Origin of the sequence: Manganibacter manganicus (assembly GCF_002075885.1) — a bacterium.
GTDB lineage: Bacteria > Pseudomonadota > Alphaproteobacteria > Rhizobiales > Rhizobiaceae > Mesorhizobium > Mesorhizobium manganicum.
Genome location: NZ_MDET01000058.1, coordinates 1 through 56,563, shown reverse-complemented (window position 1 = coordinate 56,563; position 56,563 = coordinate 1). Strand labels below are relative to the sequence as shown.

The window sequence follows — 56,563 nt, the reverse complement described above, 5'->3', positions numbered from 1 at the left end:
GCCAACCCGACCGATACCGAGTTCTTTTCGGGCAAGCGCACCAGCCGCTCGAAATTCGTCGCCTTCGGCATGACCAAGCGCGCCGGGGTTTCGGCGTCCAACGATCCGGGCATCGCGGCACTTCTGCAATCCTGTTCGGATGCGGTCTGCTTCGTGGCGAAAAGCTGGGATTATCATGTGCGTGTCGCGCTCGGCTCGACCAATGAGGAAAACCTTGAGGGCATCACGGCATCCGTGTCGGCAGTGGTGGCGAGCGGCCGCGAGGCGCTGGTCGATTGCGAGCATTTTTTCGACGGCTACAAGGCCAATCCTGCCTATGCGCTGGCTTGTGCCAAGGCAGCTTATGAGGCCGGCGCGCGCTGGGCGGTGCTGTGCGACACCAATGGCGGCACACAACCCGCCGAGGTGCGCGCTATTGTCGAAGCGGTGATCGCCGCCGGCATTCCCGGCGGCAATCTCGGCATCCACGCGCATGACGACACCGGGCAGGCGGTCGCCAATTCGCTGGCCGCGGTGGAAGGCGGCGTGCGCCAGATCCAGGGCACGCTGAACGGCATCGGTGAACGCTGCGGCAATGCCAACCTCACCACCATCATTCCCACTCTAGTGTTGAAGCCGCATTATGCGAAACGGTTCGAGACCGGCATTTCGGAAGACGCGCTGGCCGGCATTTCACGCCTGTCGCGCGCCTTCGACGAATTGCTCAATCGCGCGCCGGAGCCGCAAGCGCCCTATGTCGGCCAGTTCGCCTTCGCCACCAAGGCCGGCATCCATGCTTCGGCTATCGCCAAGGAACCGAAGACTTATGAGCATGTGCCGCCCGAAGCGGTCGGCAACCGGCGTCGGGTCATGGTGTCGGATCAGGGCGGCAAGGCCAATTTCCTGGTGGAGTTGAAGCGGCGCGGCATCGTCGTGCCGAAGGGCGACGCCCGGCTCGATATGCTGATCTCCATGGTCAAGGAGCGCGAGGCGCAGGGCTATGCCTATGAGGCCGCTGACGCCAGCTTCGAGCTTCTGGCACGCAAGGTGCTGCACGGCCTGCCGGAATATTTCAGCGTGCCGTCGTTCCGCTGCATGGTGGAGCGCCGCTTTGACGCCAATGGTGCGTTGAAGACGGTCTCGGAGGCCATCGTCAAGGTTCTGGTCGATGGCGAGGAGAAAATGTCGGTGGCCGAGGGCCACGGCCCGGTCAACGCGCTCGACATTGCGCTGCGCAAGGATCTTGGCAGGTATCAATCCGAAATCAACGATCTGGAGCTTGCCGACTACAAGGTACGTATCCTCAATGGCGGCACTGGTGCCATCACCCGAGTGCTGATCGAATCGCGCGACGGCACCGGCGTGCGCTGGTGGACGGTCGGCGTTTCCGACAACATCATCGACGCGTCTTTTCAGGCGCTGATGGATTCCATCGTCTACAAACTGATGAAGAACCGGGAACTGGCCGGTCTTGCGGCGGCAGAATAGGGTAAGCTGGTCAACTTCGTGCTGCACTCGTCGATTGAGCCATCACCGATAGTCGGTTGAACCATCAATAATATTCGTTGGCACGCAGAGCGCGGCCGGCCCATATGGGCGAATGACTGCTCGTCCCATTCAACCTGATCTCTCCGGCCCTGATCGTTCCGGTGAAGCGCGGCGCGGCTTCCTGCTGGCGCTTTTCGCCTATTTCCTGTGGGGCTTGTTGCCTTTTTACATGAAGGCGGTGGCGCATCTGCCGCTGGCAGAGGTGGTCGCCCACCGCATTCTGTGGTCGGTGCCGATTGCGGCGGGCGTTCTGGTCTGGCTTGGCCGCACGGCCGATTTCAAGGCGGCGCTGCGCTCGCCGCGCATGCTGGGCATGGCCGCGCTGACGGCGACGCTGATTACCATCAACTGGAGCGTCTATGTCTGGGCGATCGCGGTGGACCGCACCGTCGAGACGGCGCTCGGCTACTACATCAATCCGCTGGTCAGCGTGGTCGTCGGCGCCGTGGTTCTGGGCGAGCGGCTCGACCGGCGTCAGGTGGTAGCGGTGGCGATGGCGGCTGTCGCGGTCCTCATCCTCACGATCGAGAGCGGGCAACTGCCATGGGTGTCGCTGGCGCTGGCCTTTTCATTTGCCGCCTATGGCTTCTTCCGCAAGACCCTGCCCATCGGCCCAAGCCAGGGCTTTCTGCTGGAGGTTCTCATTCTGGCGATCCCGGCGGCGGCCTATGTGGCGTGGCTGATCGCGACCCGCCAGGATCATCTGACGACGGGCAATCTGGGCGATATCGCGCTTCTGATGGGTTGCGGCCCGGTCACGGCGGTGCCGCTTTTGCTGTTCGCTTTCGGCGCCAAACTGCTGCGGCTCTCCACGATCGGCATCATGCAATATATCGCGCCGACCATCGTGTTCCTGATCGCCGTCTTCATCTTCCACGAGCCGTTCGACCGCACGGACGCGTTTGCCTTCGCCCTGATATGGGCCGCACTGGCGATCTATTCGAGCTCGATGTTCATCGGCCGGGGCCGGGGCAAGGCAGCTACAGATTCTCGATAACCGACGACATGCCCTCGGTCGGCGCGCCATCGGCCGAACCCGCCACCAGTATGGCCGCAACGATGCGCTCGGCGTCTTCCACCACCAGTGGCTTCACCTTCTCGGCGGTGTGGATGAAGCCCTCGTCTGTCATGTGCTTCAACAGCGCCAGCATCGGATTCCAGAAGCCGTTGATATTGGCGAAGACGATCGGCTTGCGATGATGGCCAAGCTGCGCCCAGGTCATGATCTCGATGATTTCCTCGACAGTGCCGATACCGCCCGGCAACGCGACGAAGGCGTCCGATTTCTCGAACATCAAATGCTTGCGCTCGTGCATGTTCTCGGTGATGACGAGTTCGTCGAGCCGGCTGAGCGCCGGCTCGGTTGTTTCCTTGTTGAGCAGGAAGCGCGGAATGATGCCGCTGACCTTGCCGCCGGCCCTGAGTACCCCCTCGCAAACCGCGCCCATCACGCCCTTGGTGCCGCCGCCATAAACGAGCCGAAGACCTGATTTGGCGAGCGAGCGGCCCAGAACGTGCCCGGCCTCCAGATACGCTCCTCCCTTGCCGGTGGATGAGCCGCAATAGACGCAGACGGATCGAATCTTGTTCATGTCTGATTGGTGAGCGGAGCGGGGCACGCGGTCAAGCCTGAAGCCGGCTTTTTCTTGTCGGCCACGCGAAAACAGGCTAGATCGCAAGGGGGCGGTCAAGGGGCAGGATTGACATGGTCGTGACACCAGTGAAGGCGTTCTTTTTCGCGGTCGGCGCCAGCGCCGTCGTGGCGGGGGCAGCCTATGTCTCCGGCGCGCTCGATCCCTATCTGAGCAAGCCGCCGGCGACAGCTTCGGCATCGCTTGAGGACGGAGCGCAGAAATCTGCTCAGGCATCGGCGCAGCCAGCCGGCGAACAGCCTGCTCCGGCACCTGAAGCTTCCGCCGAAGCCAGGCCGTCGCCAGCCCCGGCAGAATCCCAAAAGGCCGAACCTCAGAAGAACGCGACGGCGGCGGCTCAGCCCGATGAGGCTACCAAGCCGGCTGAAACAGCAGCACCGGCGGTCAATGAACCGCCCGCGCCGCAAAATCCGGCCAAGCCGAAGGTCATCGCCCCGACTTTCGATGTCGTGCGGGTGGAGGGCGATGGTTCCATCGTCGTTGCCGGACAGGCGGCGCCCAACGCCAAGGTGGCGGTCATTCACGGTTCGGCCGTGCTCGGTGAAACGACGGCGGACGGCACCGGCGCTTTCGCCATCGCACTGGACCATGCGCTGAAGCCGGGAGATTACCAGATCGTCCTGCGCTCCACCGCGCCCGGCGGGGTCGTCGCCACCTCGACGCAGACGGCCGTGGTGTCGGTTCCTGAAAAGAGCGACGGCCAGGTGCTGGCGCTTGTCGAGGAGCCGGGCAAGCCATCGGAACTGATCACGGTTCCAAAGCCGCCCAAGACGTCCGAGACATTGCCGTCTGCCGAAAAGCCTGCCACCGCGTCATCGTCCGCTGCATCGGAGGCCCCCGCGTCAGCGGTGACCGAACCGGCCGCGCCTGCCGCCAGTGGGCCGAAGATCGCGGTGGAAGCCGTCGAGATCGATGGCGGCAAGGTTTTCGTCGCCGGTATTGCCGATCCGGGCCGCAAGGTGCGCGTCTATGCCAACGACATTCTTCTCGGCCAAACGATCACCTCGCCGGATGGGCATTTTCTTGTTGAGGCGACGCGTGACCTGCCGGTCGGCGATTATATCATCCATGCCGATGCGCTGGCTGACGACGGGTCAAAGGTGCTGGCACGCGCTGCCGTGCCGTTCCAGCGCGAGGCGGGCGAAACGATGTCCGCGGTCGCGCCTTCTGCCGATGAAGCGACGTCTCCCGTGAATGCGAAGCCGGAAGCAGCCACGTCCTCCGGTGAGGCGAAGACGCCGGATACTCCGCCGACGGACACTGCGGCACCGGCAAAGGCCGAACAATCCGCCGACATTCCCGAGACAGTTTCGCCGAAGCTGGAACATGCCGACGGCGCCGTCATTATCCGGCGTGGCGATACGCTGTGGCAGATCTCGCGACGCGTCTACGGCCATGGCGTCCGCTATTCGACCATCTATCTTGCCAATCAGGACCAGATCACCGATCCGGACATGATCTGGCCGGGCCAGGTGTTCAAGGTTCCGGAGAACTCGAATGAGGGCGAACCTGCCAATTTGAAGGCAATGGGCGCCCAGGTGACGCAGCTTCCAGACACGAAGGCTGGGAAGAAGCCCTGAATCGACGGGGTAGGGAGATAAAGCGCCGCTGAGGGAGTATATTTCGTCTCTGGGTGCGCTTGCGGAATGATGTTTCATCGTATATCGACGATGTACGATGAATCCGGTCTTCAAGAATCCTTTGTGCTGCACGCTCGACGCCCGCCAGATGGCGATCGGTTTCGCGGCTTTGTCGCATCCCGCACGCATTGAGATTTTGCGCCATCTCTCCACTTCCTCCTCCTGCTGCTGCAGTGACGTGGTCGGCCGGCTCGATCTGGCGCAATCCACCGTCTCGCAGCATCTCAAGATATTGGTCGAGGCCGGGCTGGTGCGCTATGCCGCCGATGGCAAACGCTCGCGCTATGCCGTCAATGGCGAGGCCTTGACCGTCCTTGCCGGGGCCGTGTCCGAACTGGTCGAAACCTGCTGCCCCGCCGGCGACCATTAATAAAGGCAATCGACTTGGCCGACAAAACCGTTTCCGCCGATTCCGGCTCGACGTTTAGAACCCTTGCCAATCTGTGGCCCTACATGTGGCCATCGACGCGCGCGGACCTCAAGGCGCGTGTAGCGTGGGCGACCGTGCTTCTGGTGGCCGCCAAATTGATCCTGGTTGCCGGGCCGTATTTCTTCAAATGGGCAACGGATGCCCTCGCCGGCGAGGGCAAGGCGCCGCCGCTGCCGGCGCTGCTGGCCGCACCCTTGATGCTGGTGATCGCCTATAATGTCGTTCGCGTGACGCAGCTTGGCTTCAATCAGTTGCGCGATGCATTGTTCGCGCGCGTCGGCCAGCATGCCGTGCGCCAGCTTGCCTACCGCACCTTCGTGCATATGCATGAACTGTCGCTGCGCTTCCATCTCGAACGGCGCACCGGCGGCCTGTCGCGCATCATCGAGCGCGGCACCAAGGGTATCGAGACCATCGTGCGCTTCACCATGCTGAACACGGTGCCGACGATCCTCGAATTCGCCCTGACGGCGGTGATCTTCGCCTACAGCTATGGCTGGAAATATGTCGCGGTCATTGCCGTGACGGTGTGGCTCTACACCTGGTTCACGCTGCGGGCGAGCGACTGGCGGATCGAAATCCGCCGCGACATGAACGACAGCGACACCGACGCCAACACCAAGGCCATCGATTCGCTGCTCAATTTCGAGACAGTCAAATATTTCGGCAATGAGCGAATGGAAGCCGAGCGGTTCGACCGCTCGATGGCCCGCTACGAGACCGCGGCGACGAAGATATGGACGTCGCTCGGCTGGCTGAATTTTGGCCAAGGCGTCATTTTCGGGCTCGGCATGACCGTGGCCATGTGCATGTCGGCGCTTGAGGTTTCGCGTGGCGCGCAGACCGTGGGCGATTTCGTCTTCATCAATGCCATGCTGATGCAACTTTCGGTGCCGCTCAACTTCATCGGCTTCATCTATCGTGAAATCCGTCAGGGCCTGACCGACATCGAACAGATGTTCGACCTTCTCGACGTGCGGCAGGAGGTGGTGGATGCCCCCGGCGCGACGCCGCTTGTCGTGGAGGCCGGCCGGGTCGAGTTTCGCGACGTGCATTTTGCCTATGAGCAGAACCGCTCCATCCTGAAGGGCGTGAGTTTCGAGGTGCCGGCTGGCAAGACGGTTGCCATCGTCGGGCCTTCGGGTGCCGGAAAATCGACAATCTCCAGGCTGTTGTTCCGCTTTTACGATGTGCAGAAAGGTGCGGTTCTGATCGACGGGCAGGACGTGCGCGACGTGACGCAGGAGAGTTTGCGCGCATCCATCGGTATGGTCCCGCAGGATACGGTGCTGTTCAACGACACGGTTGCCTATAATATCCGCTATGGCCGCATCGATGCCAGTGACGAGGATGTGCGCAGGGCGGCGGGGCTGGCCCAGATCGGCCCCTTCATCGAAGGCCTGCCGGACGGCTATCGCACCATGGTGGGCGAGCGTGGCCTCAAGCTCTCGGGCGGTGAAAAGCAGCGCGTGGCGATTGCCCGCACCATCCTGAAATCACCGCCGATCCTGATTCTCGACGAGGCGACCTCGGCGCTCGACAGTCACACCGAGCAGGAAATCCAGGCCGCGCTCGATCTCGTCAGCCGCGGTCGCACCACCATCGTTATCGCGCACCGGCTCTCGACGGTGATTTCCGCCGACGAGATCATCGTGTTGAAGGACGGCAGCATCGCAGAGCGCGGCACGCATGCGGCGTTACTCAAGGCAGGTGGCCTTTATGCTTCCATGTGGGACCGCCAGCGCGAAGCCACCGAGGCCGAAGAACGCCTGCGCATCGCCCGCGAAAACGACGAGATGGGCGTTCTGGTTCGCCGGCGCACGGAAGAGGTGAGTTGACGCCGTTCTCTCCGGCTGTAGCTTGCGTTGCCGGCAGAGGAGGAACATCGCATGTATTACGCTATTCTCGCCTATCATGAGGAAGAAATCGTACAGTCATGGACGCCGGATGAAGACGCGGCGGTGATGGCCGGCCTGCTCAAGACCCATGAGCGGCTTTGCCGGGAGAAGCGTCTCGGCCCGTCGGCCAGGCTCGGCTCGACTGCGGGCGCCTGCACGCTGCGCGGGCCGGGCGAGGGCATTGTCACCGATGGCCCGTTCGCCGAAACCAAGGAGCAGTTCCTCGGCCTGTATGTGGTCGATTGCGCCGATCGCGATGCCGCTGTCAGCATCGCGCGTGATTTACACCGCTCCAACCCGACCGCCGTTTATGAGATCCGTCCGGTCATGCTCTATCTGCCGGGCGTGCCGCTTGCCGAGAGTGGGCAGGAATGACGGGAAGTCGCGGCGGCCTGTCTTGCTGAGGTAAAATCGGCATGATCGTCCGCCTGCGGCATCGCGCGCGCGTTGCGGCTTTCCATCGTTTCCGGTAGAGAAGCCGGACCTGAAACGGAGCCATCCGGCAAGCCGATGAATCTCGTCGATACGGTCAAAAACACCTTCGTTCCGATCCATCGTGAGGGCTACCCTTTCATTGCGGCTTTCGCATTGATCACGCTGTTTCTCGGTTATTTTTCCTCCATACTGTTCTGGATCGGCCTGATCCTCACCGCCTGGTGCATCTATTTCTTCCGCGATCCCGAACGTGTCACTCCGGTGGACGACCGGCTGGTGATAAGCCCCGCCGATGGCGTCGTTTCAGCCGTTGGCCCGGCGATCCCGCCGCGCGAACTCGGTCTTGGCGATGCCGAGATGACGCGCATCTCGGTGTTCATGAATGTCTTTTCCTGCCATGTGAACCGCGCGCCGACGCGCGGCCGCATTGCCCGCATCGAATACCGGCCGGGCCGTTTTTTCAATGCCGAACTCGACAAGGCAAGCAGTGAGAACGAGCGCAACGGCCTCGTCATCGAAAGCCCGAACGGCACTATCGCCGCCGTGCAGATCGCCGGGCTGGTGGCGCGCCGCATCGTCTGTTGGACCGAATCCGGCGGCGCCATCGGCATTGGTGAACGCTTCGGCCTGATCCGCTTCGGCTCGCGCGTCGACGTCTATCTACCGGCCGAAGCCGTGCCGCGCGTGGCCGTAGGCCAGACGGCAGTGGGCGGCGAGACCGTGATCGCCGAGTTTGGCGGCAGCGCCGGCGTGCCGCTGGTGCGGGTTTCCTGACTGATGAACAAGCCGTTCAAGAAGTTCGAGGTGCATGGCTCGGGTGGGCCGCCCATCCGCGAAATTCCGTTGCGCCTGGTGTTTCCCAACCTCATCACCGTGCTCGCCATCTGTGCCGGCCTTTCCGGTATCCGCTTCGGCTTTGAGGGGCGTTTTGAGACGGCGGTGGTGATGGTACTGCTGGCGGCCTTCCTCGACGGCGTCGATGGCCGTTTGGCGCGGCTCCTGAAAGCGACCTCGAAATTCGGCGCGCAAATGGATTCGCTGGCCGATATCGTCAATTTCGGCGTCGCGCCGGCGCTGGTTCTCTATGCTTTCCTGCTGGAACGCGCCGGCTCGCCCGGCTGGATCGCCGCGCTGCTTTTCGCAATCGCCTGCGGCATGCGGCTTGCCCGCTTCAACGTACTTTATGAGGACGACGACCAGCCGGTATGGCAGGCCGAATATTTCGTCGGTGTGCCGGCCCCTGCCGGCGCGGTGCTGGTGATGCTGCCGCTCTACCTGTCTTTTCTCGGGCTGGAGCCGAGCAAGCCGGTGGCACTTGTCGCCACCGCCTTCACCACGCTCGTCGCCTTCCTTCTGGTCAGCCGCTGGCCGGTCTATTCGGGCAAGAGCCTCAAGATTCCCGGTGACAAGATGTTGCTCGTCATCCTTGCCATCGTGCTCTACCTCCTGCTTGTGGCAAGCTACCCGTGGCATACGCTGACCGCCTCGGCGATCGCCTATCTCATCTTCCTGCCGTTTTCGATGCGCGCCTATTCGCGCCGTGCAAAACGCGAGGGCGAGAAGGCCCTGCCACCCGATGTGGATGCAAGAACGACCGATTGAGCGGGTTCAAGCCGCAGCACTGTCGCCAAGACGTTCGATCGCCAACTGCCGTGTGCCGACATAATCGGTCTTGCCTGAACCGAGCACGGGGATTTCACCGACCTTGACAATATCGCCGGGGATCGAAATCTCTGGCGCGCCGGCGTCTTTGGCGGCCTTGCGCAGCGCCTCGCCATCGGCGTTGTCTGCGGTAGTGACAAGCACGATGCGCTCGCCGCGCTTTTTGTCGGGCACGGAAACCGCGGCATGATGTTCCTGCGGCCAAAGCCGCTGTGCCAGCATTTCCACCGCGCCCAGCGATACCATCTCGCCTGCGATCTTGGCAAAGCGCTTCGCGCGCCCGCGAATGGTGATGAAACCCTCCCGGTCGATCGAAACGATGTCGCCGGTATCGTGCCAGCCATCGGCGAGCGGCTGCAATTCTCCGGGCCGATCCGCCGTCATGTAGCCCATCATCAGGTTCGGGCCGCTCAGCCATAGGCGCCCGGAATCGTCGATCCCATCCACCGGCTCCAGTCGCATATGCATCGCCGGCAACAGACGGCCGACCGTGCCGTCTCGGCCATGGATGGCGGTGTTGACCGCAACGACAGGTGCGGCTTCCGTCAGGCCGAACCCTTCGATGATTTCCGCGCCGAAGCGCTCTCGCCAGGTGCGGCGCGTTTCCGGCCGCACCGCCTCGCCGCCGGCGACGATGAAGCGCAGGCTGGAAAAGTCGTCGTCCTTGGCCGCGCGGGCGTAATTGGCCAGAAACGTGTCGGTGCCGAACATCACCGTCGGCCTGATCTTGCGGGCGATCTCGGGAATCTGCTTGTAGTGCAGCGGGGAGGGGTAGAGGAACAGCTTCACCCCCATCACCAGCGGCAGGATGGTGCCGCCTGTGAGCCCGAAGGCATGGAAGGCCGGCAGCACGTTGAACAGCGTGTCGGTCGCCGTCACGGTAATGCGGGCTTCCGCCTGCATGGCGTTGGCGAGAAGGTTACGATGCGAGAGCACAACTGCCTTCGGCGTGCCTTCCGAGCCGGAGGTGAACAGGATGACGGCCGGTTTGCCGGCGTCCTGTTCACTGAGCGGTCGGCGCCAGAACAGCGCCGCTGTCGCCTTTTCGATGAAAGAGGCGCTTGAGTGCAGATCCTCCAGCCATAGAAACCGGGCGCCGGCTTCCTCTATCGCCTGCACGATGTCGGCAAGCCCGGCCTTTTCGATAAAGGCACGCGAGGAAACCACGCAGGTGATGGTGGCGGTGCGGATGGCGGACGCCACATTGGCCGGCCCGGCGGTGTAATTCAGCATCGCCGCTGCTCGTCCGGCCGAAAGCAGGCCGAGCAGCGAAAGCACCATGCCATTGGTGTTGGGCAACAGGACACCGAGCGCCCTGCCGGGCGGCGCGGCTCGTTCGAAGCGCGCGCCCAGCACCCGCGCGCCAATGAACAGGCGGCGATAACTCAATGATCCGCCGACGATATCCTCGACCGCCGTGCGTCCGGCACCGACCCGGTCGGCGGCATCGCGGACGGCCAGGAACAGGCCGCGGTCGAAATCGGTCGCGGCAAGCCGCGCTTCCGCCATGCGGTCGAAGAAGGCATTGCTGGAACGGGTCTGGTAGCCGCCCGCCCGCTCGACCAGTTCGGTAATGGTCATGGGGTCAAGGACGCTGATCGCCAGCTTCGGCAGGAAGCGGCGTGGAGCCTTCTGTGCATCGGTCAGCGAAAACGGCAGATGCCGCGCACCGCCGACGAAAATCGGCACGATGCGCGCGTCGGCCTGCATGGCGATCCGGGCGATGGCGCGATAGAGCCGAAAAGTCTTGACGTCCGGCTCCACCGCATCCGGCAGATAGACTGCAAGCCGTCCGCTGCCTTTCAGCACGCGCACCAGCCGCCGGCTGACAAAGACATGCTCGGCGTTGAAAGCAATGGTGCGGGCCAGTTCGCGCCACGGCTCCAGCCAGGTGGCGCGGGCCGAGGCTTCATCCAATATGTGCAAAGTGTTGTCCGGCAGGAGCGACAGCATCAGCGCCGGTTCCAGCCGGGATTGATGGACAATCGCGTAGATTACCGGCGCGTCGGCGCCGCGCGCGATCTTCATGCGCCGGTCCGAAATCCGGTAGATGAGCTTGAAAGGCGCATAAAGCAGCGCCTGCGCGGCGCTCAGGCCGAATCGAAATTTAGCCACCGCACCGGCGAGCAACCAGATGGCGGCAAGGCAGGCCAGCAGCGCAAGCGCCAGGGTCATGCCGTATCGCTCCTTGTTCGTGCATGAAACACGCAAGGCTAAACGAAGCATCGATCAGGTCAATGCGAACCGTTCGCATATTCGCAGGCTCAAGACGCGCAAGACAAGAAAAAGCCGGCCTTGCGGCCGGCTGGGAGGGAGACGGGTCGATGGGGGTTTGGGGGACTTGGGAAGACCCGTCGCACAGAAAATGCACGGCGCACGGATAGGTTCCATCGTTGCGAAAAAATTTCACGGCTGTGCAAAGGGCACGCGTAGCCGCTGTTTGGGCCTGTGCCAATCATAGCCGGCATGAGCAAATACTGCGCCTAATACGACCGCGCCGCCGGCGAGGCAGGCTGCCGGAGGCAATTCTGACAGGAAAAGCCAGGCGAACAGGATCGCGAACTGCACTTCGGCATTGCCGAGCAGGACCGATTCGGGTGCCGGGATCAGGCGGCTGTCTTCGGTCCGCAGGATTGAGGCCAGTCCGAAGGAAAGCCCGAAGGCAATCAAAAGAAGCGCATCGTGACGTGAAACCGCCAGCGGATCGGTGACAAGCCAGCCGAATATGAACAGCAGCAGGGACGACACCGCGCCCGCCCACACCACTGGCGAGTCGCGGAATGCGCGGACCATGATCATGTAGAGCGCGCTGCCAATCGTCATCAGCAATGCTAGGCCGTCGCCCAGAAGGGATGGTGAGCGGGTCTGCATGGATGGACTTGGTCAGGACGTCGGTGAGGCCGAACACAGCCGCCGCAGTCGAAACCAGCACGATGCCGAACATGCGCTCGGTCGAAACCGGATCGAACGCCGAATGTGCCGCGCTGTCCATGCCGAGCTTTCCCGATGACGCCGCATCTTAAAACAAGGCTGCTGACAGCGGGCAGGCGGGGACCGTGTCCCCTAAGCCCTGCGCCAGCGTTCGCCGGCGAGGATAATCAGTCCGGCCGAGATGATGATCGCGGCGCCGACGAACACCTCCGTGCGCGGCACGTCGCCCCAGATCAGGTAGCCGAAGGTGAAGGCCCACAGCAGCGCCGTGTATTCAAAAGGCGCGATGATCGAAACGGGCGCGCGCCGCATGCCCTCGAAGAGCAGGAATTGCGCAACACCGCCGAGCGTACCGACGCTGAGCAGCAGCACCCATTCCCAGCCGTTCGGGGTCTGCCATACCCAGAACAGCGGCAGGGCGGAAAAAATGAGGAAGAAGGCGTTGTTCAGCACGAGTTGGATGATCGAGCGTTCCAGCAGCGCGATCTTGCGGATCAGGACAATGGTCAGCGCCCAGAAGCAGGCGGCGGCGAGCACCATCAGCACCGGAGGCGAAAAGCCCATATGGCGCGGATCGCAGGCCACGAACACGCCGGCAAATCCGATAAGCACGGCCACCCAGCGCGAGGGCGGCACGGTCTCTTTCAAAAGCACGATCGACAGCACCGTGACGATGATCGGCGCGGCGAAATAGATGGTGGTGAGTTCGGCCAGTTGCAGGTAGCGGGCTGCGTTGTAGAAGCACAGCCAAGCCACCATGGTAAGCAGGCTGCGCAGCACCATGGCCTTGAGGATCGGCGATCTTGCGGCTTCAACGAAGAGCTTCGGTCCGCCGACGCAGCCGGCACCGATGAGAATGATGGCGCTCCGGAAGGCCATGATCTGCCAGACACTTATGCCGGCAACCAGAAGCTTGATGACAGCGTCTTGCGTGGAAAACAGAAAGTAGGCCAGGCTCGTCAGCATGATGCCGGCGAAGACCTTTTCGCGCGTGTCGAGGACGGCAATATCGGCCATTGTGGAAGTTCCGTCCGGCGAGGCAATTTGGGCGGACCGCCTGCCGGGCCGCCTGCGCCGTACGCTACACCAGACGACCATGCCGCAGCGCTGCGCCAGCAATCACGGAACGTTGGCGCAGAGTCGCGCGACGCGGACGGAAATGCTATGAAATCCTGCCGCTCCGGGAGGAAGTCATGGATGCAGCCGCGATGAAGGCAATGCAGGCGCCGCTCAAGGAAGCCTATCGCGAGGACGCGTCGCGGGCGCTGGTCACGTTGAAGGCACGGGGCACGGTCGGCGAGCAGTCCATCGCCTGCAGCGTGGAGACGGGCAGGGCGCTTTCGGTGGCCGGCCTGCATCCAGCGACGGGCGGCAGCGGGTTGGAATTGTGCTCCGGCAATATGCTTCTTGAGGCTCTGGTCGCCTGTGCGGGCGTGACGCTGAAGGCGGTGGCTACCGCCCTGGAATTCCAGTTGAACTCATCGACGCTCGAAGCCGAAGGCGACATCGATTTCCGCGGGACCCTCGGCGTGGCCAAGGACGCGCCCGTCGGTTTTCGTGCGATACGCTTGAAATTCGTGCTGGACACCGACGAGCCGCAGGAGCGAGTCGACCTGCTGCTGAAATTGACCGAACGCTACTGCGTGGTGTTTCAGACCCTCAATTCGAGTCCTGAACTCTCGACCAGCACCAAACGGGCATAAACGCCCTGCCCCGGGGGCAGGGCCAGCATTGCGGTCTGGGCTTATTGCGCCGGCGCTTCCTGCAGGGACGGTTCGTCGTCTCCAAGATCGTCGGCATAAGGCGAGGCGCTTGGCACGCACTCGATCGACCAGCCCGCCGGCACAGGCTGCTTCTTGTATTCGGCAATTGCCGCCGTGCATTGGTCATGCTTGTCGAAGGCGGTCGGCATAACGACCATGCCTCCCTGTGGGCCGGCGACGACCAGATACCAGACCAGAACTGCTGTGGCTGACATGACGTTCCTCGTTATCCTGAAAAAGACGATCTTCGGATCAGGCACTGTTTCTAGAGCATGGGACCGAAAAGTGGAATCGGGTTTTCGGATTATTCCTATGCTCTATCAAAGTGTCGGAACGGCTTGCCGACCGAACACACGCCGCCTTGCATCTGCCTGATGATCTCAGATCTTACCGTCAAGTCCGAGCTGGTGATACTTGTGCATGATCTTGTCCTGGTTCTCCAGAAGCCAGTCGATCGACGGCTCGTTGCTCATCGCCTTGCGGATAGCCTCGGTCGTACCCTTGCGATGCAGGTCGAACAGGATCTTGTGGTCGAGGTTGTTGTCGTCGACGACGCTTGGCGCCAGCCAGACCGAGCAGATGATGCCGAGGTCGTTGGCCTTCTCCTTCGGTATGATGCCGGCGCGAACAGCATCGAGAACGCCATTGGCGATGGCGAATTGCACCGTGCCCATCAAAATGCTGGTGTAGCGTGAGCTTTTCACCGTCACCTTGGACACGCACAGCGTCACCGGGCGCACCATGATGTCGGTGTTGAGCAGCGCGAACACGCGTGTATGGCCCGCGACCTGATCGCCGGTCAGGGTCGCAAGCGCGGTTCCCACGGGGCCGTCGAGTTCACCGATCACGATTTCCGGTTCAGCTGCGGTTCCGGGAGGGCCACCAGCGACCAATGCCTCGCCGGTGCGCATAACGATACGATTGCTCATTTGAATTCCTTCCAGTTGGAAACTTTGGGGCCAGTTGGAAACTTTGGGGTGGATGCGGCCGCTCTGTTCGGTGCAGCCAAAACGTGCCCGCTTGGATGCTAACCAGTCAGGACGGCACAAGCGACTGTGACATAGAGGCGCTCCGGGTTCTGCTCGACTGTGAAAGTCCGGCTATTCGGGCATCCGATATGACACCCAGCGATCATGCCTGGCCTGATAGATCTGGCCGGTACGCGTCTCTGTCGGGTCCGCTAGCGGTACGATCCGCGCGGCGATATCACCTGGATGCGGCAGCGTCTCGGGGTCTTCGCCGGGCATGGCCTGCGCGCGCATGGCGGTGCGGGTGGCGCCGGGATCGACGGAATTGACGCAAAGCGCCATGTTGCGGGTTTCGTCCGCCCATGAGCGCGCCATCGCCTCAACAGCCGCTTTCGAAGCCGCATAAGGAGCCCAGAAGGCGCGCGCCGAGTGCGCCGCCCCGGACGACAGGAGAATGGCGCGCCCGGCGTCGGATTGGCGCAGCAGCGGATCGACCGAGCGGATCAGCCGCCATGTGGACGTCACATTGACCGTCATCACCTTCTCGAAGGTCTTGGCCTCGACATGGCCGATCGGCGCAATCACGCCCAGCAGTCCGGCATTGGCCACCAGAATGTCCAGCTTGCCCCAACGTTCGTTGACGGCGCCGCCCAGCCGGTCGATGCCATCCATGTCGGTCAGGTCGAGCGGCACCAGCGTAGCCTCGCCCTTGCCGGTCCTGTCCTTCTCGGCCTTGATCTGGTCGTCGAGTTCTTCCAGCCCGCCGGTGGTGCGAGCAACGGCGATGACGTGGGCGCCGGCCGCCGCCATGTGCCTTGCGATGAAATAGCCGATGCCGCGCGAGGCGCCGGTGACGAGGGCGATGCGGCCGGTAAGGTCGGGCAGGGCAGTCATGCGGGTATCCAGTTCAATAAAGCCTTGAAACGGCTCGTGATAGGACGAATCTCGGCCAAGGGAAACCCGGCGTGAGGTCGCGGCGAACAGGGAAAGGTACGGAATTTTCGACAGTCTTGTCGGGTAAGGCACATGCCGCCCGTCCTTGAAGCAGGCACGACCAACCCTGGAGAGAACCCATGAGCAGAACCGTTGCAATCCTGATCGCGAGGCTGATCTTCGCCGCCGTCTTTGCCATGGCGGCCAGCTTCAAATTTGCCGGAATGGAAGCCACGGCGAACTATATCGCTGCCGCCGGCTTTCCGTTTCCGCTGCTTCTGGCCTGGCTCGCCGCCATTTTCGAGATCGCGCTGGTGCTCGCCTTTCTGACGGGCGCTTTCTTTTCCGAAGCAGCGCTATTGGCCGCCATCTATGTGATTTTCCTCGCCTTTGCCTTCCATGGTCCGTCGCATTGGCAGGCGAGTCAGGACGAGTTCGGCTTTTTCGTCGATCATTTCACCTTCCTGGCCGGCCTGCTGTTCGCAGCCGTTCACGGGCCGGGCAAAAGATTGGCCCTGTGCTACGGCTTCATTTGGAGGGATGAAACGGTGCCGGCGAATTGAGACGAGCTATGCTCCGCTGACCGCCAGTAGCGACAGCGTGCGCACATTGTCAGATTGCTCGAAATCGGCCAGCCGTGTCGGATACTGGCCGCTGAAGCAGGCGTCGCAGAATTGCGGCTGATCCTGGTTGCGGCAGGCTTGGCCAACCGCTCGGTAGAGGCCGTCAAGTGTCAGGAAACCGAGCGTATCGACGCGGATGAAGGCGGCCATTTCCTCGATCGACATGCGTGAGGCAAGCAGCTTCGACTTTTCGGGCGTATCGACGCCGTAAAAGCAGGAGGCGCGAGTCGGCGGCGAGGCAATGCGCATATGCACTTCGCTGGCGCCGGCATCGCGCACCATCTGCACGATCTTCTGGCTGGTGGTGCCACGCACGATGGAATCGTCCACCAGCACGACCCGCTTGCCCTCGATCATGCTGCGGTTGGCATTGTGCTTCAGCCTCACGCCCATATGGCGAATCGAGTCGCCCGGCTGGATGAAGGTGCGGCCGACATAATGGTTGCGGATGATGCCGAGTTCGAACGGAATTCCGGCTTCCTGGGAAAAGCCGATGGCCGCCGGCGTGCCGCTGTCGGGCACCGGCACGACGATATCGGCCTCGATCGGCATTTCGCGGGCAAGCTCGGCGCCGATTCGCTTTCTCACCTCATAGACGTTGCGGCCCTCCACGGATGAATCGGGGCGCGCGAAATAGACATATTCGAAGATGCAGAACCGGGTCTTCTGCGGCTCGAACGGAAACAGACTCTCGACGCCTCTGGCGGTGATGACGACCATTTCGCCGGGCTCGATGTCACGTACGAAGCGCGCGCCGATAATGTCGAGCGCGCAGGTTTCCGAAGCCAGAATCCACGCGCCGTCGAGATCGCCCAGCACCAGCGGACGGATGCCGAGCGGATCGCGGCAGCCGATCATCTTCTTCGATGACAACGCCACCAGGGAGAACGCCCCTTCGAGCTGACGCATGGCGTCGATGAAGCGGGCGTTGAGATCGCGCTCCCTACTGGTGGCGACCAGATGCAGGATCGTTTCGGTGTCCGAGGTCGAGGAGAAGATCGAACCCTGCTTCTGCAGCGTGCGCTGCACGGTCATCGCATTGGTGATGTTGCCGTTATGGGCAACCGCGAAGCCGCCATCGGCAAGCTCGGCGAAGAACGGCTGGATATTGCGCACGCCGGCGCCGCCGGTGGTGGCGTAGCGCGTATGGCCGATGGCGCGGCTGCCGGGAAGGCGATCCAGTACAGACTGTTTGGTGAAACGGTCGCCAATCAGGCCGACATGGCGCTCGATGTGGAACTGCTTGTCGTCATAGGAGACGATGCCGGCGGCCTCCTGGCCACGATGCTGTAACGCATGCAGGCCCAGCGTGACGATGGCTGCCGCATCCTGCCGGCCGAATATGCCGAACACGCCGCATTCGTCGTGAAAATGGTCGTCCGCTTCGCCGGAAAGTGCGTCGCCTGCATCTGCCATGGCATGAAGCCTTTCACCTGCTAAACAAGCAATATAAGCGCGCGGCGGTCAGGGAACAATGTGCCGCATCGAATGCCTTGGCCGATCATCGACAAAGGCCGTCACAGGATCGTCAATTGCCGCTGGCTGGCGCGTCGGCGGGCGGTGAGGCGTCGCCATTGCCTGCTGGCGGGCTCTGCGTGTCCGCTCCGGCCTCGCTTGAGCCGGGGCTGAGCCGCTTGAGGATCGTGTTCTCGGGGTCTTCCGGCAGCATGTTTTCGATCTTTGTGCCGATCGATTCCAGCAGCGGCCGCGATTTGGCGCTGACGACCCATTCCGGTGCCCGGTCGCCGGCCAGCCAGTTGAAGAACATCAGCCCGACGGCGACGACGAGAACGCCGCGCGCCGCGCCGTAGAGAAAGCCGAGCGTGCGGTCGAGCGCGCCGACCCGGCTGTCGATGATCCAGTCGGCCAGTTTCATGGTGATGATGGTGACGATGATCAGCGCGACGATGAAGACGATACCTGCCGCCGCTCCCATGGCGATCTTGTCGTTGTCGATATAGGGCTGAACATAAGGCACGACGGGCTTGTAGAAGAAGAATGCCGCCGCCGCCGCCGCGATCCAGGAGGCGATCGACAGCACCTCGCGGGAAAAGCCGCGCACCATCGCCAGCATTGCCGAAACCAGGGTGAAACCGACGAGAATCCCGTCAAGCAGCGTAATCGGCATGTGCTTCCTTCCACTCCAAGGCTGCGTCAGTCATGCTCTTGAGCATCGCTGCGGCGTGAACCTGCGATGCGCGCCACCAAGTCGGCAAGATCGGTGGGTCGAAAGGCCCCGGCGCCGATGCCACCGTTTATTTCTTCGCTGCCAAGCGGCAGCACCGCGCTTCCAAAACCCAGCTTTTCGGCTTCCTTGAGGCGTTGCTGCGCATGCGCGACCTGCCTCACGGCCCCCGAAAGGCTGATTTCGCCGAAATAGACGCAATCGGCTGGAAGGGCAAGGCCGGTGAGCGAGGAAACCAGCGCCGCCGCGACCGCGAGATCGGCGGCCGGCTCGGAAATGCGGTAGCCGCCAGCGACGTTGAGATAGACGTCATGCTGGGAAAAGCGCACGCCGCAATGCGCCTCCAGCACGGCAAGCACCATCGACAGCCGCGCATTGTCCCAGCCGACGACGGCGCGGCGCGGCGTACCGAGCGGCGAGGGCGCGACCAGCGCCTGGATTTCCACCAGAACCGGGCGCGTGCCTTCCATGCCGGCGAAAACGGCTGCGCCCGGCGATTTGGCATGACGCTCGCCCAAAAACAGTTCGGACGGGTTGGCGACTTCACGCAGCCCCTTATCGGACATTTCGAACACGCCGATCTCGTCGGTCGGGCCGAATCGGTTTTTGACCGTGCGCAGGATGCGGTAATGATGACCGCCTTCGCCTTCGAAATAGAGCACGCCGTCGACCATATGCTCGACCACGCGCGGCCCGGCGATCTGGCCCTCTTTGGTGACATGGCCGACCAATACCACCGCGGCTCCGGTGGATTTGGCGTAGCGGATCATCGCCTGCGCCGAGGCGCGTACCTGGGTGACGGTTCCCGGCGCCGAATCGGCCAGGTCCGTCCACAATGTCTGGATCGAATCGAGAATCACCAGGTCGGGCCGTTTGCCTTCTGTGATCGTCGCCAGAATGTCCTCGACATTGGTTTCGGCGGCCAACTCGACCGGCGAAGTGGCGGCGCCAAGCCTTTGCGCGCGCAGCCTGATCTGCGCCACCGCTTCTTCGCCCGACACATAGATGATGCGATGCCCTTGCTGGGCGAGTGCGGCAGCCGCCTGGGTGAGAAGCGTGGATTTGCCGATGCCGGGATCGCCGCCGATCAGAAGCGCCGAGCCGCGCACAAAGCCGCCGCCGGTGGCGCGGTCCAACTCGCCGATACCCGAAGCGATACGCGGCGCGTCCTCGATGTCGCCTGAAAGCGTGGTCAGCGCCACGGCGCGGCCCTTGCGGGCATTGCGAGCCTGGGCGGGGCCGGAGCCGATGCCGCCGGCCGTGCCTTCCTCGACCAACGTGTTCCATTCGCCGCAGGAATCGCATTTGCCGGCCCAGCGCTGGTGCACCGTGCCGCAATTCTGGCAGATGAACTGAATGCGGGATTTGGCCAACGCCTACTCGAACCTTTCCGGCAGATGGCTGTCTTCCGCCAGATCGAAGAAGCGGGTGAATTCCCCCTGGAAACCGAGTTGCACCGTGCCGGTCGGGCCGTGGCGCTGCTTGGCGACGATCACTTCGGCCTTGCCGCGCGCTTCGTTCAGGTCGGCTTCCCATTTGAGATGTTCTTCGGAGCCGAATTTCGGCTCCCTGTTCTTCAGGTAATATTCCTCGCGGTACACGAACATCACCACGTCGGCGTCCTGCTCGATGGAGCCCGATTCGCGCAAATCCGAAAGCTGAGGGCGCTTGTCGTCGCGGCTTTCCACCTGGCGCGAAAGCTGGGAAAGCGCGATGATCGGCACGCCGAGTTCCTTGGCCAGCGCCTTGAGGCCGGTGGTGATCTCGGTGATTTCCTGCACGCGGTTCTGCGCGGCTTTCGCGCTCGAGCCCTGCATGAGCTGGATATAGTCGATGACGATGACATCGAGCCCACGCTGGCGCTTCAGCCGCCGCGCCCGCGCCGCGAGCTGGGCAATGGAAATGCCGCCGGTCTGGTCGATGAACAGCGGCAGCTTCTGCATGGTTTGCGAACAGGCGACCAGCTTTTCGAAATCCATCTCGGAAATCTCGCCGCGGCGGATCTTGGAGGAGGGGATTTCCGTCTGCTCGGAGATGATGCGCGTGGCGAGCTGTTCCGACGACATTTCCAGCGAGAAGAAGCCCACGACGCCGCCATTTGCCGCCTTGAAAGTGCCGTCGGCCTGTTGCGCCGGCTGGTAGGATTCGGCGATGTTGAAGGCCACGTTGGTGGCAAGCGACGTCTTGCCCATGCCGGGGCGACCGGCGATGATGATAAGGTCGGAGGGTTGCAGCCCGCCCATGCGCATGTCGAGGTCGCGCAGGCCGGTGGCGATGCCGGACAGATGTCCGTCGCGCATATAGGCGGCGTTGGCCATGTCAACGGCGGTTTTGATAGCGTCGGTGAAGCTTTCGAAGCCGCCATCATAGCGGCCGGTCTCCGCCAGTTCGAACAGCCGCTTTTCGGCGTCCTCGATCTGCTCGCCGGGCGACATGTCGACGGGCGCGTCATAGGCGACATTGACCATGTCCTCGCCGACCGTGATCAGCGCCCGGCGCGTTGCGAGATCATAAATGGCGCGGCCATAATCGGCGGCATTGATGACGGTGACGGCCTCGCTCGCCAATCTGGCGAGATACTGAATCAGCGTCATGTCGCCGACCTTTTCGTCGGTCGGCAGGAAGGTCTTCAGCGTCACCGGATTGGCCATCTTGCCCATGCGGATCAGTTCGGAGGAGACCTCGAATATCTTGCGGTGCAGCGGTTCGTAGAAATGGCTGGGCTTGAGGAAATCCGATACCCGGTAGAAGGCGTCATTGTTGACCAGCATGGCGCCAAGCAGCGCCTGCTCGGCTTCGATATTGTTCGGGGCCTCGCGATACAGCGGAGTTTCCGCCACTTCGAACTTGCGCGCTGCCTCAGCCATCATTTCCCCAACTTACCCATGCCGAATCGCTAGTCTGGGCCATCCCGGCTCGACCCCATCTGGATAGCAGAGTGTGCCATGCGAGTCCGATCATAGCTCCCCGTTTGGCCGGACAACTCCCACGATTCACAGGCAGCGCTGCCTTGAGGCGATTCCATTTGACTTGCCAGACTGCGATTCTAGCGACGGGTATCGAACAAATCAAGAACAGGCCGGGGTCTGAATTATATCTCGATACTGTCGCCCCAGCCGACACGCCGCGCGCGCCTGAAGGCGTCGCCGTCACGCTTGGTGAAAAGGCGCGAGGCGGCGCTGCCGTCCGGCTGGCACAATTTCAATTCCACCTTGCCGGAACCCACTTTCGGCGGCGCCAGCACGCGAGCGGCTTGCGTGGGCGCAGGCTGGCGTGAAGCGGCGAGATAGATGAATTTCTCGTCCTCCCATGGCACATCGGCGTTCTTGGTCAGCCGGTGGATGCGTGACCGTGCCACCCGGCGGGCAAAATGGCACCAGTCGGGGGCGACAAGCGGACAGACGGCGTTGTGCGGGCAGGGCGCCAGAATGTGCGCGCCCGCGGTGATCAACTGCGCACGAACATCGAGCATGCGTCGCCAGCCGGCCGGCGTGCCGGGCTCGATGACAAGCAGCGTATCGCCTGTCAGTGCCCAAAGACGGTCGATCAGCTTGCCGATCGAAGGCGGTGCCAGTTCGTCCAGCACATAGGCGATGGTGACGAGTTCGGCAGGCTGTGCCGCGTCGAGATCGAGCGTGGCGTCACCGGCAAGCCACTGTGCCTGCACGCCCAAGCCCTCGGATGCCAGGGCCTCGCCCGTCCGGCGGGCGGCCGCACTTGCTTCCATCAGGGTTGCCCGCCGCAGTTCTGGCCACAGGTCGGTGGTTGCCCACAAAACCGTTCCAGGCCCGGCGCCGATATCGAGCAATGTGGCGGGCGAAAAGTCGGGCCGCGCCTCGGCCAGCGCATCGAGGCAGGCGTGCACGGCGGCATAGGTGGCCGGAAGCCGTGCCGCCAGATAGGCTTTGACCGCGAGGTCGTCGGCCATATGCAGGCGGCCATCGCGCGTTTCGGAGCGGTAGCGGCCGGACAGGGTGCTTGCCGCGTCGCGCAATTCGCCGAGCGGCACGGTTTCCAGAAGCCGATCCACGGCCTGACGGAGCGGGGCCGGCAGTTCCACAATCAGGCTCCGCGCGGCGCGAACAGGATTAGCGATGCACCGCAAAGGCAGATGACGGCGCCGGCAATATCCCATCGGTCGGGCCGCACACCTTCCATCATCCACATCCAGCCGAGCGACGCCATGATGTAAATCCCGCCATAGGTGGCATAGGCGCGCCCGGCGGCATCGCTGTCCACAAGCGCCAGCAGCCAGGCAAACAGAATCAGCGACGCCAGACCGGGCAGCAGCCACAGCGGCGACTTATCCAGCCGCCACCACGCCCAGAAAGAGAAGCATCCACCGATTTCGGCCAATGCGGCGGCTACATAGAGGAGATAGGTCAAGAGAAAAACCCCGCGCTATGGCGGGGTTTTCCATGATCGTGAAGGGCATGGCAAGTCGAATAAGCCTATTTGCCGGTCACCCTGCGGCGACGCGCCGGCTTGGCCGGGGCATTCTCTTCCCCTTGCTGGGAAACGGGTGCGTCCTTGCGGTGCCCCATATCGCGCATTTCCAGCGCCCTTTCGCACTTCGACATGTAGTCGCGGGTCATCGGCAGCGCGTCGTTGCGGCGCGTGAGCTGGATCTGGAAGTTCACCAGGTCCTGCCAGCGGAAGGCCGCCTCCGATGCCGCGAGATAGAATTCCCACATGCGGCAGAAACGCTCGTCATAGATCGCCTTGGCCTTGTCGCGGTTGACCGCGAAACGTTCGCTCCAGCGATTGAGCGTCTCGGCATAATGCAGGCGCAGAATTTCGATATCGGTGATGACCAGCCCGGATTTCTCGATCACCGGCGCCACTTCAGACAGAGCCGGGATATACCCACCGGGGAAGATGTATTTGCGGATGAAGGCGCTGGTCGCCCACGGCACGCCGGACCGGCCGATCGTGTGCAAAAGCATCACGCCATCGGGCTTGAGCAGCGTCGCGCATTTGTCGAAGAAGGTGCGGTAATGGTTGACGCCGACATGCTCGAACATGCCGACCGACACGATGCGGTCGAAACGCTCGTTGATGTTGCGATAGTCCTTGAGTTCGAAGTGCACGCGGTTTTCCAACCCCTGGGCATGGGCGCGGTCGGTAGCGACGGCATGCTGCTCGGTGGAGAGTGTCACGCCCTGCACATCGACGTCGAACGTCTTGGCCAGATAAAGGCCAAGGCCACCCCAGCCGCAGCCGATATCGAGCACGGTCTGGCCCGGTTGCAGCTTGAGCTTGGCGCTGATGTGCCGTTTCTTGGCCGCTTGTGCCTCGTCGATCGTCATGTCGAGGTGATCGAAGAAGGCGCAGGAATATTGCATGTCGTCATCGAGGAAGAGCCGATAAAGCTCGCCCGAGAGATCGTAGTGCCGCTGCACGTTGCGCCGCGAGCGCGAGGTCGTGTTGACCTGCTGCAGGCGGCGGAAGGCATGGCGCAGCCCTTCGATCGCCTTTGACCATGTGGCGTCAATGCCGCCGCTGCCCATATTCTGGAAGGCGATCCGCATCAGGCCGAGCACGCCGCCTTCAAGAATGTCGAGTTCGCCGTCCATATAGGCTTCCGGCACGGCCAGCATCGGATCGAAGGTGATTGCACGCTGGGCATGTGGTGTCTTGATATGGATATGCACCGGATCGCCGCTGCCGTCGCCGAAGGTTGAAATCGTGCCCTTCGGATCGGTGACCTTGAGACTTCCCGTGTGCACCAGGTGTTCGAGAATACGCTTCAACATAACGTTCATGAATCATCATCCCTATCGAACCAGGCGGGGGCGTCACCATTGTGCCTCAATACGGACGGGGTCGAAAAGTTCCCTTTGAACAAAAAAGCCCGGACACAAGGTCCGGGCTTTTGGTCCAGAATATGAATGCCGAGGCTCAAATCCTGACGGCATTAGAGCGCCGTGCGTTCAATTGAATGCACAAAGGGACGCTCTAACACCTTGATGGAGCATCGGAATAACCCGAAAACCAGATTCCACTTTTCGGTCCGATGCTCCAGGCACTCAGGCCTCTTCTTCGCCCTCGAACTCGGCATTCGGATCGAAGAAATTATCCGGCCGGGCGTTGTCGTTGATGTCGTCGCCATAGATCGCCTCGGCGGTCGTCAGCATCTCGCCCTGAGCCTGGCGTTCCGCTTCGTCGGTGCTGCGCGCAATGTTGAGCGTGACGGTAACCTCGACTTCCGGGTGCAGCGCGATTGCCACATTGGTAAGGCCGATGGTCTTGATCGGATGATTGAGTTCGATCTGGTTGCGGGCGACCGAGAAGCCCTCGGCGGTCAGCAGGTCGGCGATATCGCGCGTCGAGACCGACCCGTAAAGCTGTCCGGTTTCACCTGCGGAACGAACCGCGATAAAGCTGTGGCCATCGAGTTTCTCGGCGATCGCCTCGGCTTCGCTCTTGCGCTCGAGGTTGCGAGCTTCGAGCTGTGCGCGCTGGCCTTCGAACTTCTTCTTGTTGGCTTCATTGGCTCGCAGCGCCTTGCCCTTGGGCAACAGGAAATTGCGCGCAAAACCGTCCTTGACCTTGACGGTATCGCCCATCTGGCCGAGACGCGCGACGCGTTCGAGTAGGATGACGTCCATTTTCTTCTCCATATGCGCCGTTTTCGGCGATTGATCAGGAGACAGACTGGAAGCAATGGTGCCGATGGTTCGTGGCGCCGGTTTCGCTGTCCTGCCTGTCCAGGCAGTTAGGGGTAAGCTGTGCTTGAGCCCCAACTCGGGAATGATCCGCTCCCGAAGCGGCAGGATGGGCAAGGAGCGCGGTTAAGCGCCCCTCGCTCAAGGCGTTTTAACGCACGACGTAAGGCAGCAGGCCGAGGAAGCGGGCACGCTTGATCGCCTTGGCGAGTTCACGCTGCTTCTTCTGGCTGACGGCGGTTATGCGCGAAGGCACGATCTTGCCGCGCTCGGAAATGTAGCGCTGCAGAAGCCGCACGTCCTTGTAGTCGATCTTCGGGGCATTGGTGCCGGAGAACGGGCAGGTCTTGCGCCGGCGATGGAACGGGCGCCGGGTCGGGATCTGGTTGATGTCGACCATTATGCTGCTCCCTCGTTCTCGTTGCGGGGCCGGCGCGGGCCGCGGTCGCCGCCACGATCACCGAAGGAACGCGGGCCGCGATCGCCGAAATTGCCGCGATCCGAACGTTCCTCGCGCTTCTGCATCATCGCGGAAGCACCTTCTTCGTGCTTCTCGACCTTGATGGTCAGGAAGCGCAGCACGTCTTCCGACAGGCCCATCTGGCGCTCCATCTCGGCCAGAGCCGGCGGCGGGCAGGTCAGGTCCATCAACGTGTAGTAAGCCTTCCGGTTCTTCTTGACCCGGTAGGTAAGGGACTTCAGCCCCCAGTTCTCGACCCGGCCAATCGAGCCGCCGCCTTCGGTGATGACGCCCTTGAAACGTTCAACGAGCTCATCGACCTGCTGCTGCGACAGATCCTGCCGGGCAAGGAACACATGTTCGTATAGAGCCATAGTTCTTTTGCCTTTCTTCGTTTCTCTCCCGGTCCCGGCGGCTAAAGCCTCTGCAACTTCTCTGATCCTTCGAGGGCCTGTGGCCACCTCAGGAGAAGAAAGGAGCATGACGAGACGGTCGAGAGCGGAGACACGGGAGGCGGGCGCTTTTTAGCGTCGCGACGAAAGCGTTGTTTTTAAGAAAAACGGCCTTCGGCCCTCCGTTCAGCCCCCAGTCAGGACCGGCAGATTGAGGGCGGATATACAGCATTTTTCCTGCAACGCAAGCCTGGGGCCGGCCTGGACGTTGCCATCTGCTAATGCTGCCGCGCCTTGATCGCCATTCGCGACATCGCCAGGATCATATAAGCGGCGAAGAAAAGCGCGAGAGACCAGCCGAAACCGTCCGGGCCAAGCAGATCCATGCCGATGCCGATGACCTGCGGGCCGAGCACCATCCCGATGCCATAGCACAGCACGAATGCGGCGTTGGCCGAGGCGAGATCATGGCCGGAAAGCTGCGATCCGAGATGGGCGAGGCCGACGGTATAAAGCGCCGCCACCACGCCGCCCCACAAGAACAGAAGCGCCGCCATCAAGTGCCAGTTTGCGGCAAAGAGCGGCATCATTGCCGTGCCGACGAAACCGACCGTGGCGCAGGCGAGAAGCAGGTAGCGCCGGTCGCTTATGCGGTCGCTGAGCATGCCCATGGGGATTTGTAACAGCACATTACCGAGCCCGATCATGGTGAGCAGGAGTGCTGCGTCAGCCTCCGAATAGCCGATGCGGCTGCCATAGACGGGAAACAGCGCAAAGCCGCCGGTCTCGACCGCACCGAAAACCAGTACCGCGACCGTCGCTGTCGGCACCATCCAGATATAGCGCAGGAAACCGCTGGTTTCACTGGTGGTGTGGATGTCGGGGCTTTCCTTGCGTGCGGCAAGAACCGGAAGTGCCGCTATCGCGACAAATGCGACCGTGACGCCGAAAGGCAGGAACCCGACGCTGCCCAGATGCGCGAACAGCCAAGGCCCGGCGGCGAAGCCGAGTGAAAGAACCGTGGCATACACGCCGAGCACGAGACCGCGCCGATGCGGCGGCGCCGAGGCGCTGATCCAGAATTCCGAAAGAATGAACAGGATGGTGAGCGAGATGTGCAGCACCACGCGCAGCGGAAACCACATCCAGAATGCGGGTGCGAAGTGGAAACCGATAAAAGCGAGCGCCCCGGCTGCGATCATCATCAGCATGGTCATGGCCACACCGAAACGCCGCGCCAAGGGCGTCGCCAGCGGCGCGCCGGCAATGGAGGCGAGACCGGCGACAGCGGTGTTGAGGCCGATCATCGAAGCCGAATGGCCGCGTGATTCCAGGATGACGGACAGGAGCGGCATGCCGAGGCCGATGGCGATGCCTACCACGCTGATCGCCGATATGGCAGCCAGCATCGGCAGCCAGTGGACGCGCTCCTCGTCCTGCGCTTCGGTATCGGCGCTCATCTTGTGGCCGTCCGGCGTTTGCAGGCGAGAGGGGGAAGCGACGTCAGCACCAAAAGGGCGGTCCATTTCTCAAAGAACTTCGCGGATGAAACGATTACCGATCATCCGGTAGAACGGGACCGGTCCTCCGGGCTGCAGCAGCGGGTCTTGCTCAAGCCGCAGTTCCAGTTCCTCCAGGATGGTTTTCGTAATGCCCGGAATATCACCGTTTCGGGCTTCGGCAAGCGGCAACCAGACAAGATCTTCCAACTCATTGGTCGGCCCGCCATCGGCCAGTTCCACGGCCACGTCGCTGCGCCAGGCGACCAGGAAGCGGGTGTCGTAACGGCGCACGCGGCCGGGCGGGGTGATGGCGCGTGCGACGAAGCGCACGGCTTCGAGCGAAGGCTGCACGCCATGCTCGGCAAAACCCTGCCATTCCGGCTTGCTTGTGCGGAATTCGCCCTTTTGGCCGATCAACAGGCCGGCTTCCTCATAAGTCTCGCGGATGGCTGAAAGCGCGATGGCGCGGGCGCGCGCCGCGCTGGCGCGACCGGGGCCGGCAATGAGCTTTTCCTCCACGGCCGTCGGTAGTGGCGCCGCCACCTCAACGCGGCTGTCGCCGGGGTCGGTGCGGCCGCCGGGAAACACGAATTTACCCGGCATGAAGGCGTGCCGTGCATGGCGGCGGCCCATCAATACGCGAAAGTCATTGGCCGTGCGGTCGAGCAGGATCAGCGTGGCCGCGTCGCGCGGGCGCTTCGGTCCGCCCTGCGGTCTCAATTCGTTGCGCTCGATCGCGTCAACTTCCGCCTTGGTCATTCCGTGCATGGATTGGCCCTAGCCGAAAGTTGCGGTGCATGAAAGAGGGACTTTTGCCAGATCGGTTATGGTAGGATGGCGCCACGAAGCTATTATTGCGCCTCGAGTTTCGAGTGCGTTTCGATCTCGTCGTCCTCGCCGCCGAAACCATGCATATAGAGTGCCCATTGCAAACCGATGACGGCGCCCTTGATCGGTTGCAGCAATGCCAACGCCATGATGAGGGTCAATGGCGCCCATACGGCAAGATGCAGCCACATGGGCCAGAATGTCGTCATCTCGACGGTCATGAAGGCGCCCAGCACGACATGGCCGACGACGACGATGTCGAGATAGGCGGGCAGGTCGTCGGCGCGATGGTGATGAATTTCTTCGCCGCAGGCCGAGCATGTGTCCACCGTCTTGACGAAGGCGCGAAACAGCTTGCCTTGGCCGCAATGCGGGCAGCGGCCGAAAAAGCCGCGCTTCATGGCTTCCATCAGCGGCCGCGCGGGCCTCTCGCTCTGCGCGTCGCCGCCGAAAACCTGTTGTTGTGCAACCATTATCGTCTCCTGCCGCGCGGCCCCGAATGCGACCGGGACACCCTGCCACGCGATTGGCGCTTGGCCTTGTGGAATGACCGTTTGGAGCCGGGCAGGGGCTTGGGCTCGCTCAGCATCTCGAAGCGCATTGCACCCGCCATGGGGGCAACTTCGATCAAGCGGACCTCGACGCGATCCGCAAGCTGATAGCCTTTGCCGCTGCGCTCTCCGAACAGTGTCCGCGCCGCTTCATCGAATATATAGTAATCGCCCTGCAGCGATGACACCGGTATGAAGCCATCCGCGCCAAATTGCGGCAACTGGACAAAAAGTCCTGCCTTGGTCACGCCGGAGATGCGTGCATCGAAATTTTCACCAGTCTTTTCAGAAAGATAGCCAGCGACGAGACGGTCAATTGTCTCGCGTTCGGCCGCGATGGCGCGACGTTCCGTCGCTGAGATCAAAACCGCGATTTCTTCAAGCCGCGCCTCTTCGCCCGGCGTCAATCCGTCCGCGCCAAGCCCGAGCGCCGCGATCAGCGCGCGATGCACGATCAAATCGGCATAGCGGCGGATCGGTGAGGTGAAATGCGCGTACCGCCGGAGATTCAGCCCGAAATGGCCAAGATTGGCGGGCGAATATTCCGCCTGGCTTTGCGAGCGCAGCACCACCTCGTTGACCAATTCCTCATTATCCTCGCCGTGCACGCGCTCCAATATGCCGTTGAATTGCGCCGGGCGCATCTGTGCGCCGCGCGCCAGCGAAAGGCCGATAGTGTGGAGAAACTCGCGCAGCAATTCCTGCTTTGCCAGCGACGGCGCATCGTGGATGCGATAGACCAGCGCCTGTTTCTTCGCCTCCAGAGTCTCGGCGGCGCACACATTGGCCTGGATCATGCACTCTTCGATCAGTTTGTGCGCGTCGAGCCGGTCCGGCACCACCACCTTGTCCACAGTGCCGTCCTCTTTCAGCAGGATCTTGCGCTCCGGCAATTCGAGTTCGAGCGGCTGGCGGGCGTTGCGGCCGCGCTTCAAAACGGCATAGGCATCCCACAGTGGCTTCAGCACGGTTTCAAGGATCGGGCCGGTCTTGTCGTCTGGTGCGCCGTCAATCGCCGCCTGGGCCTGGGGGTAGGCGAGCCTGGCGGCCGATTTCATCATGATTCGATGGAAGGAGTGCCGGAGTTTGCGGCCTTCAGCCGTAAAGGTCATGCGCACGGCCATTGCCGGGCGGTCCTCGCCTTCGCGCAGCGAGCACAGATCGTTGGAAATGCGCTCAGGCAGCATCGGCACGACGCGATCGGGGAAATAGACCGAGTTGCCCCGCCTCAATGCCTCCCGGTCGAGCGGCGCGTCGGGCCGCACATAGGCGGCGACATCGGCAATCGCGACGGTGACGATGACGCCGCCGAGGTTCTTCTCGTCCTTGTCGAGCGTGGCGAACACCGCATCGTCATGGTCCTTGGCGTCGGCCGGGTCGATGGTGACGAGCGGCAGGTCGCGCCAGTCCTCGCGTCCGGCAAGCGTCGCCGGCTTCGCCGCCTCGGCTTCCGCCACAACGTCGGCGGGAAAGATATGCGGGATTTCATGGGCATGGATGGCGATCATCGAGATCGCCTTTTCGCTGGTCAGCGAGCCAAGCACCTGGAGTACCTTGGCCTTGGGCAGGCCGTAGCGCGGCATGCGCGCCGGCTCCACCTCGACGAGGTCGCCGTTTTCCGCGCCGTTGACGAACTCCTTGTCGACGATCAGTTCCGGCTGGCGCCGCTCGACAGGTTCGATGCGAAATGTGCCGTCATGCAACATGCGGAAGATGCCGAGCACGGCTTCGGTGCGCTTTTCGAACACCTTCATCACCCGCGCCGTATAGGCCGGGCCTGTCGCATTGTCGGTGGGGAAGGTTTTTGCCAGCACCCGGTCGCCGATGCCGGGTGTCGGGCCGCTGCGCGAGGCGCGGATGGCAACCACCGGCACGTCGCCATTGCCATGGCGTTCGCTTGGCCGCGCAAGCAGCAACCCGTCTTCGTCGCGGCCGAAAATGTCGAGTACCGCCACATGGGGCAGGGCGCCGGGCCGGATGAGGCGCTTGCGAGTCTTTTCCAGCAGACCCTCATCCTGCAGGTCGCGCAGGAGATCTTTCAGCCAGATGCGGTCGTCACCGCGCAGCGAAAAGGCCTTGGCGATGTCGCGCTTGCCGGTGCGGTCGGGGTTCTCAGCGATGAAACGCAGAATTTCGTCGCGCGAAGGTCGGTATTGGTCGCCGGGTCCGCGGCGCGTATCGCCGGCGCGCGGATCGTTGTGATCTCCACCGCGGCGGCGCGCCAACGCCGCTACGCCTTCTTGGCGGCGGGCTTTTTCGCCGCGCTCTTCTTGGCCGCAGCAGGCTTTTTCGCCGCCGCTTTGCGCGCCGGCTTCTTGGCCGTCCCCCCCTTGGCTTCTTTTTCGGCGATCAGCGTTACGGCTTCTTCCAACGTCACCGTCTGCGGGTCCCTGCCCTTGGGCAGCGTGGCGTTGACCTTGCCGAAATTCACGTAAGGCCCGTATTTTCCGTCACGCACAGTGATCTTGCCGCCGCCGTCCGGATGGTCGCCAAGCTCCTTCAGCGCCGCCGGCGTGCCGCCATTGCGGCCCTTGCCACGCGAGGCCTGCTTCTCCGCGATCACCGAAACCGCACGGTTGAGGCCGATGGAAAACACGTCCTCGATCGATTCCACATTGGCATAGGTGCCGTCATGCAGCACGAACGGGCCATAACGCCCAAGCCCGGCCGAAATCATCTTGCCGGTTTCGGGATGCTGGCCGACATCGCGCGGCAGTGAAAGCAGCGCCAGCGCCTTTTCGTGGTCGATGCTGGCTGGTGTCCAGCCTTTCGGCAGGCTGGAACGCTTGGCCTCCTTGCCTTCGCCGCGCTGCACATAGGGGCCGAAGCGGCCTGAACGCAGCGTGATTTCTTCCGCCGTATACGGATCCTTGCCAAGTTCCCTGGTGCCGTCGTCGCCCGCGCCGTTCTCGCCATTGCTGTTGGCATCGCCGCCGAGCTGGCGGGTGTAGCCGCATTCCGGATAGTTGGAGCAGCCGACAAAGGCACCATATTTGCCGAGTTTCAGCGACAGGTTTCCGGTGCCGCATTTGGGGCAGATGCGCGGGTTGGAACCGTCCTCGCGCTCCGGGAACACCAGCGGCGCAAGCGCCTCGTTCAGCGCGTCCAGAACGTCGGTAACGCGCAGTTCCTTGGTGTTGTCGACCGCACCGGAAAAATCCTTCCAGAAATCGCGCAGCACGTCTTTCCAGGCCAGTTTGCCGTCGGAAATCTCGTCGAGTTTTTCCTCCAGATCGGCCGTGAAATCATACTCGACATATTTGTCGAAGAAATTTTCGAGGAAGGCCGTTACCAGCCGGCCCTTGGCGTCGGGCACAAGCCTGCGCTTGTCGATGGTGACGTATTGGCGATCTTCCAATGTCTTGAGCGTCGCGGCATAGGTGGAGGGGCGGCCGATGCCGAGTTCCTCCAGTTTCTTGATGAGCGAGGCCTCGGAATAGCGCGGCGGCGGCTCGGTCGTGTGCTGCGTGGCCTGGATGGCCTCGCGCGCCAGTTCCTCGCCGGAACGGATTTCGGGAAGGCGCTTGTTTTCCTCGTCCTCGGAATCCTCGTCCTTCTGGTCGGTATAGGCGGCGATGAAACCGTCGAAGCGGATCACCGAGCCGACAGCGCGCAAGGCGGCGGTGCGGGCACCCCCAGAGGTATTATTGCGGGCTTCGATGTCCACCGTAGTGCGCTCGATCTCGGCGGGGTTCATCTGGCTGGCGATGGCGCGCTTCCAGATGATCTCATAGAGCCGGGCCTGGTCGGCATCGAGATATTGCCGCACCGAGGCCGGCGTGCGGAAGAAATCGGTCGGGCGGATCGCCTCATGCGCCTCCTGCGCGTTCTTGGCCTTCACCGAATAATAGCGCGGCTTTTCCGGCAAATACCTGTCGCCGAACTCCTTGCCGATTGCGGCGCGGGCGGCGGAAATCGCTTCCGGCGCCATCTGCACGCCGTCTGTTCGCATATAGGTGATGAGGCCGGTCGTCTCGCCGCCCAGCGTAATGCCCTCATAGAGTCTTTGCGCCACCTGCATGGTGCGGTTGGCCGAAAAGCCGAGGCGTGAGGAGGCCGCCTGCTGCAAGGTGGAGGTGGTGAAGGGCGGGGCGGGGTTGCGCCTCGTCGGCTTGGCTTCGACCGACAGCGCATGGAAACTGGCGCCCTCCAGCATCGCCTTGATGCCGTCGGCCTGATCCTTGTTCTTGATGTCGAGCTTTTGCAGCTTCCTGCCGTCATAGGCCGTCAGCCGCGCCTCGAAATTTTCCTTGCGCGGCGTGCCGAGAATGGCGGCGATGTTCCAGTATTCCTCGCGGATGAAGCGTTCGATCTCGGATTCGCGCTCGCAGACCAGCCTGAGCGCCACTGACTGCACGCGCCCCGCCGAGCGGGCGCCCGGCAACTTGCGCCACAAGACGGGCGAAAGCGTAAAACCGACCAGATAGTCGAGCGCACGGCGCGCCAGATAGGCATCGACCAGCGGCGCATCGATCTGGCGCGGGTTGGCCATAGCGTCGAGCACCGACTGCTTGGTGATGGCGTTGAAGACGACGCGGCTGACCGGCTTGTCCTTGAGCGCGCGCTTCTGGCGCAGCACCTCCAGCACATGCCAGGAAATCGCTTCGCCCTCGCGGTCGGGGTCGGTGGCGAGGATCAGCCCGTCGGCGTCCTTGACGGCCTTGGCGATCTCGGCAAGCCGCTTGTTGGAAGCCGCATCGACCGACCACGACATGGCGAAATCCTCGTCCGGCCGCACCGACCCATCCTTGGCCGGCAGGTCGCGGACATGGCCGAAGGAAGCCAGAACCTTATAGTTCCGCCCAAGATATTTGTTGATTGTCTTGGCCTTGGCGGGCGATTCGACGACGACGACGTCCATGATTGCCTGTGTAAGCTGTGCCGCACCGATAACGATCCGGCGCGGCGAAAATTCGTTTGAGACGCCTCGTCAAATGGCCGTCCTTTTCGATGCGGTCAAGAGGTGGCGGCAAATGGGCGTTACCGCTTGTTGCATCATTAAGTTGTATAGACATGAATATTGCAATTCATGATTGTCGTGTTAGCATCCCTTCATATTGCGACTGCCAATCCTTGGCGGGTGGGTGGTTGTCCGACACGACAGTCAATAGTGTCAGGCACGGGGTTATCATATGGCACAACCATCTACAGGGCGGCATACGGAAACGCTGGACTACATTCAATCGATGCTGCGCCAGTTGCGTGGTATGGCCGAGGCCGAGCGCTGCGACATGCTGGTTTATTTGATCGAAATGGCTTGCATCGAAGCGGGTGACATCATGCGCGGCGAGCGTCCCGCGCGGCTCAGCCAATCCAAGCTTCGCGATACCCGCTGACCCTCGGTACGGCGCCGCCGTGAAAGATCACGGCGACGTCGAGACAAAAGGCGGAACGCGCGGCGCTCACCAGAAGCGCGCTGTTGCGGCCGGATTGAAAAGCGACAGGCTCAGTCGGCCTTGACCATATGCCAGACGTCCCCGACGCCATCGCCTTTGATGTCGCCAGCTTTCTTGTCCTTGATGAAGGTGTAGACCGGCTTGCCGTCATAGGCCCACATATGGCTGCCGTCCTTACGTTTGACGACCGTCCATTCACCTTCGGCCTTGGCGTCTGCCGAGGCTTCCAGCGGCGGCCAGTTCTTGGCGCATTTGTCGTAGCAGTTCGAGGTTCCCTTGCTGTCCTTGTCATAGGTGTAAAGCGTCATGCCCATGGCGTCGGTGTAAATCTTTGCGCCATCGACGGTCGCTTCCTTCCATGCCTCCGCTGCGAAGGACGAGGCGGATGTAAACAGCAGCATTGCCAGTCCAAGTTGGATCGATTTCATGGTTACCTCCATAAAGCGGACCGTGCAGGCGCTATCCTCCAGCGCCGCATGGCCGGCGCATCTCATCTAGGGCGCCGTTTGCAAAAGGCGACGCTTTGCCACGCAACTGTGATTGGAACTCCCACGTCGCTGCCTTTATGGCCAAGCCGGCCCGCCTGGAACGGGCGTAGCGGAGACGGATATGGCCTTGGATATCGGATATGTCAGCGCAGTCGGGGCGGGGGCGCTCTCCTTCCTGTCGCCTTGCGTGTTGCCGCTGGTGCCGCCATATCTGTGCTACATGGCCGGTGTGTCGGTGGACGATTTTCGCGGCAATGCCTCTCCCACGGCGCGGGCCGGCGCGCGCGGTGCGCTGTTCACCGCTTCGATTGCCTTCGTGCTCGGTTTCTCCACGGTTTTCGTGGCGCTTGGGGCCGGTGCCTCGACCATCGGTCGCCTGTTGCGGGTGTGGCAGGAGCCGCTGGCGATGGCGGCCGGCGTGCTCATTATCCTGATGGGGCTGAACTTCCTCGGCATCTTGCGTATCCCGCTGCTGTCGCGCGAGGCGCGCTTTCAGAGCCAGGGCAAGCCGGCCAGCGCGGTTGCCGCCTATGTCATGGGCCTCGCCTTCGCTTTTGGCTGGACGCCCTGCATCGGGCCTGTGCTGGGGCCGATCCTGACCTTGGCTGGCGGCCGCGAGACGGTCGGCGAGGGCGCATTGCTGCTCGCCGCCTATTCTCTCGGCCTCGGCATCCCCTTCCTTGTCGCGGCGCTGTTCTCCAGCGCCTTCATGCGCTTCTTGGGGAAATTCCGTGTCCATCTCGGCCGTGTCGAGAAGGTCATCGGTGGCCTGCTTGTCGTGGCGGGCATCTTCTTCCTGACCGGCGGCGTGCAGACGGTTTCCTATTGGCTGCTGGAGACTTTTCCTGTGTTGGGACAGTTGGGATGATCTCGTGACGGCCAGACCCGCTGATTGAAAGTTACCTGCTCCACTGTCTCATCATCACCGGAATTTAACTGCATTGGTGTATTGCGGTCGCGATGCTACATAGCGCGAAGTCCGATCCAATGACGCAGCATTCCCTCATGACCGCACGCACCTGCCTGTCCATTATCCTCGCCGCCGGCGAGGGCACGCGCATGAAGAGTGCGCTCCCCAAGGTCCTTCACCCGATAGCGGGGCTGCCGATGGTGGCTCATGTCGCGGCCGCTGCAAAGGCTGCCGGCACAGGCGATCTGGCGCTGGTGGTCGGCCATGGCGCCGAGGCCGTGAACAAGGCGGCTGAGAAATTCATTCCTGGCGCAACCACATTCGTGCAGGAAAAGCGGCTTGGCACCGCCGATGCCGTTCTGGCTGCGCGCGGGGCGATCTCAACGGGTTACGATGATCTTCTCGTCCTGTTTGGCGACACGCCGCTGATCGAGGCCGAGGCGCTGGTTGCGGCGCGCGCGAAACTGGCCGAGGGCGCGGCGGTGGCCGTGCTCGGCTTCCGCACTGACAAGCCGACCGGCTACGGACGCCTGATCGTGCAGGATGACAGTCTCGTCGCGATCCGCGAAGAGAAGGATTGCAGCGAGGAAGAAAAGAAGATCACGTTCTGCAATAGCGGCGTGATGGCGATTGCCGGCAGCCATGCGCTGGCGCTGCTCGACGCCGTCGGCAACGCCAATGCCAAGGGCGAATATTATCTCACCGACATTGTCGGGATCGCCGCAGAGCAGGGCCTTGGCACCGTCGCTGTCGAGGCCGGTTTCGAAAGTGCGCTCGGCGTCAACAACCGCGCCGAACTCGCCGGGGCCGAGGCGATCTGGCAGCGCCGCCGCCGCCACGAGGCGATGCTTTCGGGCGTCACGCTGATCGCACCTGAAACGGTGTTCTTCTCCCACGATACCGAGATCGGCGCCGATACGCTCATTGAGCCGAATGTCTGGTTCGGACCAGGTGTGACCGTCGCACAGGGCGCGAAGATCCACGCCTTCAGCCACATCGAAGGCACGAAAGTCGGCCCTGGCTGCGATATCGGCCCGTTTGCGCGGCTGCGCCCCGGCGCCGACTTGAAGACGAAAGCCAAGGTGGGCAATTTCTGCGAGGTCAAGAAGGCGGTGGTCGAGGAGGGCGCCAAGGTCAATCATCTGACCTATATCGGCGATGCGCGCATCGGTGCCGGCGCCAATATCGGCGCGGGCACCATCACCTGCAACTATGACGGCTATTCCAAGTTCTTCACCGACATTGGGAAAGGCGCCTTCATCGGCTCGAACAGCGCTCTGGTTGCGCCTATCGCCATTGGCGATGGCGCTTATGTCGCGTCGGGAAGCGTCGTCACCGAAAACGTGCCCGACGATGCGCTGGCCTTCGGCCGCGCGCGCCAGAAGACGCTGCCGGGTAAGGCCAGGGAGTTGAGAGCGCGGCGCGCCGAAGCCGCCGGAAAGACACCGTGACAATTGGTGGTCTTCGACAAAAAGGTACGATCCGGCATATCGAAGGCGCATTTGGCCGATACGCGCTGAAATGCAATTTGTATTCAATATAGGCAGCCTGGCAGCTAGATAGCGGCCGCAGTTTCAGGAACGGGACATTTTTCATGTGCGGAATCGTGGGTATCGTCAGCCACTCGCCCGTGGCGCCGCTGATTGTCGATGCGCTGAAGCGGCTTGAATATCGCGGCTATGATTCGGCTGGCGTCGCCACCATCGAGCACGGTGCGCTGGCGAGGCGTCGCGCCGAGGGCAAACTGGTCAATCTGGAAAATAGGCTGAAAGCCGAGCCGCTCGACGGCACCATCGGCATCGGCCATACCCGCTGGGCGACACATGGCGTGCCCAACGAAACCAACGCGCATCCGCATTTTTCCGACGGCGTGGCCATCGTCCATAACGGCATTATCGAGAATTTCGCCGAACTGCGTACCGAACTGGAGCGCGACGGCTACACCTTTTCCTCGCAGACCGACACGGAAGTCGTGGCGCATCTGATCTCGCGCGAACTCAAAAGCGGCGCGACACCGGTCGAGGCGGCGCACAATACCTTGAAGCGGCTGCAAGGCGCCTTTGCGCTCGCCATCATGTTCAAGGGCGATGAGGACATGATCGTCGGTGCCCGCAACGGCCCGCCGCTGGCGGTTGGCCATGGCGAGGGAGAAATGTTTCTCGGCTCCGACGCCATCGCGCTGGCGCCCTTCACCAATTCCATCACCTATCTAGAAGACGGCGACTGGGCGGTGGTGCGCCACAACAACATCGCCATCTTCGACATGGATGGCAACAAGGTCGAGCGCAAGCGCCAGAAGTCGATCGGGACCGCCTATCTGGTCGACAAGGGCAACCATCGGCATTTCATGGAAAAGGAAATCCATGAGCAGCCAGAGGTCATCTCGCACACGCTGGCGCATTATCTGGACTTCACCAAAAGCGCGGCCAAGCCGCTCGACCTGCCCTTTGATTTTGCCAGGATCGAGCGACTGGCGATTTCCGCCTGCGGCACCGCCTATCTGGCGGGGCTGATCGGCAAATACTGGTTCGAGCGCTATGCGCGGCTGCCGGTGGATATCGATATCGCCTCGGAATTCCGCTATCGCGAAATGCCGCTGTCGGCGAACGATGCCGCCTTGTTCATCTCGCAATCCGGCGAGACGGCCGACACGCTGGCCTCGCTGCGCTATTGCCGCAGCCAGGGCATGACCATCGGCGCAGTCGTCAATACGCGCGAATCGACCATCGCCCGCGAAGCCGACGTCACCTTGCCGCTGCTCGCCGGCCCTGAGATCGGCGTTGCCTCGACGAAAGCCTTCACCTGCCAGTTGTCTGTCATGGCCTCGCTCGCGGTACGGGCGGCGGTGGCGCGTGGCACCGTTTCCGCCGAGGAGGAAAAGGCACTGGTGCGCGCGCTGTCGGAAACACCGCGCTACGCCAATCAGGTGCTGAAAACGCTCGACGGCCAGATCGAGACGCTGGCGCGCGATCTGGCGCATTATCGCCATGTTCTCTATCTCGGCCGCGACACCAGCTATCCGCTGGCTCTGGAAGGCGCGCTCAAGCTCAAGGAAATCTCCTATATCCATGCCGAAGGTTATGCCGCCGGCGAGTTGAAGCATGGGCCGATCGCGCTGATCGACGAGAACATGCCGGTGATCGTCATTGCCCCGCATGACCGCATCTTCGAAAAGACAGTCTCGAACATGCAGGAAGTGGCTGCGCGCGGCGGCAAGATCATCCTCATCACCGATGCCAAGGGGGCGGCGCAATCGACGGTGAAGACGATGCGCACCATCGTGCTGCCCGACATGCCGGAGATCATCACGCCCATCGTCTATGCGCTGCCGATCCAGATGCTTGCCTATTTCACCGCCGTGTTCATGGGCACCGACGTCGATCAGCCGCGGAATCTGGCCAAGTCGGTGACGGTGGAATAACGTTCCGCTTTTGTGGGCCTCGGCATTTGTCCGAAGAATGAATTTGCCTGCGCGCGTGATTGCCCTATCGTGGCCGCCCTGCGCGGGCCTCGCCTTGTGCCGCGAGAGGAGACGGATGACAGACGATACCGCTGATTTTGCCCGCGAGTCTGCAAGCGAAGGGGCGCGCCGGGACGGCCGCTTCATGGCGCCATGACGGCGGGTGTGACTGAAGGCGCATTGGGTGCCAAAGCGGATGCCGCGCATGCGGCGGTCCGCCTCGACGGCGTGACCATCGAGTTCACGCTTCCCGAAGGGCGCGTTTTCCGCGCCGTCGCCAGTTCCGACCTTGTCGTGGGGCCGCGCGAGTTCGCCGCCATCATCGGCCCGACCGGCTGCGGAAAATCGACGCTGCTCAACGCCGCTGCCGGCCTGTTGAGGCCAGCGTCCGGCCGCGTCACGGTGCTAGGTGCGCCGCTGGCTGGCATAAACCGGCAAGCCGGCTATCTCTTCCAGCAGGATGCCTTGATGCCATGGAAGACGGCGCTGGAAAATGTCGCTATCGGGTTGGAGGTCGCCGGCACAGCCAGGGCCGAGGCGCGCAAGAAAGCGCGTGACTGGCTTGCCAGGGTTGGCCTTGCCGCCTTCAGCGAACGCTATCCACACATGCTGTCCGGCGGCCAGCGCAAACGTGTGGCCCTGGCGCAAGTGCTGATCCGCGATCCCAAGATCATCTTGATGGACGAACCCTTCGGCCCCCTCGACGCGCAAACCCGTCTCATCATGGGCGACCTTTTGCTCAATCTGTGGTCGCAGGACCGCAAGGCGGTGATGTTCGTGACCCACGATCTCGAGGAAGCGATCGCCCTTGCCGACCGTGTTGTCGTCATGTCGGCCGGGCCGTCTGCACGCATTATCGGCGATTTCGCGATCCCGCTCGAGCGGCCGCGCGACATTTCCGAAATCAAGCTCGAGCGTGCTTTCCAGACACTTCACCGCGACATCTGGCACATGCTCAAGAAGGAAGTGCTGAAAGCCTATAGCGACCAGCAGAGCGAGGAGGCGGCACAATGAACCGGTTCGGTCTTATAGGGCTTCAGGTCGCGGTCGCCCTGGTCATCATAGCCTTCTGGCAGATGGCATCGACCACGCATGTGATTGGTGACCCCAACACCATCTCCTTCTTTTTCTCGACGCCGATAGCGGTGGTCACGCAAATCTGGCGCTGGTTCCTCGACGGTTCGATCTGGTATCATTTGTGGATCACGCTGCTCGAGGCGATGCTGGCTTTCGTCATCGGCTCGGCTGCCGCAATCGTCATTGGCTTCTGGTTTGCCCGCAAGGCGATGCTTGCGGCGATCTTCGATCCTTATGTGAAGGCCGCCAACGCGCTGCCTCGGGTCGTGTTGGCGCCGATCTTCACGCTGTGGTTCGGGCTGGGCATCTGGTCCAAGGTGGCGCTCGGTGTCTCGCTGGTGTTCTTTATCGTCTTCTTCAACGTTTACCAGGGCGTGCGCGAGGTGAACCGCACGGTGCTCTCCAATGCCCGCATGCTCGGCATGAACGAGCGGCAATTGCTGCGTCACGTCTATTGGCCGTCGGCGCTGTCGTGGATGTTTTCTTCGCTGCACACCTCGGTGGGCTTTGCCGTCGTGGGCGCGGTGGTCGGCGAATATCTCGGCGCGGCTGCCGGCCTCGGCTATCTGATCCAGCAGGCCGAAGGCGTGTTCGACATCGGTGGCGTCTTTGCTGGCATGTTCGTTCTGGCGGCTTTCGTGCTGGTAATCGATTGGCTGGTTACGCTGGTCGAGCGACGTCTTCTGGTCTGGCGCCCGGAAGCGGGCCGGCAAAGCTGAACGGGCACCAATCAGGCTATTTGATATCAAACAAGGAGGAGGAAACGATGAAATTGATGACCAAACTGGCGGCGGCTCTTGCCGTCGTGCTGGCCGTCGGCGGTGTTGCCGAGGCCAAGTCCAAGGTAACGCTGGCGGTCGGTGGAGCGGCCTGCCTGTGCTATCTGCCGACGGTGCTCGCCAAGCAGTTGGGAGCCTATGAAAAGGCCGGTGTCGATGTCGATCTGGTCGATTTCAAGGGCGGTTCTCAGTCGCTGACGGCGGTGCTGGGCGGCAGCGCCGATGTCGTGTCGGGTTATTTCGACCACACCGTCGCCCTGGCCGCCAAGAAGCAGCAATTGCAGGCTTTCGTCGTTTATGACCAGTTTCCGGGTCTTGTGCTCGTCGTCGCACCTGGCCAGACCGGCAAGATCAAGACCACCAAGGACCTTGACGGCAAGAAGGTCGGTGTCAGCGCACCGGGCTCCTCGACTGACTTTTTCCTGAAATACCAGTTGAAGAAGGCCGGCCTTGCGCCGACCGCCGCCGCCGTCATCGGTGTCGGCCTCGGCGCGACGTCGATCGCGGCGATGGAGCAGGGCCAGATCGACGCGGCTGTCATGCTCGATCCGGCCGTTACCGTGTTGCAGACCAAATATAAGGATCTCGGCATATTGGTGGATACGCGCACGCAGAAGGACACCGAAGCCGTGTTCGGCGGCGACTATCCCGGCGGCGCCTTCTACACGCGGCCGGAATGGATGGCGGAGCATCCGGAGGAAACCCAGGCGCTGACCAATGCCATGGTTTCCACGCTGAACTGGATCCATTCGCATAGTGCCGAGGACATCATGGCCAAGATGCCGGCCAATCTGGTCGGCCCCGACAAGGAGGCCTATCTGGCGGCGCTGAAGAACACGCTGCCGATGTATTCCAAGACCGGCCTGATGGATGCGAAGGGCGCACAGGCGGTGCTTGACGTGTTCGAGGGCGGTTCGCCCGATGTCGCCAATGCCCATGTCGACATCACCAAGACCTATACCAACGCATATGTGGAGAAGGCCAAGCCGGTCACGCTCGACTGAGGCCGATCTGGCGAGTTGCAGCGAGGCGGCATGCCGGGCGGTGTGCCGCCTTTCTGCTGGCGTGAAACTTGACAGGTTCCAAACCGCGTCCGTCTCGCCTAATGTTGCATCGCAACGACGCGGCGGGGTGCTATGTCTGATTCATTGAAGCCGTCCGGCATGACGCGGCTCAGGAACTATTTTCTGACCGGATTCATCGTCTGCGCGCCGCTGGTGATCACCGCCTATATCGCCTGGTCGTTCATCGGCTGGGTCGATTCCTGGGTGAAACCCTATATTCCCGCGCGCTACAGCCCCGATACCTATCTGAATTTCCGCATACCCGGCTTTGGCCTGATCGTGGCGTTAGTGCTGATTACGCTGATCGGCTTCCTCACCGCCAACATCGCCGGCCGCGCCGTCATCGGCTTCGGCGAGCGCCTGCTTGGCCGCATGCCGCTGGTGCGCACCATCTACCGTTCGCTCAAGCAGATTTTCGAAACCGTGCTGTCCAACAAGGGCGACATGTTCAGTCTGGTCGGCTTGGTCGAATATCCGCGCAAGGATGTCTGGTCGCTGGTCTTCGTCGCCGGTGAGAAGGAAACCGAGATCAACCGCAAGCTCGACAGGGAGGGCGATCCGCTGGTGGGCGTGTTCATGCCCTGTACGCCGAATCCGACCACCGGCTTTTTGATGTATGTGCGCAAGTCCGAGATCGTCATGCTCGACATGACCATCGAGGAGGGCGCGCGGCTGATCGTGTCCGCCGGGCTGGTGGCGCCGCCGGTCAAGACGAACGCTAAATTGGATGGCAAGCCGGTCGAGGTGACGCTCAACAATCCCGCAATGATCGACCGGCGCACCTATCCCGCCCGCAAGAGCCGCACCGCATCGTCGCGGCCGAACAGATAAAGCAGCAGGCGCACCGCTTCGCCGCGATCGGATTGCAGGTCCGGATCGCGCGACAGGATCAGGCGCGCGTCGTCGCGCGCCGCTTCCAGCATGTCGGCATGCACCTCGATACGCGCCACCTGGAAACCCGGCGAGCCGGACTGGCGGGTGCCGAGCAATTCGCCTTCGCCGCGTAGCTTCAAGTCTTCCTCGGCGATGACGAAGCCGTCCTCCGTCTCGCGCATCACCGAAAGCCGGCGCTTGGCCGTTTCGCCTAGCGGGTCCTTGTAAAGCAGAACGCAGGATGACGGCTTTGTCCCGCGCCCGACGCGGCCGCGCAACTGGTGCAACTGGGCGAGACCGAAGCGTTCGGCATGCTCGATCACCATAATCGTGGCGTCCGGCACATCGACGCCGACCTCGATGACCGTGGTGGCAACCAGCACGCGCGTCTCGCCCTCCTTGAAGGCGCGCACGGCCTCGTCCTTCTCCGCGCCCTTCATGCGGCCATGGACAAGGCCGATGCGGTCGTCGAAAACCGGCTTGAGCGAGGCGAAGCGGTCCTCCGCCGCCATCAGCTTGATTTCTTCCGATTCCTCGACCAGCGGGCAGATCCAGTAGATTTTCTGGCCGTCGGCCACCGCGTCGCGGATGCGCCCGACCAGTTCGTCCAGCCGCTCCAATGGCAAGGTCACGGTGCGGATCGGCTGTCGGCCCGCCGGCTTTTCGGTGAGTTTTGACACGTCCATGTCGCCGAAGGCGGTGAGCACCAGCGTGCGCGGGATCGGCGTCGCCGTCATCACCAGCATGTCGGGCGCATCGCCCTTGGCGGTCATGGCCAGCCGCTGATGGACACCGAAACGGTGCTGCTCGTCGACGATGGCCAGCACGAGATTGCGGAACGCAACGCTTTCCTGGAACAGCGCATGCGTGCCCATTACGATATGAATGGAGCCATCGGCCAGTCCCTCCAGCACCTGAGCGCGCTCACGCCCCTTTTCACGGCCGGTCAGCACCGCCACGCGCAGGCCTGCCCGTTCGGCCAGCGGGGCGATGGTTGAAAAATGCTGGCGGGCGAGGATTTCGGTCGGCGCCATCAATGCGGCCTGTCCGCCGGCCTCGACCGCGCGCGCCATGGCCAGCAGCGCCACCACCGTCTTGCCGGAGCCGACATCGCCCTGCAAAAGCCGCAGCATGCGTTCCGGCTCGGCGAGGTCAGAAAGAATTTCGGCCAGCGCCGTCTCCTGCGAGCCGGTTAGCCTATAGGGCAGGGCTGCGAGCAGTTTTTCGATGATGCGGCCGTCGCCAGCAAGCGGTCGGCCCGAAAGCCGCCGCACCTTGGCGCGCACCAGCGCCAGCGAAACCTGTCCGGCCAGAAATTCGTCATAGGCCAGTCTGCGCCATGCAGCGCTGTCCGGATCGGCATCGAGCGGACTTTCAGGATTGTGGACGCGCTGGAGCGCGGCGTTGAAGGCGGCAAAGCTGCGGCCGCGCATGAAGGCACCGTCCTGCCATTCCGGCAGCGCCGGCACGCGGCCAAGAGCCTGGCCGATGGCACGGCGCAGCACTTTCGGTGACAGCCCTGCTGTCAGCGGATAGACCGGCTCGACCAGCGGCAGGTTTTCGGCCTCGCCTGCCAATGCGATATGATCGGGATGCACCATGGTCGGGCGTCCGTTGAACCATTCGATGCGGCCCGAAACGACGACCTGTTCGCCTTCCGGCAACTGCTTTTCGAGCCAGGCGGCGTGGGCATGGAAGAAGGTCAGCACGATGTCGTCGGTATCGTCATGCGCGTGGATGCGGTAGGGCACCGAGCGGTTGCCGCGTGGCGGCGGCTGGTGGCGGTCTATGGTGAGGTCGAGCGTGACGATCGATCCGTCAATCGCGTTGGCGATGCCTGGCCGGTTGCGCCGGTCGATCACCGAATTGGGCAGCACGAAGATGAGGTCGGCGGCGCGGGCCTCGCGCTCGCCAAGGTCCAGCGGCAACACCCGTGCAATCAGCGCCGCGACTTTTGCGCCGACACCGGCAAGGGCTGTGATCGGGGCAAACAGCGGATCGAGCAGGGAGGGACGCATCGCACGATGTTAGAAGAACTCGTTTTTCGCACAAGGCTGACACCGCCCTCTATCCACGCTATATGCGCGGACGTCGAGGAAAGGCGCCAACATGACCGGAACGACAAGAACAAGCGAGGGCCTGGATGCCCATCGCAGGAAGCTGCTGTTCCGTTCGTGGCATCGCGGCATGCGCGAGATGGATCTGGTGCTGGGCCGGTTCGCCGATGCCGAGATCGACAACTTGACCCAAGAGGAGATCGACCAATATGAAAGGCTCCTCGACATTCCCGATACCGAATTCCTGCCACTGATTACCGGCGAGCGGCCGGTTCCCGAAAATCTGGACTCGCCTGTCCTGCGAAAAATCCTCGCTTCGCGCCGGACAATGACATTCTGACCGTATTTGCATGAATCTCGTTCCCAAAATCGGCCTTCCAAAAGGGCGCAAGGCCGAATCGCTGGTCGATGGCGTCGCCGACGGCTATGAGGCCTTTGCGATTGCCCAGACCGCGCGCGAGATTGCACCCGACGGCCCGCTCCTGTTCGTCGCCCGCGACGGCCAGCGCCTGCCGGCGATTGTCGAGGCACTGGCCTTCGTCGATCCGGCCTTGCCGGTGCTTGAGCTTCCCGCCTGGGACTGTCTGCCCTACGACCGCGTGTCGCCCGGCTCGGACGCCGCGGCTCGTCGTCTCGATGCGCTCTCGGCGATGATCGCGCTGAGCACCACGCCGCACCGCGCCGTCGTGCTGACCACCGCCAATGCGCTTCTCCAGCGCGTGCCGCCGGCCGAACTGATGGCGGCGCAGGGTTTTCAGGCAAGGCCCGGCAACCAGATCGACATGAAGGCGCTGATTTCGCGGCTGGAAACCTCCGGCTTCGAGCGCGTGCCGACAGTGCGCGAGATTGGCGAGTTCGCCGTGCGCGGCGGTATACTCGACCTTTATGCGCCGGGCTGGAGCGAGGCGCTCAGGCTCGATTTCTTCGGCGATACGCTGGAATCGCTGCGTGCCTTCGATGTTGCCAGCCAGCGCACTATCGGCCAGCGCAGCGCGATGACCTTGCAGGCGATGAGCGAAGTGGCGCTGACGCCGGACACGATCAGCCGCTTCCGCCGTTCCTATATCGACGCGTTCGGCGCGCCCTCTCGCGACGACGCTCTTTATGCGGCGGTTAGCGAAGGCCGCCGCTTTGCCGGCATGGAGCATTGGCTGCCTTTCTTCTACGAGCGGCTGGAAACGGTGTTCGACTATCTGGGCGATGCCCCGGTCGTGTTCGACCATCTGGCGCATGAGGCGCTGGCTGAACGCCACACGCTGATTCTCGATCATTACGAGGCGCGCCGCAAGCAGGGTGAAAGCGCGCTCAAGGACGCCGTGCCCTATAAGCCGGTCGCGCCCGACCTGCTTTATTTGTCGCCGGATAATCTGAAAGCCGCGATTGCCGGCCGTGACGCGGTGGAGTTCACGCCCTTCGACCAGCCAGACGCCGGCGCGCGCAAGGTCTTCCATGCTGGCTCGCGCAGCGGCCGCAGCTTTGCCGAGGAGCGCGCCGACCCCAACACCAATATCTTCAGCGTGGCGGTCAAGCATATCGCCGAAGAACGCGCCAAGAAGCGCCGCGTCATCGTTGCCGGTTGGACCGAAGGCTCGCTCGACCGGCTGGGCCAGATTCTGGCCGAGCACCATCTTGGTAACATGAAACCGGTCGGCACGCTGGCCGAGGTCGCAAAGCTGGAGCCGGGCGAGGCCGGACTTGCCGTGCTGCCGCTGGAAACCGGTTTCGAGACCGATCAACTGGTTGTCATCGCCGAGCAGGACATTTTGGGTGACCGCCTGATTCGCCGCTCGAAGAAGAAGCGCCGCGCCGCCGATTTCATCGCCGAGGCCGCTTCGCTTTCGGCCGGTGACATCGTTGTCCATGCCGACCATGGCATCGGCCGGTTCATCGGCCTGAAAACGATTCAAGCGGCCGGCGCGCCACATGATTGCGTCGAGATCCACTATGCCGGCGACGACCGGCTGTTCCTGCCGGTGGAAAACATCGAGCTTCTGTCGCGCTATGGCTCGGATTCGGCGGAAGCCACGCTCGACAAGCTCGGCGGCGGCGCCTGGCAATCACGCAAGGCGAAACTGAAGAAGCGCCTGCTCGACATGGCGGGCGACCTGATCCGCATCGCCGCCGAGCGGCAGATGCGCGCTGCCCCCACCATGATCCCCACAGAGGGGCTTTATGGCGAGTTTGCCGCGCGCTTCCCTTACGAGGAAACCGACGACCAGCAGACGGCGATCGACGCCGTTTCGGAAGACCTGTCCGCCGGCCGGCCGATGGACAGGCTGGTCTGCGGCGATGTCGGCTTCGGAAAAACCGAAGTTGCGCTGCGTGCCGCCTTCATTGCCGCCATGGAAGGTTTTCAGGTGGCGGTGGTGGTGCCGACCACGCTGTTGTCGCGCCAGCATTACAAGACCTTCTCGCAGCGATTTTCCGGCCTGCCGGTCAAGGTCGCGCAGGCATCGCGGCTGGTCGGCTCCAAGGAACTGGCCGAGACCAAGAAGGGCGTTGCCGAAGGCACGATCGACATCGTCGTCGGCACCCATGCGCTTTTAGGCAGCGCCATTTCGTTCAAGCGGCTGGGCCTGCTTATCATCGACGAGGAGCAGCATTTTGGCGTTAAGCACAAGGAGCGGCTGAAGGAACTGAAAACCGACGTGCATGTGCTGACGCTTTCGGCGACGCCCATTCCGCGCACGCTGCAACTGGCGCTGACGGGCGTGCGCGAACTGTCGCTGATCGCCACGCCGCCGGTGGACCGCATGGCGGTGCGCACCTTCGTGTCGCCCTTCGATCCGCTGGTCATCCGCGAGACGCTGCTGCGTGAGCGTTATCGCGGCGGTCATTCCTTCTATGTCGTACCGCGCATCAGCGATCTGGCCGAGATCCACGATTTCCTGAAGGCGGAAGTGCCGGAACTCAAAGTCGCCGTGGCGCATGGGCAGATGCCGCCCGGCCAACTCGACGACATCATGAACGCCTTTTATGACGGCCAGTACGACGTGCTTCTGTCCACTACTATCGTGGAGTCCGGCCTCGATATTCCGACCGCGAACACCATGATCGTGCATCGTGCCGACATGTTCGGCCTGGCGCAGCTCTACCAGTTGCGCGGCCGGGTGGGGCGCTCCAAGGTGCGCGCCTATGCGCTGTTCACGCTGCCGGCCAAGAAGAAACTCACCGACACCGCGGACCGGCGGCTGAAGGTGCTGCAATCTCTGGACACGCTGGGTGCGGGCTTCCAGCTTGCCAGCCACGATCTCGACATTCGCGGCGCTGGCAACCTGCTCGGCGACGCGCAATCCGGCCATATCAAGGAAGTCGGCTTCGAGCTTTACCAGCAGATGCTGGAGGAGGCGGTCGCCGAAGTGAAGGATTCGGGTGAGGTGACTGACACCGGCTGGTCGCCGCAGATCGCCGTCGGCACGGCGGTGATGATCCCGGAAAGCTACGTGCCCGACCTGCAATTGCGACTGGCACTCTATCGCCGGCTCGGCGATCTGGAAACGCCGGAAGAGATCGACGGCTTCGGGGCCGAGATGATCGACCGCTTCGGGCCATTGCCGGACGAGGTGAAGCACCTTTTGAAGATCGTCTTCATCAAGGCGCTGTGCCGCAAGGCCAATGTGGAAAAGCTGGATGCCGGCCCGAAGGGCGTGGTGATCCAGTTCCGCAACAAGGAATTTTCAAATCCCGCCGGGCTGGTGCAATTCATCTCCGAACAGGGATCGCTGGCCAAGATCAGGCCGGACCAGAGCGTCGTCTTCATCCGTGACTGGCCGAATGCCGAAAAGCGCCTCGCCGGTTCCGCCGTGGTGATGACGCAACTGGCGAAACTGGCGGGCTAAAACGCGGTGGACCGGTCTCAGCGCCATGGCTCTAGAGAATTGTCGCGTGCGTACGCAATAATGGTATCGCAGACTGAATCGAGATCGCGCAAAACGTCGTCATTCCAGAAACGCAGGACGCGAAAACCTCGCCGCTTCAATTCGGCATCCCGTTTTTGGTCACCTTGCGAATCTGCATGCTGGCTGCCGTCGATCTCGACAATCAATCGGGAATTCAAGCAGGCAAAATCCGCGATATAGTTTCCAATTGGAACCTGTCGGCGGAATTTTATCCGGTCGAGACGCCGGCCTCGTAACTCGTGCCAAAGCCTGTTTTCTGCCTCTGTGGCTTCACGACGCATGGAGCGCGCGAAACGGCGATTGGCAATCGGCACTTTCTGGTGTGACATTGCGTCATATTAGCTATTTGTCGACGAGCGCCTGCCTATCCGGCTGTTTCCAACTCGCCCTTCGCCTTGGCGGCGGCGATCTGCCTGATCGCCTCAGCCAACGTCTCGACGGCCTGCGCGCCCACCACCGCATATTTGCCTTCCAGCAGGAAGCAGGGCACGCCGGTGACGCCCATGCGCTGCGCCGTCTCGATCTCGGCCTTGACGGTATCTCTGTCGGCATCGGTCGGCAGCAGCGTTTCCACCACCGCGGCGTCCATGCCGGCCTCGCGCGCGGCTGAAATCAGCACCGTCGCGTCGCCAATTTCGGCGCCTTGCTCGAAATAGAGCCGGAACAGGTGCCGCACCAGCCTGTTCTGCACGCCGGCGTCAACGGCGCCGGCCCAGCGGATGATGCGGTGCGCATCAAGCGTGTTGGGCGAACGGGCGATGGCGTCGAAGGCAAAGGCAATGCCCTCGGCCGCCCCCAGCGGTTCGATCCGGCCGTGGATTTCGCGAATGCGCTCCTCGCTGCCGAACTTGCCGAGCATATAGGCATGCCGGTCGGTGCCTTCGGGCGGGATTGTCGGGTCGAGCTGGAACGGCCGCCAGCGCACTTCCACCGCCACCTCGGCTGCCGCAATCGCCTTGTCGAGCCGCTTTTGGCCGATGAAGCACCAGGGGCAGACCACGTCCGACACAACGTCGATGCTGATGGAAACGGGGCTGACGGCATTTGGGTCGCTCATCGTTTCATCCTTTCCGCCTATTGCGGTTTGTGCCACCAGGCTGGCAGTTGATAGCCGTATATGGGCGTCTCCTTCGGATGATCCAGATAATTCCAGTAGGCGATCCACTGGTCGGTGTCGTGCTGGAAGGGCACGATATAGAAGCCGGAGATCAGGAGCCGGTCGAGGACGCGCACGGCCGCGACATAGTCTTCCTTGGAATGCGCGTTGAGCATGGCGTCGATGGCGGCGTCGATGGCCGGGTCGGAAACGCCGCCCAGATTGAACGAGCCTTCGACATTGGCGCTGGAAGAGCCCCAGCGGCCGATCTGCTCGATGCCGGGCGATAGCGAACTGCTGAAGCCGCTGGAGCCGATCAGCACGTCGAAATCGAAGCGCTGCTTGCGCGACTGGATCTGGTCGCCATCGAGCGCGCGGATGGTTACGGCAATGCCAAGCTTGCCAAGGGTACGCTGGTAAAGCGAGGCAAGCCGCAACTGCTCCTCGCCGGCGGTCAGGATCTCGAAGCCGAATGGCTGGCCCTGCGGGTCGAGCATGGCGCCGTCCTTGATCCGGTAGCCGGCGCTTTCCAGAAGATCGTAGGCGGCACGCAGCACCTTGCGATCCTGGCCGGAACCATCGGTGACGGGTGGTTGCCATGTGCCGTCCAAAACCTCGGGGGGAACGCGGCCGGGGAAGGGGGCAAGCAGCGCCTTCTCCTTTTCGCTGGCGGGGTGGCCGAGCGCCGAGAGCTCCGAATCCTGCCAATAGCTCATGGTCCGCTTGTAGTTGCCGCCGAACAGGTTCTTGTTGGCCCATGAGAAATCATAGAGCATGCCGAGCGCGCGCCGCACCACCGGGTTCTGGAACTTCTTCAGCCGTGTGTTGAATAAAAAGCCGGTGACGACCGGCGGAATGCCGGTCTTGAAGGTCTCGGCCACCACCTTGCCCTGCTTGAATGCGGGAAAATCCATGTCCCGCGCGCGCTTGACCGGGTCGGTTTCCGTGTCGATGGCGCAAAGCCCCTTCTTGAAGGCTTCGAGCTTTGCGTTGGCATTGAGGAAATACTGGATGGTGATCGTGTCGTAATTGTCGAAGCCGCGTTTGGAGGGGATGTCCTTGCCCCAATAATCCGGGTTGCGCTTGAAGACGATGCGGTCGCCGGGCTTGACCTCGGCCACCGTATAGGGGCCGCTGCCGATCAGCGGCTTCAACGTCGTCTGGTCGAAGGTTGCCTTGTCGAAGGCGTGTTTCGGGATGATCGGCGTCATCGCGACGATGAGCGGAAATTCGCGGTCCGAATGTTCGTTGAAGGTGAACCGCACGGAATGCTCGCCGGTCTTTTCCAGCTTTGCCACCCTTTTCATGCGGTTCGAATAGGGCGGGCGGCCCTTGTCGGTGAACACGTCATAGGTGAACAGCACGTCTTCCGGCGTGACCGGCACACCGTCCGACCATTTTGCCTTCGGGTTGAGATGGAATTCGATCGACTTGCGATCCTCGCTCATGTCGGCGGTGTCGGCCAAAAGGCCGTAAAGGCTGAAAGCCTCGTTCTCGTTGCGCTGCATCAGCGGCTCGAAGACGAGATTGCCAAAGATCGTGTCGATCATGCCGCGCGCGGTGGTGCGCAAACTCTTGATGATGAACGGATTGAGATTGTCGAACGTGCCGACGACGCAATAGGTGATCGCCCCGCCCTTGGGCGCTTGCGGATTGGCGTAGCCGAAATGCGTGTAATCCGCCGGCAGCGCCGGCTCGCCGCGCATGGCGATGGCGTGCTTCGGTTCGGCATTGGCCGGCTGGAGGCCGGGTACGAGCAGGAAAATCGCGACGGTCAGCCGGGAAAGGGCGCAGCGCATGAGGTGTCTCGTTCGCACGGGCAGCAGGATGATTCGGCCTTCCATCCTAACGGTTCCAGACTTCGATGGCATGGCTTGCGCGCACAATAGCCGCCATTGTGGCCGTGACGCGGCCTCTGCCGGACGATCAAGAAATCCCCCGGATGGGCTGGATTCGCCGCTCGGGGCAGTGTAACACGCCCGCCAGAGTCATTCTGTTGCCTCAATTGCGCAACAGGTAGCAGGACCGCGCGGGCGAAAACAGCCGAACCGGGATCATTCGAGAGGAAATGCAGCACATGACGAGCCTGAAAACCAACGCATACCGCCTTTCGGTCATGGCCGCCGGCGTGGCCGGCTTTCTGGGTGCCGGGCTTGCGGCTGCGTCGGCTCAACAGCAGGCGCCGCAGGGATGGTTCAAGGCCTGCACCAAGCAGGAGGACGTTGATATCTGCAATGTCCAGAACATCACCACCGCGAGCAGCGGACAACTCATCACCGGCATCAGCATGATCGATCTGAGGGGTAAGGTGAATCGCAAGGTTTTCCAGGTCACGGTTCCGACCGGCCGCCTGGTGCCGCCCGGCATCGGCTTGCAGATCGACGGTGGCAAGACCCAGAAGCTTGACTATGTCATCTGCTTCCCCGACCGCTGCGTCGCCGAGGTGCCGCTGACCGATCAGCTCGTAACCTCCTTCAAGAAAGGCTCGGAACTGACGCTGACTTCAGTCAATTTCCAGAACCAGCCGAATCCGATCAAGGTTTCGCTCAAGGGCTTCACGGAGGCGTTCGAAGGGCCGGCAATGAAGCCGTCGGACCTCGAGGAACGCCAGAAGAAGCTGCAGGAATTCGTCGCCAAGAACAACGAGGACTTCGCCAAGAAGCTCAAGGAAGAGCAGGACAAGGCGAAAGAGGGTAAATAACCCTTCTCGGGCGCGGCCCGCCAATATCCTTATCTGAGAAAAAAGCTCCGGTCCGTCCGGGGCTTTTTTGTTTGCGGGCGCGGGCGTGGCAATGCTCTGCGCTGTTTTGGGCGCTATGCCGTTTTGGTAAGCAGCCAAAGAAAAAGGCCGCGCTTGCGGCGCGGCCTCTTGATTTGCAAAAACTTTTGAATTCCAGCCCTTCGCTATGGCTCCGGGCGTTCGGTTTCTGTTGAATGTCCATTGGACATTCGACCCGACCTTGCGGCCGGCCAAAACCTCACCGCTTGGAGAACTGGAAGCTGCGGCGAGCCTTGGCCTTACCGTACTTCTTGCGCTCCACGGTGCGGCTGTCGCGGGTCAGGAAGCCGCCCTTCTTGAGCACGCCGCGCAGCGTCGGCTCGTAATAGGTCAGCGCCTTGGAGATGCCGTGGCGCACCGCGCCGGCCTGACCGGACAGGCCGCCGCCGGCGACGGTTGCGACGATGTCGAACTGGCCGTCCCGGTTGGTTGCCACGATCGGCTGCTTGAGGATCATCTGCAGGACGGGGCGCGCGAAATAGGCCGCGAATTCCTTGTCGTTGATGACGATCTTGCCCGAACCGGGCTTGACCCAGACGCGGGCGATGGCGTCCTTGCGCTTGCCGGTGGCATAGGCCCGACCCTGCTTGTCGAGCTTCTGGACGTGGACGGGCGCGGCCGGCTGCTCGGCGGCAGCCACGGTGCCCAGTTCTGCGAGCGAGGAAAGCTCAGCCATATCAAGCAACCTTCTTGTTCTTGGCGTTCAGCTTGCCGACGTCGAGCGTTTCGGGCTGCTGTGCCGTATGCGGGTGTTCGGCGCCTGCATAGACGCGGAGATTCTTCATTTGGCGACGGCCGAGCGGGCCGCGCGGGATCATGCGCTCGACCGCCTTCTCGACGACGCGCTCGGGGAAACGGCCCTCGAGCAACTGCCGCGCGGTGCGCTCCTTGATGCCGCCGGGATGGCCGGTGTGCCAGTAATAGACCTTGTCGGTGTATTTCTTGCCGGTGAGCACGACCTTGTCGGCATTGATGATGATGACGTTGTCGCCGTCATCGACATGCGGGGTGAAGGTCGGCTTGTTCTTGCCGCGCAGGATGTTGGCGACGATGGTGGCGAGTCGGCCGACGACGAGACCCTCGGCGTCGATCAGCACCCACTTCTTCACCACGTCCGCAGGCTTCTGCGAAAAGGTTGTCATGGTTCTTGCTTTCAGGTTCCAGACCTTGACCGCAAAAGCGGAAAAGGCGTTTCTTGTTGCTTTCATTGGCCGAGGCGGGAAGCCTTCGGCCAATAATGAAAAGGCGGCCTTTGCGGGGCCGCTGTTTCAACAGTGCTTATAGGCATGCCCGCAGGCGTCGTCAAGCCGAACGAAATGGACTTTTTCTCGTAAAGTCAAGCATAATCAAAATGTTAGGTATGTGGTATTATTTTACCACATAAAAATCAACGCCGCGGCGGGATCGAATAGGTGCCGGTGGCGTGCGCCACCGTGTGCCGATCCTCTCCGGCAATGATGTCGATGTCGAACACCATCAGGCTTTTGCCCAATTTCAGGATCCGGCAATGCCCGTCGATGGGGCCGACCTCGGCCTTGCGCATGAAATTGATATTGAGATTGACGGTGACGGACAGCGCGTCCGGCCCGGCATGCGACAGCACGCAGGCATAGCCGCCGATATCGGCCAGCGTGAACAGAGAGGGGCCTGAAACCGTGCCGCCAGGGCGCAGATGTCTCTCGTCGGCATTGAGGCGCACGGTGCAGCCGCCGGGAAAAACATCGATGGTCTCATAGAAATTGCCGCTGCCATTGAGTTGTGGAAAGGCCGAGCGCATCAGCGCGTTGACTTCCGGAGCGGTCAGGACAGGCTTCAAATCGGCATGGGCGGGCATTGGCGCTCTCCGTTCAACTCCGCCCTTTTGGCCGAACCTGCTCATTCCAGGCAACAGCTTTTGTTAGCTCCAGCCGCATCCGGTGCTGGACTGGGCGCGACAGCGTACTAAGCTTGATGGAAGCATGGAGGATAAAATGGCTGAAATCGTCGCCATGAAGCGTGAGGAACAGGAAGGGCCGGTTCTGGTCGAGGAGGCGGACGGCATATTGCGTCTTACCCTTGCCAATCCGCCGGCCAACGCGCTTTCGCTGGCCACCATGGCGGCGTTGAAGGTCGAACTCGACCGCGCCCGCGACGATCCGGCCGTGCGTGTCATCGTTCTGGCCGCTACCGGCAAGGTGTTTTGCGCCGGCCATGACCTCAAGGAACTGACCGCGCACCGCGCCGACCCCGACCGGGGCAGGACATTCTATGAAAAGACCTTTGCCGAATGTTCGGCGCTGATGCAGGCCATCGTGCGCAATCCCAAGCCGGTGATTGCCGAGGTCGAGGGGCTTGCCACCGCTGCCGGCCTGCAACTGGTGGCAAGCTGCGATCTGGCGGTCGCCGCGCAGGAGGCGACGTTTTGCACGCCGGGCGTCCATATCGGCCTGTTCTGCTCGACGCCGATGGTCGCCGTCTCGCGCAACGCCTCACGCAAGCAGGCGATGGAGATGCTGCTGACCGGCGAGACCATCGATGCGCCCACGGCGAAGGAATTCGGCCTCGTCAATCGCGTTGTGCCGCGCGAATATCTGAATCAGATTGTCGGGAAATACGCGCAAACCATTGCTTCCAAATCGCCTTTGACGCTCAAGATTGGCAAGGAAGCGTTCTATCGGCAGGTCGAAATGGGGCTGGCGGAAGCCTATGACTATACCGGCCGGGTGATGGTCGAGAACATGCTGGCGCGCGATGCCGAAGAAGGTATCGGCGCCTTTATCGGCAAGCGTCAACCGGATTGGAAGGGAAAGTGATGGCCCGGATCGAGCAGTTTTCACGCGGCCATTTGCAGCGCACCAGCCTGCATGACCCCATAGACGCGACCTATTATACCTATGAAGTGGACGGGCGGCGCCTGTTGCAGATCAACACGGCGGGGCGCAGCGACAGTGTAATGCCGGGCAAGGTCAGTCAGTCGATCCAGTTGGACGAAGGCTCCGCCTTGCAATTGTTCAGCATTTTGAAAAGCCATTTCGGTTTTCACTGAATGGAACCGCGAATCTCCATCGTCACGATCGCCGTCGACGACCTCGATCGCATGGCGGCCTTCTATGAGACGATGGGCCTGGAGCGGCACCGCATCCGGGATGGCGTTGCCTTCTTCCAGATGGGTGGTGCGATCCTGGCGTTATTTCCGCGCGCTGACGCCGAAACGGATGCCGGCATTGCCTTCGGTACGGCGCCGTCGCGCGTCTATCTCGCCTACAACACCCGCTCCGAAGAGGAAGTCGGCACGGTGCTGGAGCAAGCCGAACGAGCAGGTGGCCGTATCGTCAAGCCGGCGGGCCGCGCTTTCTGGGGCGGTTGGTACGGGTATTTCGCCGATCCTGAGAAAAATGTCTGGGAAGTGGCGCACAATCCGGATTTTCCGATCGACGCCGATGGCCGCATTTCACTGCCATAGGTGGACCTGCGTCGTTCGAGACGGCAGCTCACGCTGACTCCTCACGATGAGAGGTGGTGTAATGTCGCCGTCTCAAGATAACGGAAAAGAGGCACTGTCCCCGCCCTCATGGTGAGCGGAGCCTCGCCCACGGGGGGCGGATCCAGTTTGTGCTGTGCGTGCTTCGAGACGCCGGCGTCGCCGGCTCCTCAGCAT

Annotated in this window: 53 protein-coding genes and 1 pseudogene (1 of these 54 cut by a window edge); 24 read left to right on the top strand and 30 right to left on the bottom strand. The window is 62.4% G+C overall.

Annotated features, from left to right (window positions below; all coding sequences use genetic code 11):
- Both cimA and rarD read left to right on the top strand, forming a co-directional pair.
- Positions 1-1,467, top strand: partial view of a citramalate synthase gene (cimA, locus tag BFN67_RS21650; RefSeq protein WP_080921532.1) — the 3' portion only. 150 nt of this gene lie to the left of the window's left edge; only the last 1,467 of its 1,617 coding nucleotides appear in the window; its start codon lies off the left edge, out of view; the stop codon is at positions 1,465-1,467.
- A 112-nt stretch (positions 1,468-1,579) separates the two neighbouring features.
- On the top strand, positions 1,580-2,524 hold the full coding sequence (rarD, locus tag BFN67_RS21645) for an EamA family transporter RarD (RefSeq protein ID WP_080921531.1): 945 nt from the start codon (positions 1,580-1,582) through the stop codon (positions 2,522-2,524).
- On the opposite strand, the gene BFN67_RS21640 is transcribed toward rarD, so the two are convergent.
- Positions 2,508-3,119: an LOG family protein gene (locus BFN67_RS21640; RefSeq protein WP_080921530.1), complete on the bottom strand. Its 612-nt coding sequence runs from the start codon at positions 3,117-3,119 to the stop codon at positions 2,508-2,510. The genes rarD and BFN67_RS21640 overlap by 17 nt on opposite strands.
- Before the next feature lie 113 nt (positions 3,120-3,232).
- Between BFN67_RS21640 and BFN67_RS21635 the strand changes: the two genes are divergently transcribed.
- From BFN67_RS21635 to BFN67_RS21610, 6 genes are all read left to right on the top strand, one after another.
- Positions 3,233-4,759: a LysM peptidoglycan-binding domain-containing protein gene (locus tag BFN67_RS21635; RefSeq protein ID WP_080921529.1), complete on the top strand. Its 1,527-nt coding sequence runs from the start codon at positions 3,233-3,235 to the stop codon at positions 4,757-4,759.
- Positions 4,760-4,856: 97 nt separating this feature from the next.
- A complete protein-coding gene (locus BFN67_RS21630) occupies positions 4,857-5,189 on the top strand; it encodes an ArsR/SmtB family transcription factor (RefSeq protein ID WP_080921528.1) in 333 nt (110 codons plus the stop codon).
- 14 nt (positions 5,190-5,203) lie between these two features.
- On the top strand, positions 5,204-7,087 hold the full coding sequence (locus BFN67_RS21625; protein ID WP_080921527.1) for an ABCB family ABC transporter ATP-binding protein/permease: 1,884 nt from the start codon (positions 5,204-5,206) through the stop codon (positions 7,085-7,087).
- A 51-nt stretch (positions 7,088-7,138) separates the two neighbouring features.
- Positions 7,139-7,522 (top strand): YciI family protein, encoded by a 384-nt coding sequence (locus BFN67_RS21620; RefSeq protein WP_080921526.1) that lies wholly within the window; start codon positions 7,139-7,141, stop codon positions 7,520-7,522.
- A gap of 84 nt (positions 7,523-7,606) precedes the next feature.
- Positions 7,607-8,356, top strand: coding sequence for a phosphatidylserine decarboxylase (locus tag BFN67_RS21615; protein WP_280951352.1), 750 nt, complete (start codon positions 7,607-7,609; stop codon positions 8,354-8,356).
- A gap of 3 nt (positions 8,357-8,359) precedes the next feature.
- Complete coding sequence (locus tag BFN67_RS21610) at positions 8,360-9,184, top strand: CDP-alcohol phosphatidyltransferase family protein (protein ID WP_080921525.1); 825 nt, start codon at positions 8,360-8,362, stop codon at positions 9,182-9,184.
- Between the two features lie 6 nt (positions 9,185-9,190).
- On the opposite strand, the gene BFN67_RS21605 is transcribed toward BFN67_RS21610, so the two are convergent.
- The 3 genes and pseudogenes from BFN67_RS21605 to BFN67_RS21595 form a co-directional block, all read right to left on the bottom strand.
- Positions 9,191-11,419, bottom strand: a complete 2,229-nt coding sequence (locus tag BFN67_RS21605) for an AMP-binding protein (protein WP_080921524.1) — start codon at positions 11,417-11,419, stop codon at positions 9,191-9,193.
- A 231-nt stretch (positions 11,420-11,650) separates the two neighbouring features.
- Positions 11,651-12,097: pseudogene (locus BFN67_RS21600) on the bottom strand (DMT family transporter); the annotation flags it as partial.
- 210 nt (positions 12,098-12,307) lie between these two features.
- Positions 12,308-13,192, bottom strand: coding sequence for a DMT family transporter (locus BFN67_RS21595; protein WP_080921523.1), 885 nt, complete (start codon positions 13,190-13,192; stop codon positions 12,308-12,310).
- 176 nt (positions 13,193-13,368) lie between these two features.
- Here BFN67_RS21595 and BFN67_RS21590 point away from each other — a divergent pair, with 176 nt between their 5' ends.
- On the top strand, positions 13,369-13,878 hold the full coding sequence (locus BFN67_RS21590; protein ID WP_080921522.1) for an OsmC family protein: 510 nt from the start codon (positions 13,369-13,371) through the stop codon (positions 13,876-13,878).
- Positions 13,879-13,919: 41 nt separating this feature from the next.
- On the opposite strand, the gene BFN67_RS21585 is transcribed toward BFN67_RS21590, so the two are convergent.
- The 3 genes from BFN67_RS21585 to BFN67_RS21575 all read right to left on the bottom strand — a co-directional run bounded on the left by BFN67_RS21585 (position 13,920) and on the right by BFN67_RS21575 (position 15,800).
- A complete protein-coding gene (locus BFN67_RS21585) occupies positions 13,920-14,153 on the bottom strand; it encodes a hypothetical protein (protein WP_080921521.1) in 234 nt (77 codons plus the stop codon).
- Positions 14,154-14,318: 165 nt separating this feature from the next.
- Positions 14,319-14,867: a formaldehyde-activating enzyme gene (gene fae, locus BFN67_RS21580; protein ID WP_080921520.1), complete on the bottom strand. Its 549-nt coding sequence runs from the start codon at positions 14,865-14,867 to the stop codon at positions 14,319-14,321.
- 171 nt (positions 14,868-15,038) lie between these two features.
- The gene (locus BFN67_RS21575; RefSeq protein WP_080921519.1) at positions 15,039-15,800 is read right to left on the bottom strand and encodes an SDR family NAD(P)-dependent oxidoreductase; all 762 of its coding nucleotides are present in this window, start codon (positions 15,798-15,800) and stop codon (positions 15,039-15,041) included.
- A 179-nt stretch (positions 15,801-15,979) separates the two neighbouring features.
- Here BFN67_RS21575 and BFN67_RS21570 point away from each other — a divergent pair, with 179 nt between their 5' ends.
- A complete protein-coding gene (locus BFN67_RS21570) occupies positions 15,980-16,402 on the top strand; it encodes a DoxX family protein (protein ID WP_080921518.1) in 423 nt (140 codons plus the stop codon).
- A gap of 6 nt (positions 16,403-16,408) precedes the next feature.
- Here the strand turns inward: BFN67_RS21570 and purF are convergent, their stop codons facing one another.
- The 15 genes from purF to topA form a co-directional block, all read right to left on the bottom strand.
- Positions 16,409-17,878 (bottom strand): amidophosphoribosyltransferase, encoded by a 1,470-nt coding sequence (gene purF, locus BFN67_RS21565; RefSeq protein WP_080921517.1) that lies wholly within the window; start codon positions 17,876-17,878, stop codon positions 16,409-16,411.
- A 112-nt stretch (positions 17,879-17,990) separates the two neighbouring features.
- Positions 17,991-18,590, bottom strand: a complete 600-nt coding sequence (locus BFN67_RS21560) for a CvpA family protein (protein WP_080921516.1) — start codon at positions 18,588-18,590, stop codon at positions 17,991-17,993.
- A gap of 26 nt (positions 18,591-18,616) precedes the next feature.
- Positions 18,617-20,020, bottom strand: coding sequence for a DNA repair protein RadA (gene radA / locus BFN67_RS21555; protein WP_080921515.1), 1,404 nt, complete (start codon positions 20,018-20,020; stop codon positions 18,617-18,619).
- 3 nt (positions 20,021-20,023) lie between these two features.
- The gene (locus tag BFN67_RS21550) at positions 20,024-21,514 is read right to left on the bottom strand and encodes a replicative DNA helicase (RefSeq protein ID WP_080921630.1); all 1,491 of its coding nucleotides are present in this window, start codon (positions 21,512-21,514) and stop codon (positions 20,024-20,026) included.
- A gap of 224 nt (positions 21,515-21,738) precedes the next feature.
- Positions 21,739-22,707 carry a small ribosomal subunit Rsm22 family protein gene (locus BFN67_RS21545; RefSeq protein WP_080921514.1) on the bottom strand — a complete coding sequence of 323 codons (969 nt, stop codon included), beginning with the start codon at positions 22,705-22,707 and terminating at the stop codon, positions 21,739-21,741.
- A 2-nt stretch (positions 22,708-22,709) separates the two neighbouring features.
- Positions 22,710-23,033 carry a YnfA family protein gene (locus BFN67_RS21540; RefSeq protein ID WP_080921513.1) on the bottom strand — a complete coding sequence of 108 codons (324 nt, stop codon included), beginning with the start codon at positions 23,031-23,033 and terminating at the stop codon, positions 22,710-22,712.
- A 65-nt stretch (positions 23,034-23,098) separates the two neighbouring features.
- Positions 23,099-24,412 (bottom strand): cyclopropane fatty acid synthase, encoded by a 1,314-nt coding sequence (locus BFN67_RS21535; protein WP_080921512.1) that lies wholly within the window; start codon positions 24,410-24,412, stop codon positions 23,099-23,101.
- A gap of 264 nt (positions 24,413-24,676) precedes the next feature.
- Positions 24,677-25,258 (bottom strand): 50S ribosomal protein L9, encoded by a 582-nt coding sequence (rplI, locus tag BFN67_RS21530; RefSeq protein WP_080921629.1) that lies wholly within the window; start codon positions 25,256-25,258, stop codon positions 24,677-24,679.
- A gap of 208 nt (positions 25,259-25,466) precedes the next feature.
- Positions 25,467-25,715 (bottom strand): 30S ribosomal protein S18, encoded by a 249-nt coding sequence (rpsR, locus tag BFN67_RS21525; RefSeq protein WP_080921511.1) that lies wholly within the window; start codon positions 25,713-25,715, stop codon positions 25,467-25,469.
- Entirely contained in the window at positions 25,715-26,149 is a 435-nt protein-coding gene (gene rpsF, locus BFN67_RS21520) for a 30S ribosomal protein S6 (RefSeq protein ID WP_080921510.1), read from the bottom strand. Before rpsF ends, rpsR begins: the two co-directional genes overlap by 1 nt.
- Before the next feature lie 296 nt (positions 26,150-26,445).
- Positions 26,446-27,627, bottom strand: a complete 1,182-nt coding sequence (locus tag BFN67_RS21515) for an MFS transporter (RefSeq protein ID WP_080921628.1) — start codon at positions 27,625-27,627, stop codon at positions 26,446-26,448.
- A 69-nt stretch (positions 27,628-27,696) separates the two neighbouring features.
- Positions 27,697-28,437, bottom strand: coding sequence for an NUDIX hydrolase (locus BFN67_RS21510; protein ID WP_080921509.1), 741 nt, complete (start codon positions 28,435-28,437; stop codon positions 27,697-27,699).
- A gap of 83 nt (positions 28,438-28,520) precedes the next feature.
- The gene (locus BFN67_RS21505) at positions 28,521-28,970 is read right to left on the bottom strand and encodes a DUF983 domain-containing protein (protein WP_080921508.1); all 450 of its coding nucleotides are present in this window, start codon (positions 28,968-28,970) and stop codon (positions 28,521-28,523) included.
- Positions 28,970-31,273, bottom strand: a complete 2,304-nt coding sequence (gene rnr, locus BFN67_RS21500; RefSeq protein ID WP_080921507.1) for a ribonuclease R — start codon at positions 31,271-31,273, stop codon at positions 28,970-28,972. Before rnr ends, BFN67_RS21505 begins: the two co-directional genes overlap by 1 nt.
- 5 nt (positions 31,274-31,278) lie before the next feature.
- The gene (gene topA / locus BFN67_RS21495) at positions 31,279-33,909 is read right to left on the bottom strand and encodes a type I DNA topoisomerase (protein WP_080921506.1); all 2,631 of its coding nucleotides are present in this window, start codon (positions 33,907-33,909) and stop codon (positions 31,279-31,281) included.
- A gap of 325 nt (positions 33,910-34,234) precedes the next feature.
- On the opposite strand from topA, the gene BFN67_RS21490 reads away from it, so the two are divergent.
- Positions 34,235-34,384 (top strand): hypothetical protein, encoded by a 150-nt coding sequence (locus tag BFN67_RS21490; protein ID WP_342587463.1) that lies wholly within the window; start codon positions 34,235-34,237, stop codon positions 34,382-34,384.
- 110 nt (positions 34,385-34,494) lie between these two features.
- Here the strand turns inward: BFN67_RS21490 and BFN67_RS21485 are convergent, their stop codons facing one another.
- The gene (locus BFN67_RS21485; RefSeq protein WP_080921627.1) at positions 34,495-34,872 is read right to left on the bottom strand and encodes a COG4315 family predicted lipoprotein; all 378 of its coding nucleotides are present in this window, start codon (positions 34,870-34,872) and stop codon (positions 34,495-34,497) included.
- A 181-nt stretch (positions 34,873-35,053) separates the two neighbouring features.
- Between BFN67_RS21485 and BFN67_RS21480 the strand changes: the two genes are divergently transcribed.
- The 7 genes from BFN67_RS21480 to BFN67_RS21450 all read left to right on the top strand — a co-directional run bounded on the left by BFN67_RS21480 (position 35,054) and on the right by BFN67_RS21450 (position 43,053).
- Positions 35,054-35,800, top strand: a complete 747-nt coding sequence (locus BFN67_RS21480; protein ID WP_080921626.1) for a cytochrome c biogenesis CcdA family protein — start codon at positions 35,054-35,056, stop codon at positions 35,798-35,800.
- 137 nt (positions 35,801-35,937) lie between these two features.
- Positions 35,938-37,293 carry a bifunctional UDP-N-acetylglucosamine diphosphorylase/glucosamine-1-phosphate N-acetyltransferase GlmU gene (glmU, locus tag BFN67_RS21475; protein WP_080921504.1) on the top strand — a complete coding sequence of 452 codons (1,356 nt, stop codon included), beginning with the start codon at positions 35,938-35,940 and terminating at the stop codon, positions 37,291-37,293.
- 143 nt (positions 37,294-37,436) lie between these two features.
- Positions 37,437-39,263 carry a glutamine--fructose-6-phosphate transaminase (isomerizing) gene (glmS, locus tag BFN67_RS21470; RefSeq protein ID WP_080921503.1) on the top strand — a complete coding sequence of 609 codons (1,827 nt, stop codon included), beginning with the start codon at positions 37,437-37,439 and terminating at the stop codon, positions 39,261-39,263.
- Between the two features lie 192 nt (positions 39,264-39,455).
- Positions 39,456-40,316 carry an ABC transporter ATP-binding protein gene (locus BFN67_RS21465; protein ID WP_080921502.1) on the top strand — a complete coding sequence of 287 codons (861 nt, stop codon included), beginning with the start codon at positions 39,456-39,458 and terminating at the stop codon, positions 40,314-40,316.
- Positions 40,313-41,098: an ABC transporter permease gene (locus BFN67_RS21460; RefSeq protein WP_080921501.1), complete on the top strand. Its 786-nt coding sequence runs from the start codon at positions 40,313-40,315 to the stop codon at positions 41,096-41,098. Before BFN67_RS21465 ends, BFN67_RS21460 begins: the two co-directional genes overlap by 4 nt.
- Positions 41,099-41,145: 47 nt before the next feature.
- Complete coding sequence (locus BFN67_RS21455) at positions 41,146-42,162, top strand: ABC transporter substrate-binding protein (protein WP_080921500.1); 1,017 nt, start codon at positions 41,146-41,148, stop codon at positions 42,160-42,162.
- Between the two features lie 132 nt (positions 42,163-42,294).
- Positions 42,295-43,053, top strand: coding sequence for a DUF502 domain-containing protein (locus BFN67_RS21450; protein ID WP_080921499.1), 759 nt, complete (start codon positions 42,295-42,297; stop codon positions 43,051-43,053).
- On the opposite strand, the gene recG is transcribed toward BFN67_RS21450, so the two are convergent.
- Positions 43,005-45,113, bottom strand: coding sequence for an ATP-dependent DNA helicase RecG (gene recG, locus BFN67_RS21445; RefSeq protein ID WP_080921498.1), 2,109 nt, complete (start codon positions 45,111-45,113; stop codon positions 43,005-43,007). The two genes, BFN67_RS21450 and recG, sit on opposite strands and share 49 nt — an antisense overlap.
- A gap of 91 nt (positions 45,114-45,204) precedes the next feature.
- Here recG and BFN67_RS21440 point away from each other — a divergent pair, with 91 nt between their 5' ends.
- Positions 45,205-45,492: a succinate dehydrogenase assembly factor 2 gene (locus BFN67_RS21440; protein WP_080921497.1), complete on the top strand. Its 288-nt coding sequence runs from the start codon at positions 45,205-45,207 to the stop codon at positions 45,490-45,492.
- A 10-nt stretch (positions 45,493-45,502) separates the two neighbouring features.
- Positions 45,503-48,991 carry a transcription-repair coupling factor gene (gene mfd, locus BFN67_RS21435; protein WP_080921496.1) on the top strand — a complete coding sequence of 1,163 codons (3,489 nt, stop codon included), beginning with the start codon at positions 45,503-45,505 and terminating at the stop codon, positions 48,989-48,991.
- Positions 48,992-49,008: 17 nt separating this feature from the next.
- Here mfd and BFN67_RS21430 read toward each other — a convergent pair whose 3' ends face one another.
- The 3 genes from BFN67_RS21430 to BFN67_RS21420 are packed head-to-tail and all read right to left on the bottom strand — an operon-like array spanning position 49,009 to position 51,946.
- Complete coding sequence (locus BFN67_RS21430) at positions 49,009-49,380, bottom strand: endonuclease domain-containing protein (protein ID WP_080921495.1); 372 nt, start codon at positions 49,378-49,380, stop codon at positions 49,009-49,011.
- A 35-nt stretch (positions 49,381-49,415) separates the two neighbouring features.
- Positions 49,416-50,108 (bottom strand): DsbA family oxidoreductase, encoded by a 693-nt coding sequence (locus BFN67_RS21425; protein ID WP_080921625.1) that lies wholly within the window; start codon positions 50,106-50,108, stop codon positions 49,416-49,418.
- Positions 50,109-50,125: 17 nt separating this feature from the next.
- Positions 50,126-51,946: an extracellular solute-binding protein gene (locus tag BFN67_RS21420; RefSeq protein WP_080921624.1), complete on the bottom strand. Its 1,821-nt coding sequence runs from the start codon at positions 51,944-51,946 to the stop codon at positions 50,126-50,128.
- Positions 51,947-52,224: 278 nt separating this feature from the next.
- Between BFN67_RS21420 and BFN67_RS21415 the strand changes: the two genes are divergently transcribed.
- Positions 52,225-52,848, top strand: coding sequence for an invasion associated locus B family protein (locus BFN67_RS21415; protein WP_080921623.1), 624 nt, complete (start codon positions 52,225-52,227; stop codon positions 52,846-52,848).
- Positions 52,849-53,125: 277 nt separating this feature from the next.
- On the opposite strand, the gene rpsI is transcribed toward BFN67_RS21415, so the two are convergent.
- From rpsI to BFN67_RS21400, 3 genes are all read right to left on the bottom strand, one after another.
- The gene (gene rpsI, locus BFN67_RS21410; protein WP_080921494.1) at positions 53,126-53,602 is read right to left on the bottom strand and encodes a 30S ribosomal protein S9; all 477 of its coding nucleotides are present in this window, start codon (positions 53,600-53,602) and stop codon (positions 53,126-53,128) included.
- A gap of 1 nt (position 53,603) precedes the next feature.
- Entirely contained in the window at positions 53,604-54,068 is a 465-nt protein-coding gene (gene rplM, locus BFN67_RS21405; RefSeq protein ID WP_080921622.1) for a 50S ribosomal protein L13, read from the bottom strand.
- Positions 54,069-54,313: 245 nt separating this feature from the next.
- Positions 54,314-54,760 (bottom strand): PaaI family thioesterase, encoded by a 447-nt coding sequence (locus tag BFN67_RS21400; protein WP_080921493.1) that lies wholly within the window; start codon positions 54,758-54,760, stop codon positions 54,314-54,316.
- A gap of 136 nt (positions 54,761-54,896) precedes the next feature.
- On the opposite strand from BFN67_RS21400, the gene BFN67_RS21395 reads away from it, so the two are divergent.
- Genes BFN67_RS21395 through BFN67_RS21385 form a run of 3 tightly spaced genes read left to right on the top strand, consistent with a single transcriptional unit; the run spans position 54,897 to position 56,368 of the window.
- Positions 54,897-55,718: an enoyl-CoA hydratase gene (locus BFN67_RS21395; protein WP_080921621.1), complete on the top strand. Its 822-nt coding sequence runs from the start codon at positions 54,897-54,899 to the stop codon at positions 55,716-55,718.
- Positions 55,718-55,951 carry a hypothetical protein gene (locus BFN67_RS21390; protein WP_080921492.1) on the top strand — a complete coding sequence of 78 codons (234 nt, stop codon included), beginning with the start codon at positions 55,718-55,720 and terminating at the stop codon, positions 55,949-55,951. The genes BFN67_RS21395 and BFN67_RS21390 overlap by 1 nt, the downstream gene beginning before the upstream one ends.
- Positions 55,952-56,368 (top strand): VOC family protein, encoded by a 417-nt coding sequence (locus BFN67_RS21385; protein ID WP_080921491.1) that lies wholly within the window; start codon positions 55,952-55,954, stop codon positions 56,366-56,368.
- Positions 56,369-56,563 lie beyond the last annotated feature (195 nt).

Bases quoted from the DNA above. Each gene is read 5' to 3' on its own strand.
- rarD (WP_080921531.1), top strand. From the start codon at position 1,580: ATGACTGCTCGTCCCATTCAACCTGATCTCTCCGGCCCTGATCGTTCC.
- BFN67_RS21640 (WP_080921530.1), bottom strand. From the start codon at position 3,119: ATGAACAAGATTCGATCCGTCTGCGTCTATTGCGGCTCATCCACCGGC.
- BFN67_RS21635 (WP_080921529.1), top strand. From the start codon at position 3,233: ATGGTCGTGACACCAGTGAAGGCGTTCTTTTTCGCGGTCGGCGCCAGC.
- BFN67_RS21630 (WP_080921528.1), top strand. From the start codon at position 4,857: ATGAATCCGGTCTTCAAGAATCCTTTGTGCTGCACGCTCGACGCCCGC.
- BFN67_RS21620 (WP_080921526.1), top strand. From the start codon at position 7,139: ATGTATTACGCTATTCTCGCCTATCATGAGGAAGAAATCGTACAGTCA.
- BFN67_RS21610 (WP_080921525.1), top strand. From the start codon at position 8,360: ATGAACAAGCCGTTCAAGAAGTTCGAGGTGCATGGCTCGGGTGGGCCG.
- BFN67_RS21605 (WP_080921524.1), bottom strand. From the start codon at position 11,419: ATGACCCTGGCGCTTGCGCTGCTGGCCTGCCTTGCCGCCATCTGGTTG.
- BFN67_RS21595 (WP_080921523.1), bottom strand. From the start codon at position 13,192: ATGGCCGATATTGCCGTCCTCGACACGCGCGAAAAGGTCTTCGCCGGC.
- BFN67_RS21590 (WP_080921522.1), top strand. From the start codon at position 13,369: ATGGATGCAGCCGCGATGAAGGCAATGCAGGCGCCGCTCAAGGAAGCC.
- BFN67_RS21585 (WP_080921521.1), bottom strand. From the start codon at position 14,153: ATGTCAGCCACAGCAGTTCTGGTCTGGTATCTGGTCGTCGCCGGCCCA.
- fae (WP_080921520.1), bottom strand. From the start codon at position 14,867: ATGAGCAATCGTATCGTTATGCGCACCGGCGAGGCATTGGTCGCTGGT.
- BFN67_RS21575 (WP_080921519.1), bottom strand. From the start codon at position 15,800: ATGACTGCCCTGCCCGACCTTACCGGCCGCATCGCCCTCGTCACCGGC.
- BFN67_RS21570 (WP_080921518.1), top strand. From the start codon at position 15,980: ATGAGCAGAACCGTTGCAATCCTGATCGCGAGGCTGATCTTCGCCGCC.
- purF (WP_080921517.1), bottom strand. From the start codon at position 17,878: ATGGCAGATGCAGGCGACGCACTTTCCGGCGAAGCGGACGACCATTTT.
- BFN67_RS21560 (WP_080921516.1), bottom strand. From the start codon at position 18,590: ATGCCGATTACGCTGCTTGACGGGATTCTCGTCGGTTTCACCCTGGTT.
- BFN67_RS21550 (WP_080921630.1), bottom strand. From the start codon at position 21,514: ATGGCTGAGGCAGCGCGCAAGTTCGAAGTGGCGGAAACTCCGCTGTAT.
- BFN67_RS21535 (WP_080921512.1), bottom strand. From the start codon at position 24,412: ATGAACGTTATGTTGAAGCGTATTCTCGAACACCTGGTGCACACGGGA.
- rplI (WP_080921629.1), bottom strand. From the start codon at position 25,258: ATGGACGTCATCCTACTCGAACGCGTCGCGCGTCTCGGCCAGATGGGC.
- rpsR (WP_080921511.1), bottom strand. From the start codon at position 25,715: ATGGTCGACATCAACCAGATCCCGACCCGGCGCCCGTTCCATCGCCGG.
- rpsF (WP_080921510.1), bottom strand. From the start codon at position 26,149: ATGGCTCTATACGAACATGTGTTCCTTGCCCGGCAGGATCTGTCGCAG.
- BFN67_RS21515 (WP_080921628.1), bottom strand. From the start codon at position 27,627: ATGAGCGCCGATACCGAAGCGCAGGACGAGGAGCGCGTCCACTGGCTG.
- BFN67_RS21510 (WP_080921509.1), bottom strand. From the start codon at position 28,437: ATGCACGGAATGACCAAGGCGGAAGTTGACGCGATCGAGCGCAACGAA.
- BFN67_RS21505 (WP_080921508.1), bottom strand. From the start codon at position 28,970: ATGGTTGCACAACAACAGGTTTTCGGCGGCGACGCGCAGAGCGAGAGG.
- topA (WP_080921506.1), bottom strand. From the start codon at position 33,909: ATGGACGTCGTCGTCGTCGAATCGCCCGCCAAGGCCAAGACAATCAAC.
- BFN67_RS21490 (WP_342587463.1), top strand. From the start codon at position 34,235: ATGCTGCGCCAGTTGCGTGGTATGGCCGAGGCCGAGCGCTGCGACATG.
- BFN67_RS21485 (WP_080921627.1), bottom strand. From the start codon at position 34,872: ATGAAATCGATCCAACTTGGACTGGCAATGCTGCTGTTTACATCCGCC.
- BFN67_RS21480 (WP_080921626.1), top strand. From the start codon at position 35,054: ATGGCCTTGGATATCGGATATGTCAGCGCAGTCGGGGCGGGGGCGCTC.
- glmU (WP_080921504.1), top strand. From the start codon at position 35,938: ATGACCGCACGCACCTGCCTGTCCATTATCCTCGCCGCCGGCGAGGGC.
- glmS (WP_080921503.1), top strand. From the start codon at position 37,437: ATGTGCGGAATCGTGGGTATCGTCAGCCACTCGCCCGTGGCGCCGCTG.
- BFN67_RS21465 (WP_080921502.1), top strand. From the start codon at position 39,456: ATGACGGCGGGTGTGACTGAAGGCGCATTGGGTGCCAAAGCGGATGCC.
- BFN67_RS21460 (WP_080921501.1), top strand. From the start codon at position 40,313: ATGAACCGGTTCGGTCTTATAGGGCTTCAGGTCGCGGTCGCCCTGGTC.
- BFN67_RS21455 (WP_080921500.1), top strand. From the start codon at position 41,146: ATGAAATTGATGACCAAACTGGCGGCGGCTCTTGCCGTCGTGCTGGCC.
- BFN67_RS21450 (WP_080921499.1), top strand. From the start codon at position 42,295: ATGTCTGATTCATTGAAGCCGTCCGGCATGACGCGGCTCAGGAACTAT.
- recG (WP_080921498.1), bottom strand. From the start codon at position 45,113: ATGCGTCCCTCCCTGCTCGATCCGCTGTTTGCCCCGATCACAGCCCTT.
- BFN67_RS21440 (WP_080921497.1), top strand. From the start codon at position 45,205: ATGACCGGAACGACAAGAACAAGCGAGGGCCTGGATGCCCATCGCAGG.
- mfd (WP_080921496.1), top strand. From the start codon at position 45,503: ATGAATCTCGTTCCCAAAATCGGCCTTCCAAAAGGGCGCAAGGCCGAA.
- BFN67_RS21430 (WP_080921495.1), bottom strand. From the start codon at position 49,380: ATGTCACACCAGAAAGTGCCGATTGCCAATCGCCGTTTCGCGCGCTCC.
- BFN67_RS21425 (WP_080921625.1), bottom strand. From the start codon at position 50,108: ATGAGCGACCCAAATGCCGTCAGCCCCGTTTCCATCAGCATCGACGTT.
- BFN67_RS21420 (WP_080921624.1), bottom strand. From the start codon at position 51,946: ATGCGCTGCGCCCTTTCCCGGCTGACCGTCGCGATTTTCCTGCTCGTA.
- BFN67_RS21415 (WP_080921623.1), top strand. From the start codon at position 52,225: ATGACGAGCCTGAAAACCAACGCATACCGCCTTTCGGTCATGGCCGCC.
- rpsI (WP_080921494.1), bottom strand. From the start codon at position 53,602: ATGGCTGAGCTTTCCTCGCTCGCAGAACTGGGCACCGTGGCTGCCGCC.
- rplM (WP_080921622.1), bottom strand. From the start codon at position 54,068: ATGACAACCTTTTCGCAGAAGCCTGCGGACGTGGTGAAGAAGTGGGTG.
- BFN67_RS21400 (WP_080921493.1), bottom strand. From the start codon at position 54,760: ATGCCCGCCCATGCCGATTTGAAGCCTGTCCTGACCGCTCCGGAAGTC.
- BFN67_RS21395 (WP_080921621.1), top strand. From the start codon at position 54,897: ATGGCTGAAATCGTCGCCATGAAGCGTGAGGAACAGGAAGGGCCGGTT.
- BFN67_RS21390 (WP_080921492.1), top strand. From the start codon at position 55,718: ATGGCCCGGATCGAGCAGTTTTCACGCGGCCATTTGCAGCGCACCAGC.
- BFN67_RS21385 (WP_080921491.1), top strand. From the start codon at position 55,952: ATGGAACCGCGAATCTCCATCGTCACGATCGCCGTCGACGACCTCGAT.